General features: G+C 59.4%; 42 protein-coding genes and 2 pseudogenes. 16 read left to right on the top strand and 28 right to left on the bottom strand.

The genetic code is table 11. The features are described from left to right. The 4 genes from MOV75_RS02240 to MOV75_RS02225 form a co-directional block, all read left to right on the top strand. Positions 1 to 519, top strand: a 519-nt coding sequence (locus MOV75_RS02240; protein WP_246918209.1) for an efflux RND transporter permease subunit, incomplete at its 5' end; no start/stop codon positions are given. A 48-nt stretch (positions 520 to 567) separates the two neighbouring features. After that, complete coding sequence (locus MOV75_RS02235) at positions 568 to 825, top strand: DUF3551 domain-containing protein (RefSeq protein WP_246918206.1); 258 nt, start codon at positions 568 to 570, stop codon at positions 823 to 825. A 304-nt stretch (positions 826 to 1,129) separates the two neighbouring features. Then, positions 1,130 to 2,290 carry an iron-containing alcohol dehydrogenase gene (locus tag MOV75_RS02230; RefSeq protein WP_246918204.1) on the top strand — a complete coding sequence of 387 codons (1,161 nt, stop codon included), beginning with the start codon at positions 1,130 to 1,132 and terminating at the stop codon, positions 2,288 to 2,290. Positions 2,291 to 2,424: 134 nt separating this feature from the next. Continuing rightward, positions 2,425 to 3,303 carry an alpha/beta fold hydrolase gene (locus tag MOV75_RS02225; RefSeq protein ID WP_246918210.1) on the top strand — a complete coding sequence of 293 codons (879 nt, stop codon included), beginning with the start codon at positions 2,425 to 2,427 and terminating at the stop codon, positions 3,301 to 3,303. On the opposite strand, the gene MOV75_RS02220 is transcribed toward MOV75_RS02225, so the two are convergent. The 7 genes and pseudogenes from MOV75_RS02220 to MOV75_RS02190 form a co-directional block, all read right to left on the bottom strand. After that, entirely contained in the window at positions 3,304 to 4,467 is a 1,164-nt protein-coding gene (locus MOV75_RS02220) for a lactate 2-monooxygenase (RefSeq protein WP_247004728.1), read from the bottom strand. A gap of 20 nt (positions 4,468 to 4,487) precedes the next feature. Continuing rightward, a complete protein-coding gene (locus MOV75_RS02215) occupies positions 4,488 to 5,432 on the bottom strand; it encodes a ketopantoate reductase family protein (protein ID WP_246918200.1) in 945 nt (314 codons plus the stop codon). A gap of 118 nt (positions 5,433 to 5,550) precedes the next feature. Next, positions 5,551 to 6,762, bottom strand: coding sequence for an ABC transporter substrate-binding protein (locus MOV75_RS02210; protein ID WP_246918199.1), 1,212 nt, complete (start codon positions 6,760 to 6,762; stop codon positions 5,551 to 5,553). Between the two features lie 172 nt (positions 6,763 to 6,934). Next, the gene (locus MOV75_RS02205) at positions 6,935 to 7,726 is read right to left on the bottom strand and encodes a class II aldolase/adducin family protein (RefSeq protein ID WP_247004726.1); all 792 of its coding nucleotides are present in this window, start codon (positions 7,724 to 7,726) and stop codon (positions 6,935 to 6,937) included. Positions 7,727 to 7,763: 37 nt separating this feature from the next. Next, on the bottom strand, positions 7,764 to 8,585 hold the full coding sequence (locus MOV75_RS02200) for a class II aldolase/adducin family protein (protein ID WP_247004724.1): 822 nt from the start codon (positions 8,583 to 8,585) through the stop codon (positions 7,764 to 7,766). A 529-nt stretch (positions 8,586 to 9,114) separates the two neighbouring features. Then, positions 9,115 to 10,071: a hypothetical protein gene (locus MOV75_RS02195; RefSeq protein ID WP_246918196.1), complete on the bottom strand. Its 957-nt coding sequence runs from the start codon at positions 10,069 to 10,071 to the stop codon at positions 9,115 to 9,117. Positions 10,072 to 10,104: 33 nt separating this feature from the next. Beyond that, positions 10,105 to 10,299 (bottom strand): annotated as a pseudogene (locus MOV75_RS02190) (ABC transporter substrate-binding protein); the annotation flags it as partial. Positions 10,300 to 10,630: 331 nt separating this feature from the next. Here MOV75_RS02190 and MOV75_RS02185 point away from each other — a divergent pair. Further along, a complete protein-coding gene (locus MOV75_RS02185; RefSeq protein ID WP_246918194.1) occupies positions 10,631 to 11,563 on the top strand; it encodes a LysR substrate-binding domain-containing protein in 933 nt (310 codons plus the stop codon). Between the two features lie 101 nt (positions 11,564 to 11,664). On the opposite strand, the gene MOV75_RS02180 is transcribed toward MOV75_RS02185, so the two are convergent. Further along, on the bottom strand, positions 11,665 to 12,333 hold the full coding sequence (locus MOV75_RS02180; RefSeq protein WP_246918193.1) for a TetR/AcrR family transcriptional regulator: 669 nt from the start codon (positions 12,331 to 12,333) through the stop codon (positions 11,665 to 11,667). A gap of 272 nt (positions 12,334 to 12,605) precedes the next feature. On the opposite strand from MOV75_RS02180, the gene MOV75_RS02175 reads away from it, so the two are divergent. After that, positions 12,606 to 13,496, top strand: a complete 891-nt coding sequence (locus MOV75_RS02175) for an alpha/beta fold hydrolase (RefSeq protein WP_247004730.1) — start codon at positions 12,606 to 12,608, stop codon at positions 13,494 to 13,496. Positions 13,497 to 13,562: 66 nt separating this feature from the next. After that, complete coding sequence (locus MOV75_RS02170; RefSeq protein WP_247004722.1) at positions 13,563 to 14,540, top strand: NAD(P)H-binding protein; 978 nt, start codon at positions 13,563 to 13,565, stop codon at positions 14,538 to 14,540. Positions 14,541 to 14,603: 63 nt separating this feature from the next. On the opposite strand, the gene MOV75_RS02165 is transcribed toward MOV75_RS02170, so the two are convergent. After that, positions 14,604 to 15,062 (bottom strand): helix-turn-helix domain-containing protein, encoded by a 459-nt coding sequence (locus tag MOV75_RS02165; RefSeq protein ID WP_246918189.1) that lies wholly within the window; start codon positions 15,060 to 15,062, stop codon positions 14,604 to 14,606. A gap of 197 nt (positions 15,063 to 15,259) precedes the next feature. Beyond that, entirely contained in the window at positions 15,260 to 16,957 is a 1,698-nt protein-coding gene (locus tag MOV75_RS02160) for a long-chain-fatty-acid--CoA ligase (protein WP_247004720.1), read from the bottom strand. Between the two features lie 296 nt (positions 16,958 to 17,253). Between MOV75_RS02160 and grxD the strand changes: the two genes are divergently transcribed. Beyond that, complete coding sequence (gene grxD / locus MOV75_RS02155; protein WP_246918185.1) at positions 17,254 to 17,583, top strand: Grx4 family monothiol glutaredoxin; 330 nt, start codon at positions 17,254 to 17,256, stop codon at positions 17,581 to 17,583. 202 nt (positions 17,584 to 17,785) lie between these two features. Here the strand turns inward: grxD and MOV75_RS02150 are convergent, their stop codons facing one another. Beyond that, the gene (locus MOV75_RS02150) at positions 17,786 to 18,277 is read right to left on the bottom strand and encodes a helix-turn-helix domain-containing protein (protein WP_246918182.1); all 492 of its coding nucleotides are present in this window, start codon (positions 18,275 to 18,277) and stop codon (positions 17,786 to 17,788) included. A 150-nt stretch (positions 18,278 to 18,427) separates the two neighbouring features. Here MOV75_RS02150 and MOV75_RS02145 point away from each other — a divergent pair, with 150 nt between their 5' ends. From MOV75_RS02145 to MOV75_RS02135, 3 genes are read left to right on the top strand one after another with little or no spacing between them, the layout of a single operon-like run. Continuing rightward, positions 18,428 to 18,919, top strand: coding sequence for a (2Fe-2S)-binding protein (locus tag MOV75_RS02145; RefSeq protein WP_247004718.1), 492 nt, complete (start codon positions 18,428 to 18,430; stop codon positions 18,917 to 18,919). Beyond that, positions 18,916 to 21,285 carry a xanthine dehydrogenase family protein molybdopterin-binding subunit gene (locus MOV75_RS02140; protein WP_246918178.1) on the top strand — a complete coding sequence of 790 codons (2,370 nt, stop codon included), beginning with the start codon at positions 18,916 to 18,918 and terminating at the stop codon, positions 21,283 to 21,285. Before MOV75_RS02145 ends, MOV75_RS02140 begins: the two co-directional genes overlap by 4 nt. Beyond that, positions 21,285 to 22,139: a xanthine dehydrogenase family protein subunit M gene (locus MOV75_RS02135; RefSeq protein WP_246918176.1), complete on the top strand. Its 855-nt coding sequence runs from the start codon at positions 21,285 to 21,287 to the stop codon at positions 22,137 to 22,139. Before MOV75_RS02140 ends, MOV75_RS02135 begins: the two co-directional genes overlap by 1 nt. Here the strand turns inward: MOV75_RS02135 and MOV75_RS02130 are convergent. The 4 genes from MOV75_RS02130 to MOV75_RS02115 form a co-directional block, all read right to left on the bottom strand. Continuing rightward, complete coding sequence (locus MOV75_RS02130; protein WP_246918174.1) at positions 22,119 to 22,610, bottom strand: helix-turn-helix domain-containing protein; 492 nt, start codon at positions 22,608 to 22,610, stop codon at positions 22,119 to 22,121. The genes MOV75_RS02135 and MOV75_RS02130 overlap by 21 nt on opposite strands. 141 nt (positions 22,611 to 22,751) lie before the next feature. Further along, positions 22,752 to 24,017, bottom strand: a complete 1,266-nt coding sequence (locus MOV75_RS02125; protein ID WP_249796514.1) for a CaiB/BaiF CoA-transferase family protein — start codon at positions 24,015 to 24,017, stop codon at positions 22,752 to 22,754. Between the two features lies 1 nt (position 24,018). Further along, positions 24,019 to 24,798, bottom strand: a complete 780-nt coding sequence (locus MOV75_RS02120; RefSeq protein ID WP_246918170.1) for an enoyl-CoA hydratase/isomerase family protein — start codon at positions 24,796 to 24,798, stop codon at positions 24,019 to 24,021. Positions 24,799 to 24,902: 104 nt separating this feature from the next. Then, the gene (locus MOV75_RS02115) at positions 24,903 to 25,901 is read right to left on the bottom strand and encodes a fumarylacetoacetate hydrolase family protein (RefSeq protein ID WP_246918168.1); all 999 of its coding nucleotides are present in this window, start codon (positions 25,899 to 25,901) and stop codon (positions 24,903 to 24,905) included. Positions 25,902 to 26,390: 489 nt separating this feature from the next. On the opposite strand from MOV75_RS02115, the gene MOV75_RS02110 reads away from it, so the two are divergent. Beyond that, positions 26,391 to 27,293, top strand: coding sequence for an SDR family NAD(P)-dependent oxidoreductase (locus tag MOV75_RS02110; protein WP_246918166.1), 903 nt, complete (start codon positions 26,391 to 26,393; stop codon positions 27,291 to 27,293). Positions 27,294 to 27,549: 256 nt separating this feature from the next. Further along, positions 27,550 to 27,846 carry a YciI family protein gene (locus MOV75_RS02105; protein ID WP_246918164.1) on the top strand — a complete coding sequence of 99 codons (297 nt, stop codon included), beginning with the start codon at positions 27,550 to 27,552 and terminating at the stop codon, positions 27,844 to 27,846. 222 nt (positions 27,847 to 28,068) lie between these two features. On the opposite strand, the gene MOV75_RS02100 is transcribed toward MOV75_RS02105, so the two are convergent. From MOV75_RS02100 to MOV75_RS02075, 6 genes are all read right to left on the bottom strand, one after another. Continuing rightward, entirely contained in the window at positions 28,069 to 29,082 is a 1,014-nt protein-coding gene (locus MOV75_RS02100; protein WP_246918162.1) for a nitronate monooxygenase family protein, read from the bottom strand. 21 nt (positions 29,083 to 29,103) lie between these two features. Next, positions 29,104 to 30,291: an acetyl-CoA C-acyltransferase gene (locus MOV75_RS02095; RefSeq protein WP_246918160.1), complete on the bottom strand. Its 1,188-nt coding sequence runs from the start codon at positions 30,289 to 30,291 to the stop codon at positions 29,104 to 29,106. A gap of 14 nt (positions 30,292 to 30,305) precedes the next feature. Further along, positions 30,306 to 31,436 carry an acyl-CoA dehydrogenase family protein gene (locus MOV75_RS02090; protein WP_246918158.1) on the bottom strand — a complete coding sequence of 377 codons (1,131 nt, stop codon included), beginning with the start codon at positions 31,434 to 31,436 and terminating at the stop codon, positions 30,306 to 30,308. Between the two features lie 21 nt (positions 31,437 to 31,457). Further along, positions 31,458 to 32,639: an acyl-CoA dehydrogenase family protein gene (locus tag MOV75_RS02085; RefSeq protein WP_246918156.1), complete on the bottom strand. Its 1,182-nt coding sequence runs from the start codon at positions 32,637 to 32,639 to the stop codon at positions 31,458 to 31,460. 12 nt (positions 32,640 to 32,651) lie between these two features. After that, positions 32,652 to 33,389 (bottom strand): SDR family oxidoreductase, encoded by a 738-nt coding sequence (locus MOV75_RS02080; RefSeq protein WP_246918154.1) that lies wholly within the window; start codon positions 33,387 to 33,389, stop codon positions 32,652 to 32,654. Between the two features lie 483 nt (positions 33,390 to 33,872). Then, the gene (locus tag MOV75_RS02075) at positions 33,873 to 34,505 is read right to left on the bottom strand and encodes a 2-hydroxychromene-2-carboxylate isomerase (RefSeq protein ID WP_246918152.1); all 633 of its coding nucleotides are present in this window, start codon (positions 34,503 to 34,505) and stop codon (positions 33,873 to 33,875) included. Between the two features lie 198 nt (positions 34,506 to 34,703). On the opposite strand from MOV75_RS02075, the gene MOV75_RS02070 reads away from it, so the two are divergent. Then, a complete protein-coding gene (locus tag MOV75_RS02070; protein ID WP_246918151.1) occupies positions 34,704 to 35,222 on the top strand; it encodes a helix-turn-helix domain-containing protein in 519 nt (172 codons plus the stop codon). Positions 35,223 to 35,337: 115 nt separating this feature from the next. On the opposite strand, the gene MOV75_RS02065 is transcribed toward MOV75_RS02070, so the two are convergent. The 6 genes from MOV75_RS02065 to MOV75_RS02040 all read right to left on the bottom strand — a co-directional run bounded on the left by MOV75_RS02065 (position 35,338) and on the right by MOV75_RS02040 (position 43,326). Continuing rightward, positions 35,338 to 37,143, bottom strand: coding sequence for an AMP-binding protein (locus MOV75_RS02065; protein ID WP_246918149.1), 1,806 nt, complete (start codon positions 37,141 to 37,143; stop codon positions 35,338 to 35,340). 158 nt (positions 37,144 to 37,301) lie between these two features. Further along, positions 37,302 to 38,501 (bottom strand): ABC transporter substrate-binding protein, encoded by a 1,200-nt coding sequence (locus tag MOV75_RS02060; protein WP_246918147.1) that lies wholly within the window; start codon positions 38,499 to 38,501, stop codon positions 37,302 to 37,304. A gap of 332 nt (positions 38,502 to 38,833) precedes the next feature. Next, positions 38,834 to 39,727, bottom strand: coding sequence for an alpha/beta fold hydrolase (locus MOV75_RS02055; protein WP_246918145.1), 894 nt, complete (start codon positions 39,725 to 39,727; stop codon positions 38,834 to 38,836). A 2-nt stretch (positions 39,728 to 39,729) separates the two neighbouring features. Continuing rightward, complete coding sequence (locus tag MOV75_RS02050) at positions 39,730 to 40,212, bottom strand: enoyl-CoA hydratase-related protein (protein WP_246918143.1); 483 nt, start codon at positions 40,210 to 40,212, stop codon at positions 39,730 to 39,732. Positions 40,213 to 40,616: 404 nt separating this feature from the next. Continuing rightward, on the bottom strand, positions 40,617 to 42,866 hold the full coding sequence (locus MOV75_RS02045) for a molybdopterin cofactor-binding domain-containing protein (protein ID WP_246918142.1): 2,250 nt from the start codon (positions 42,864 to 42,866) through the stop codon (positions 40,617 to 40,619). 1 nt (position 42,867) lies between these two features. Then, complete coding sequence (locus MOV75_RS02040) at positions 42,868 to 43,326, bottom strand: (2Fe-2S)-binding protein (protein WP_246918140.1); 459 nt, start codon at positions 43,324 to 43,326, stop codon at positions 42,868 to 42,870. Positions 43,327 to 43,837: 511 nt separating this feature from the next. On the opposite strand from MOV75_RS02040, the gene MOV75_RS02035 reads away from it, so the two are divergent. Further along, positions 43,838 to 45,166, top strand: coding sequence for an SCP2 sterol-binding domain-containing protein (locus MOV75_RS02035; protein WP_246918138.1), 1,329 nt, complete (start codon positions 43,838 to 43,840; stop codon positions 45,164 to 45,166). Positions 45,167 to 45,376: 210 nt separating this feature from the next. Here MOV75_RS02035 and MOV75_RS02030 read toward each other — a convergent pair whose 3' ends face one another. Continuing rightward, complete coding sequence (locus tag MOV75_RS02030; protein ID WP_247004716.1) at positions 45,377 to 46,528, bottom strand: hypothetical protein; 1,152 nt, start codon at positions 46,526 to 46,528, stop codon at positions 45,377 to 45,379. A gap of 388 nt (positions 46,529 to 46,916) precedes the next feature. Between MOV75_RS02030 and MOV75_RS02025 the strand changes: the two are divergent. Beyond that, positions 46,917 to 47,024, top strand: a pseudogene (locus tag MOV75_RS02025) (electron transfer flavoprotein subunit beta/FixA family protein); the annotation flags it as partial.

Genomic DNA, 47,024 nt, shown 5'->3' with positions numbered 1-47,024 from the left:
GCCATGATTGCCGCGATGCTGATCGTCGTCATGCTGCAGGTGCGCTCGTTCTCGACGATGGCGATGGTCGTCCTGACGGGACCGCTCGGCCTCGTCGGCGTCGTGCCGGCACTGCTCCTGTTCAACCAGCCGTTCGGGTTCAACGCGATCCTGGGCCTGATCGGACTGGCGGGGATCCTGATGCGCAACACGCTGATCCTGACCGAACAGATCAAGGAGAACCTTGCCGCCGGCCTTGACGACTATCACGCCGTCATCGAGGCCACGGTGCAACGCACGAGGCCGGTGATCCTCACCGCATTGGCCGCCGTGCTGGCCTTCATCCCGCTCACGCATTCCGTGTTCTGGGGGTCGATGGCCTACACGCTGATCGGCGGCACCGCGGTCGGAACGGTGCTGATCCTGCTGTTCCTTCCCGCGCTCTATGCCACCTGGTTCCGGATCAAGCCGACCGCAGATGGAACGCAAGCGGATACGGTGGAAGAAGCCGAAGCACGACCGGCATTGGCCGCCGAATAAAAAGGAAAGCGCGCCGTCCTTCGGCGCGCAAGAACACTGACCGCCTGAGTGCCGGAGATCACCTTGAGCAAGCTATTCACCCTTCTCTCGATTGTCTTTGCCGGCCTGGCTGGCGCAGACTACTTGAGCGTTGCACCGGCAGCCTCGACAAACGCCTACGGATACTGTCTTCAGGACCATTCCTCAGACATGAGGACATGCAGCTTCGACACCCTCGAGCAGTGCGTCGTCGTAATTTCCGGTCGCGGTGGGAGCTGCGCTCGCAGCCCCTACCCGGCCCGGGAAGCCGCGATGGCCGTGAACTGAACCAAGGCTGGCCGCTACACGTTCTGGCCGAGCGAGGCTTCCTCGAAGCGTAGCTCGGCTGATCGACCGCTCGCATCACGGGTCCGAACGTGTTGCCTTCCGGCAGGATCACGCTTTCCCCGGGGTGAGAATGCCGGAGATGCAATTTCCTGACTACCCTCGCAGGCGCGCACGTTACAGCTGGCGCTGTGTGGCTCGCGACCGCACGAACTGGCCTCGATCCCATCCCAGAAAAGATGGCCGTTGCACCCAGTCACTATTAATACTAAAGTGACCTCATTCAAAGACAATCCAGGGGAAACGAATGCGCAAGGTTGGGATACATAACTTTCCTGAAATCGATCGGGTCGTTTACGGCAAACCTGCAGCCGAGGCGTTGAATGACGAGGCGATGCGGCTGGAAGCCAAGCGCGTTTTCCTCTTGGTTAGCCGAACCTTGAATACCAAGACCGATGAGATCGAGAAGATCCGGAGTGCGCTCGGCAACAAGCATGTGGTGACCTTCGATGGAATTGCGCAGCACACGACCCGCAAGCAAGCCGCCGAGGTCGCGTGTCAAGCAAGGGACGCCCAAGCTGATCTGGTCGTAGCCGTCGGCGGCGGCTCTGCAGTCGACCTCGCGAAAATCGTCATCATGGCCATGGAGCACGATATTCGCGATGAAGCGGGTTTCGACCCGTTCGTTATGGGGCCTGGCGTGCCCTTCTCTCCATTCCGTGCGCCCAAGGTGCGGCAGATCGCAGTGCCGTCGACACTGAATGGCGGCGAGTACAATGCCGGTGCGCTCGTTACGGACGAACGCACAAAGCTGAAGCAGATATTCTTCCACCCGCAGATGTCACCCGTGGCAGTCATTCTTGATCCCGACCTCAGCCTTCATACGCCCATGAACCTGTGGATGGGATCCGGGACACGCTCGATGGATCACGGCATCGAAGCCCTGTGCTCGCCGGCAGGCACGCCATTGGCGGATGAAGTGGTCTTGGCGGGCATCCGTCTTTTGCGCGAGGGTATGCTACGCACCTTGCAGCACCCGGATGATTTGGAAGCGCGACGCCAGTCGCAACAAGGCTCATGGCTCGCCGCTTTCGGTCTGCAGGCACGCATTCCGATGGGGGCAAGCCACGGCATCGGACACGTGCTTGGCGGCACTTTCGATGTTCCTCACTATTATTGCACGCCCGTCATCATGCCGAGCCTTCTTCGGTACAACAAGGCTTTTACCGAGGATGCGCAGAAGCGCTTGGCGGCAGCCCTCGGCAGCCCTGATATGGAAGCTGGCGATGCCTTTGGCAGCTTCGTCAAAGCCCTCGGACTACCTACGCGTCTTGCCGACGTTGGCGTCCGCGAAGACAAGTTCGAGAAGATCAGCAAGATTGCGATCAATCATCGCTTCGTTCAGGCCAATCCGCGGCCGTTCAAGAGCGAAGCCGATATCATCGATCTGCTGCGAATGGCCGCTTAACTGAATCGTTCTCGCGATAGGGCTGAAGTGCGTGCGATCGGCAGAGGGGCGGCTTGCGTCAATTTGATGCAAGCCCTTTGCAGATGTCGATCTCGCGTGTCTTCGAGCCACTTCTATCAATAGACGGAGTGAAGATGACTGCTCTCGCTGATTTGTTTCCCGGATTTGAGTCGGTGTATGCCAAAACAAGTTCGGGGCGCATTTTTGCGCGCGTTGGCGGTAAAGGTCCGCCGCTTCTCCTATTGCATGGATTTCCTCAAACCCATGTGATGTGGCATCATCTGGCTCCGGCACTCGCCGAGCGGTTTTCGCTCGTGATCGCTGACCTTCCGGGATACGGCGCGTCGGACGTTCCCAGGACCGACGCAGACCATACTCCTTACACGAAGCGGGCAATGGCCCGAGCGATGGTCGAGCTGATGGAAAGTCTCGGCCACTCTCGTTTCTCCCTAGTTGGCCATGACCGGGGAGGACGTGTCGGCTATCGTTTGACGCTCGATCATCCCGAACGCCTTTCGCGAGCTGTCGTCCTCGACATACTGCCTACTTACAATTACTGGACGAATCTAAGCCGCCTTTCGGCGCTTCGCATCTATCACTGGACGTTTCTCGCTCAGCCTCATCCTTTACCCGAGACGCTGATCTCGCGAGACCCGGACGGATACTTCGGCCCCGTGTTCGCGGAGGGTTTCGATTCCCGGGCCGTAGCACACTATCTCAACGCGTTGCGCGATCCCGAACGCGTGCATGGCCTTTGCGAAGACTACCGCGCCGGCGCCTATGCAGACTTCGACCATGACAAAAGCGATCTTGATGCCGGGAGGAAGATTACGACGCCCCTCCATGTTATCTGGGGAAGCCGCGGCATCGCCGCTTCGGGCGCCCAGCCGCTGATCGTCTGGAAACATTGGGCACCGCAGGTCACGGGAGAAGCCGTCGAGGCTGGGCACTTCATGTGCGAGGAAGCTCCAGATGCCACGCAGCGAGCTATCCTGAAGTTCCTCGCCGGCTGATCAGCCAACTGGCAGCAGCGCCGACTGCCGAAGATCGGCGATACGAGGGTATCCATCGACGGCCATCAGCAAGTCCGCCTCGGCCAAGATGCATCGCAACACGTGAACGATACCCTCGACGCCGTCGAGCGCGAGGCCGTAGGCGTATGGCCGGCCGATGCCGACGGCCGTCGCGCCCAACGCCAAAGCTTTGACAACATCCGTGCCTGAGCGAATGCCCGAGTCGAAAAGAACGGGCGTGTTGCCGGAGGCCCTGACGATGCCGGGCAGCAGGTCCAGCGCCGCGATGCCGCTGTTTGCCTGGCGGCCGCCGTGGTTCGAGCAGTAAATGCCATCGACGCCAGCGTCGATGGCACGTCGCGCGTCATCAGGATGACAAATGCCTTTCACGATCAACGGCAGTTTCGTCAACGAGCGCAACCACGGAAGATCATCCCAGGTCAGCGGATGTCCGAAGATCGTCCCCCACTTCATGATCGCAGCCGGAACATCGTTCTCAGGCGGCTTTGCGAGACTGCCGCGAAATACTGGGTCAGAGAAATAGTTGGCGAGGGCGTGCCCGCGGAGCTGAGGGAAATTTGCCTGATTGAGATCGCGCGGACGCCACCCGGTCACCCACGTATCCAAGGTCACAACGATCCCCTTGAAGCCGGCCGCCTCTGCCCGGTGGACCAAGCTCTCGGCAAGCGCACGATCGGTGGGCGTATACAGCTGGAAAAAGCCAGGCGTCTCACCGAACTCCAAAGCAACCTCTTCGAGCGGAGCGTTGCTAAAGGTTGATGCAATCATCGGCACGCCAAGCTTGCGTGCGGCCATTGCCGTTGCAATATCACCCTGTCCATCCTGCGCGCACAAACCAATGACGCCAATCGGGCACAGAAACAGGGGTGTCGGGAGCCGCATTCCGAAGAGATTGATCGATATGTCCCGCTTGGCAGCGCCGACGAACGCGCGTGGGATCAATCCCCAGCGTTCAAATGCAGATACGTTGATATTTTGGGTATGCTCATTCCCGCAGCCGCCTGCCACGTAGGATACGACCCCCGGCGGCATTGCGGCGTGGGCCCGTAACTCGAGTTCGCGAAAGTCGACCGGAAGCTTAGGTAGCACCCCGTTCAAGCCCGAACGATAGATTTCGAACTGATAGTCGCCGTAATTGACCAACCCAACCTCCCAAGGCCGTGTCATCCTGCAGAACGCAGCCGCGGATTCTCTCGTGCCCGACGCGCCTCATACGCCTTTACATGTGCATAGGCGGTACTGAGGAGGACCGGGGCCTCGCCTCCCGCGACGCGACCGAGCAGATCGCCGAGAATATGATCGCCCTCGGTCGGTGCTCCTCGCTCGATATCGCGTACCATGGAGGCCATCAGTGGAGAGCCCGGCGTTGTGAGAATGGAACGAACGCGCTCGATATAGGCCGGACGTGGTCCAAACCCCTGCTTGGCCGCGATTGCGCTGGCTTCGTCAAGCAACCCGATCACCACGTCGGACGCGCCGGCAGCTACGATGTCCCCCATCGAGGCGCGCATCAAGCAGGTCGCGCCGGCGATGGTGGCGATCATCACCCACTTCTCCCACATGGCCTGCAGAATGTCGTCGCTGAGTTCGGCGTCAAAACCGGCACCCGACAAAGCACCGACGATCTCGGCGCGACGTTCAGATCGCGTCCTGTTCTGTTCGCCAAAGCTCAGCGTGTGCAGATCCGTCATGTGCAAAATCTCGCCCTCGGCCGAAAGCGACGCTGAGATGGCACACTGGCCGCCGAACACGTTCTGTTCACCGAACCGGGCGTTCAGCACGTCGAGATGACGCATGCCATTCAACAGAGGTATGATGACGGAGTTCTTGCCCACCGCCGGAGCAAACGACTCCATCGCGCCGTCAAGATCGTAGGCTTTGCAGCTCACAATGATGAGATCATACGGACCATTCAGCCGTTCGGACGTGACGGTCGGAGGTGATGCCAGGTGCAGATCGCCAACCTTGCTCTTGACCACCAGCCCGCCCTTCGCGAGCGCTTCCGCACGCTTGGGTCGCACCAGGAACGTGACGTTGCGCCCTGCTGCCAGAAGCCTCGCGCCGAAATATCCGCCCAGAGCGCCGGCTCCGATTACCAGTATCCGCAAGATTCATCTCCTCTTTGATGTCCAAGATCGTCGTCCCGTGCCGAAGGCACGACCTGGCGTCCGGCTCCGCAGCGCAATAGTGGCGCCTCAGTGACCGTCGCCTTGCAGACAGGCGCGCCTAGTCCGCGGTGCTGACAAGCTTCCCAAAGGGGATCCAGCTTTTCCCGTCGAAGCTCTCGAGCTGGAGCGAGGTCCACGCCTGATTATTGTTCTCGCCGGTATTGATGGCGCTGCCGGGGAGCGCCATCGAAGGTGAGAAGTTCCTCAAGTTCAGTGCCTGCTTCATGATGTTTTCGCGCGTCAGGTCATCGCCGCACTGCCTGAGAATCTTCTCGAGTATTTCGCCTTGGACGACACCGGCAATGTAGAGCGTCTCTGCTACATCGCCGCCTGGAACGTATTTGGCCAGAAACGCACGATAGCTTTTTACCCCAGGATCGTGCTCCCATGTCGGATCCATCGGATCCTTCAGGAACGTGCTGGATACCACCCCCTTGGCATTGTCGAGGCCTGCCGCCGCAAGCGTACCCGCTACGGAGGTGGTTGAATTGATAATGAGCGTCAGAGGGTTCCAGCCGATTTCGCGGATTTTACGGAGAGCCTGCGCCGTGAACTTCGGCGACCCCGCGATAAAGAACGCTTCCGCTCCCGAGCTCTTGAGCGACACGACCTGAGAATCGACGGTCGGATCGGTCGCCTCGTAGGGTTTGGTCACGACCAGCTTGCCGAAATCGTCCTTCATGTAGGAGCGGAAAGCGCCGACAAAATCCTTCCCGAGATCATCGTTCTGGTAGAGGATGGCGATGCGCGAGCCCGGCATCTTTTCGGTTATGAATTTCGCATACACCCTACCCTCGGTATCGTAGCTCGGCAGCCCGGTCGTGGTGTAACGATACTCGGCATGATTGGTGAATTTGTTCGCGCCTGAAAGAACGAAGAGGTGCGGCACCTTTCTGGAGTTGGCGTATTTCACGTTCGCAGAAATGCTTGCCGTCCCAAGCGGGCTGAACAAAAATGCGACCTCCTCGCTTTCCACCAGCTTGCGGGTCTGTTCGACAGATTTGCTCGGCGAGTAGGCATCGTCGAGTGCAATCAGCTTGATCTTGCGGCCGTTAACTCCTCCTTTGTCATTGATAAACTCGACATAGCCCATCAATGCCTTGCCTAAATTGCCGTAGGCCGAGGCAGGACCACTGAAAGGAAACGTCGCGCCGACCTTGATCTCCGTTGCGGTAACCCCGACTGGATCCTCGGCCGCGGCCTTCTGCGCAAAGGACACCGGCGCGATTGCAAGCATCAGCGTCGCGAGCACGACTCTTTTCTTCCACATCGATACTTTCCCCACAATGAGACGCTCTCGGCGTCAATGGCGTTTCCATTCCGCCCCCGCATCTGACGGCGGGGTTGCGCACATATTAAGATCGGCTTTGACTCGTCCTTGCTGTCTTCCAACAATCAATGTTCGGCAGCCCCCCGCGCGAAAACCTCGCGGTAGGCGCGCTTCAGTCCCTGTAGCACGCACCCTTCGCATCCAGCGCGCGACGATAAGCCTCGAATGAATCTTGCCCAAAGGAGGCTTTCTCGTCGAAGCCCTTTGCAACCTCGCTCTGCATCTGGCGCGTCGTACGATGCAAAATCTCTTCCGACAACGGCCGCCAGCTCTTGCCGAACGTTGCAGCCGCGAGTTGCACTTCGCATGCGCGTTGCAGGATCGTCATGCGGAACAGCGCCTCCGCGGCAGTCCTCCCGCAGGTCAGAAGACCGTGATGCCTCAGGATCATGTAGTTCTTGTTGCCGAGCGATTTTACGAGACGCTCGCGCTCGCCGAGATCCGTCGAAATGCCCTCGAAATCGTGATACGCAATTTGCCCATAGAGCATCGCGCCGTAAAAGGTGTGATGCGAGAGCCCGTCTTCCGTGCATGCAACAGCAACACCGGCCGTCGTATGCGTGTGGGCAATGAAATGAGCGTCATCGCGCGCGGCATGAACCGAGGAATGGATCGTGAAGCCTGGCGCGTTGACGCGCCCCGGAAGGTCCACAACTTTGTGCCCGTCAAGATCGATTTTGATGAGATTGGAGGCCGTGACTTCGTTGTACGCCAACCCAAACGAATTGATCAGAAAGTGCTTATCAGGACCCGGCACGCGGGCCGTGATGTGATTGTAGATGTGCTCGCACCAGCCTAGATCGAAAAAGATATGATAGAGGGCAGCGAGGTCCTCGCGGACCAGCCGCTCTTCGGCGGCCACGGCATTTCGGCTGATGTCTCCAGATGAAGTTTGGATGTTCATGCGATCCCTCCAAGGCCCTTTGTCGTTGGCCGGCACCTCAGTTGAGCAGATCCGGCTGTTCTTTTACGATCTTCGAGTACAAGGTCTGGAATTGAAACCACCCTGTCCTGGACGAACCGAGGATAGCGAAAGCCTGTTTGGCAGATTGTTCGGGAATGATCTTGAGAGCTTGGCCGGTTCTCGCCGCCGCCGCCTCGGCAAGTAGTTGAACCTGGCACGACCGCTCCATCGTGATGAACCACCAGACCGCCTCATCCACGCTCTGTCCGACGGTCAAAAGTCCATGGTTCTGCAAGATAGCCGCCTTGTGCGACCCCAGCGCCTGGGCGATTTGCTCGCCTTCGTCCACTTCGACCGCCACGCCACCGTAGTCTTCGTACAGGGCATGATCGTTGTAGAAAGCGCAGGCGTCCTGCGTAATCGGCTCCAGCTTCCGAGCCAGCGTTGAGAACGCCCGGCCATACGTGGAGTGCGAATGCGCCGCACCGATCGAATCTGGACGAGCCGCATGAACGCTTGCGTGAATCGCGAAAGCTGCGGCATTGACGGGATGGTTGCCCTCGACGACCTCGCCCTTGTGATTGACCCGAATGAGATCCGACGCCTTGATCAAACCGAAGCTCATCCCGAAGCCGTTGACCCAGAACGTGTCCGTGAACTCGGGGTCACGCACGGTGATGTGGCCCGCGACACCCTCATCGAATCCGAACTTCGCAAAGAGCCTCAGTCCGGCAGCCAGCCGTTCCTTTCTGTGCTGCCTCTCTTCAGCCAAGGACTTGAAGACAGGAGGCTGTGGCAGCCCCGCACCGATCTTGGTTACGGCTCCAGCATGTTGATCCTGTAGGTGATGTTGGTTCATCGCTTTTCCTTCGTATTCAGTATGCCGCGCAAGGGGCCGCGGCACAGTTCGGAGATTGTTCGACGCCGCGCTGATAAGAGTTCGGGTTCAGCTATGGAATGTCCGCTGCTGCCGCTAAGCTGGCAGCAAGCAGCGAAAAGACAATTGAAATCGATTGTGGATCGTTGAACTGCGCTCAGCGGCTGGTGATGCCGATCTATCGTCAGCGCGACGTCTCAGGCCGGAAGGCCTCGACCTCGATGTATCAACACTCGCAGACTGGTCGTCGCAGCGGCAACTCTGATGCCGCTGGTCGACGCAATTCGGAGCCATGCTGGGACATCAGATGGCTGCGTCCCGAGATACGGATATCCCAGCACGTCGTGTAGTTCGAGGCGGGGGCCAAGAGTTGGTCTTAAGTCGAGCCAAGATTCGTCGCTGAAATTTCTTCCCGCGTGTGGCTCGCCAGTAGCGAGCTCCATCGATGGACGACCGCCGCAAATGTCAGACTTCTACTGCCACCCCGGCAGAGCTCCGGGGGGCGTGTTGGTCAGGGAGCGTCGATTGAACGCAACTGGAAGGTCGGCGTCTGGCCCTTCTTGGAGGGATCCATGAGATAGCCGATCTGGCCTTCCACGACCCAAAGCATATTGCCGACGCGCGCGACTCCTGTTGGTCCAGCGAATTCTTTGATCGTGTCAATTTCGGCCCGGTCCCCGACGATCGTGACCCTCGAAAGCGGACCGGCACCCTCCACCATCACGAACCCGGTCTTGTCTGCCCGAAGACCGTCCGGAAACTTGATCGGGCGTGATGTCTCAAGCTTCGTGACCGCGCCGGCGACTCCCGATTTGGCTTCGATGCGGAAGAGTTCGCCGCTTTGGAAGGTGTTGACGTACAAGGCTCCATCCTGTCCGAAGGCAATCCCATCAAGGCCACCCTTCAGCTTGTCGTCTTGGACCCAGATATCAAGCTCGGAAGACCCCTTCTTCAAGCGAAGGATCTGTGGCTGCAGGGTATTCGTGACGTATAGCGCGCCGTCCGGCCCAATCGCGAGATCGTTACAGATCGAGGGTTTCGCGGGCAATTGGGCGCTGATTTTTCCCTCTCCGGTCTTGAGATCAAATCCCTTGACGAACGAGCCCTCGATCGTGTTGGGACCTTTGACGCCGAGCGGGGTGGCATCGTTCGAACAGACCCAAAGAAGGCCTGATTTCTCGTCGGCGAGAACGCCGAATGTCGATCGCGTATCGAATGTCCCGGGCTTGATCCAGGCTTCGGCCTCGGAGGCGCCGGGCTTTGCGCGCGCAATCCCGCCGTTAGTCAGGCTGCTGACGAAGAGCGTTCCATCCGTTGTCGCTGCCAGGCTTTCGGGAAACGGGGAGCCAGATGGAATCGCGATCTGCGATCGAGCCTCATTTGCAAATGAGGCCCCGGCTATGCTCACCATCGCTGCGACGGCCATTCGGGCGAGGTTTTGAAACAAGTCGGTATTCTTAACTGACATGCGCTCCTCCGAGTTAGCGTGTATGGTCGACGTTCACTTCTGAGGGGTCTTGAGCCACGCTTCCCCCAGGATTGCCGGCTCGCGTGGCGGAAGATAAGTCAAGCCCGCTGCCCGGCCCAATTCCGCCACTGTTCCTGTAGTCTGCAAATCAGTCAGCACTTTATTGACGTCATTGAGCAGAGCAGGCTCGCTCGTGAGGCCGACATAACCGCGATTGGCGCCGACGGGAAGCTCTCGGGCCGGCCGCGTCATGCCATCCGCTAACGAGAGTTGACGAACCGGCTCGTGAAGTCGGTAAAGGGCGGGTCGTCCATCGATGCGCCTGAGAAGCGTGACTGAAAAGACGAGCTTCTCCTTGGAAATCGTCCAGTTCGACCGCGCCCGGCCGTAGTCCTCATAAAGACTGTGATCGTTGTAGAAGGCGCAGCCTTTTTTCGACGGCGCCCATAAAGGTCTAAATTGCGCTATGGAGCGTCGCTTGCTTCCGCTAAGCTGGCCAACAGACAGCAGGAACACAACTGAATTCGATTGCGGATCGTTGAATCAGGCTCACGACAAAATGTCGAATGCACCATCACCTCTCCCCCCCTTGGCAAGCCTGCGCGCATTCGAAGCTCTTGCACGCTCAGGCAGCGTGAAACTTGCTTCCGAAAGTCTGAACCTCACGCCGTCCGCGATCACGCATCAAATTCGCACGCTCGAAGCGCACTTCGGGATTCAACTGGTTCAGCGCAACGGCCGGAACATCGAACTCACTGAAAACGGGGCGATCTATGCCAGTGCCGTCCTGAGCGCCTTCAACGAATTGTTTCGCGCAAGCGACCTCTTGGAGGATAGAAAGCGGGGTCCTATCGTCCGGGTTAGCGTAACCCCTACGTTCGCGATGCTTGCTGCGCTCCCTCACCTTGAGAGATTCCGCATCGATAATCCGGGGCTTGATTTGAGACTGGAGGCCAAGAATACACTGGCCGATTTCGAGAGAGACAACATCGATGCCGCGGTCCAATTCGGCGAGCCGCCCTTCGGCAGCCTGACCTATCACAGGCTGCTCAGGTCGCGCGCTGCCCCATGCGCGGACCTGAAGCTATTGGATCGCTTCGCCCCAATTCAGCACCCGGAAGACTTGACGAAGCTGCCATTGATAAAGGTCGCCACGGCGCCAGAACTCTGGCCAAGATGGTTCGAGGAGTACGAACCACAGGTCGCCACTAAGGAACCGGACCTGGTCGGCGACAGCCTTTTGACGGCCATACAGATGGCCAGGTCATCGATGGGCGTCGTGCTGGCGCCTTTTCCCCTGATCGCTCCGCTGGTCAGCAGCGGCGCCCTGACAGTCATGGCACAATGGGGCTCGAAAAGCATGGCGCTGAGGGACTTCTACTTCACCCACCGGGGGGTCGACGGCTCGTCTGAGAAGATCAAGGCCGTCCACAAATGGCTGAAGGTGGTGGCCAAGGCCTTGGAGACTGATTCAAGGAAGTTGGGCGTTTAAACAATCGAGGTTCTTGAGCGAGTTCTGTCCAACTCCGCTATCCGGCGTATTGCACAGTGCCGAGTTCGCTGGCTCCGCAACACAGGCCTTGTGGGTCTTCTTCACGGCAGATGCTTGGATTTTTCGCGCTTCTGCGGCCTCTTCGCATTCGGGCGCTTGGTCCGCGTCGAGAATTTACGCGGCACTTTCGCGATTCCGAGGACCTGCCGCTGGTTGCCCAGAACATACTCGCGAGCCACGCTCATTATTTCCGATGAGAATCCCGGATGATTCACCGCCCGGGCCAACAGCAAGGCACCCACGATCTCGGATACGATGGCAATCGCTTCTCGCTTCGACGGGCCGTTCACGTCCTCCGACAGGAGGTCAATGATCTCCCTCAAGCCGCTTGAAAACGTCCTTTTGATGCCAACACCGGCTCGCGAGGCCTCGGCACCGAGCGAGGGAAGCGCGCAACCGCCCGCGGCATCGTTACGCTGCCGATCCGTGAGGTAGTAGTCGACGATGCTCGAAAGCAGTTCGTCCCGACTTGAGCGATCCGCCAGCTTCCGCCATTGCTCCACCGATCCGTCCATGGCCCGGGCGAAAGCTCTTTCGATCAGATCACGACGAGATTTGAAATGGAGATAGAAGCCGCCGTGCGTCAGACCGGCAGACTTCATGAGCCCGGCGACCTTGATGCTTTCGATCCCCCGCTCGCGAATGCGCGCCGAAGCGCACTCAACGATACGGGCCGACGTTCCGGCTCCATGACCTTTCTCGTACCGCATAATGTCTCGCCATCAACGAGCGATTGGCCGATCGAAATACGCGACCACATCCCCGCGCCCCGTGTGCGGCCCTCTGCTGGTCCAATCGCCACTCCGGCTCACCGTAATTCAACCCAGTGCAGCCCAACACGGCAAAGCTGCTGCCACGCCTATTCAACAATGAATTACGCACCTCCGGCTCTGGATGATAAGCATCATCCAGATTTCACGAGGACCTGGCAATGACAAGGACTGCTGCGCCTTCGCCCGATCGCCCCGGTGCTCCGGTGCAGATGGGCCAGAACTTTGGGTCGAACGAGGTCCGCAAGCGGGTGGTTCGAGCCAACGGACTGGAGTTTCCAGTCCTCGAAGTCGGCGACGGCCCGCTGGTGCTATGCTTGCACGGCTTTCCCGATCATTCGCAAAGCTGGGTTCACGTCCTAGGCCGTCTCGCGCAGGAGGGATATCGGGCCGTTGCTCCGGCGCTGCGCGGATTTTGGGCCGGTGGCGCCGCACCCGACGGATCCTACCGTGCCGCTGCCATCGGACAGGACGTCCTCGCCCTCATCGAAGCTTTGGGCGTCGAGCAGGCTTACGTCATCGGTCACGATTTTGGGGCACGGGCGGCCTATTCCGCGGCAAGTCTCGATGCGTCGCGGATCCGCAAGCTTGTAGGGCTGGCGGTCCCCTATGGGAAAGGCTTGTCGCAGGCGTTCGTCGCCGACGGAGATCAACAGCGACGAAGCTGGTACATGTTCTTCTTCCACACGCGTTTTGCCGAACCGGCCGTTCAGCTCAACGACTTCGCTTTCCTCGATCGACTTTGGCGGGAGTGGTCGCCCGGCTACACGATGCCGGCTTCGGATCGCATGGCGCTGATCGAAACGTTCAGACAACCCGGAGTCGTGCCCCAGACGCTCGCCTACTACAGGCAATTGTTTACCCCGCCACCCGAAGTGGAAGCGCAGGCCCTCGAAGCTCGCGCGAACGGCCCGATTGCCGTCCCAACTCTTTATCTACACGGGGAGGAGGACGGCTGCATGTCAGCGCGGCTCAGCGACGACATGGCTGCAGCGTTCACGAAAGGCTTCGAACGCGTCGTGATGCCCGGCGTCGGCCATTTCCTGCATCTCGAAGAGCCCGAGGCGGTTTTGAGCCGCATTTTGCCTTTCCTCAAGAGCTGATGGCAAGGCGCCGCGCGGCCTGCCTTTCCGTTCAAACCCAGTCAGGTCCTCCAATAGGAAGAGGCGATGTCCAAACAGTGTCCCATCTTGATTACCGGTGCCGGCGGAGACGTGGGCTCCATCAGCAAAACGATGATCAACATGCTCATCGAGAAGAAGCATCCGGTGCGTGCCTTCGTACGTAAGGACGACGAGAGGGCACAAGCGCTTCGAAAGCTCGGCGCCGAGATATTCGTGGGGGATCTACTCAACGTCGCTGATGTTGCGGCCGCCCTGAAGGGCTGTCGCCGGGTCTACTTCAGCATGAGCTTGAACCCCTATTACACCGACGCAACGATCTTGATGGCAGCCGCCGCGCGAGCCCAAGGAGACCTCGAGGTTTTTCTCAATATTTCCGAGTTCGAGCAGTCCTATATGGACTTCACGCGGATGACGGCCCCTTTTGAGGCACGGCGGGAGTGGTTGGGAGGACTTGTCACCGACTGGTCGCCGCAGCAGAGAGCCCATTGGGCCTCCGAACAAGCTCTGAATTGGTGCGGTCTGCCGGTCGTCAATATCCGAGCTACGATGTTCGTTGAAAATCCGATTCTCGCCTGGTTTCCGCTCAAGCAGTTGCTGAGTGCAGGCGAGCTTCACCTCCCCTTCGGCAAGCACAAGATCGCCCCGATTGCCGCCTACGACGTTGCCGAGGTCTGCACCAAGATCCTCATCGATCCGTCGGCGCACGTATCAAAAACCTACGAGCTCACCGGCCCGGAGGCGAAGGACATGCAGGGCTTCGCCGGGGATTACGCCGCGACGTTGGGAAGGCCCGTTTCCTACGTTCCTCAGGATCTGAACGCCTGGATCGAGGCCTACATCAATGGAGCACTGGCAACTCGCGTTCCGCACACCGCGGAGCACCTGAGGACTATCACCCGTCTGGCCGCAAGTGGACGGTATGAGGCCGTCACCGGCGAGCTCGAACATCTGCTCGGACGCGCTCCGAAGAGCTTCAGATGGGCCTTGGAGCGATCGCCCCGGCTCCTCGAAGCCCGCGGTTAAGGCTGATCGAGACAAATGCTTTCTGAAGCTACATCCCGGACCACTCGCATGGTGGCTCGCGGCTCAATTCCTTGCGTCTCTCGCTCCCTTCGCCGCCGACTTGCCTCCGGATTTCACTCGTTGCACCGGACGGCGGATCAAGGCCTCGGAGGCTTGCTGCAGGTGCCGGAAGCACTCATCGTGCTGCAGGCCGGGGTTCAATTTCCCACCGAGGTGCCGCAGGCCCCATCGACCGAGAGCCAATACGATGACGCCGAGCTCGCGGCCCGGATCCGTCAAGGTATAGGCAGCTCTGGGAGGGTGATCGCTGTAGAACTCGCGGCGCACGAGGCCGTGTTCCTCAAGGATCTTTAAGCGATCGGAGAGCACATTTGGAGCCATGCGGGGCAGACGCTCCTGAAGATCCTGAAAGCGCATGGTGCCAGGAAGCAAGTCCCTGATGATGAGGAGCGTCCACCGCGCGCCGACGATGTCGAGCGTACGGGCTACCGGACAAGTTACGTCGAGGCTATTTCTTGCCATCCAAATGGGTCCTAAAGTCCTTATCTTGTCCAAATATAGTCAATATTCCAGGAATTGGAACTACGCCAATGTGCCGAGAGCCATGGTCCTCTGGCACGGTCGCAGCTCCGAAGTCACGGGCCAGGCGCTTGCAACACCTCCCGCGCCTGTCGATCAATCTTCGTCCTTGTGGTGACGTGAAGTTCTCCGCCCAGCTCTCATGAAGCCTGCGGCCCGCCGCCTACTTGCGCTCCACTCCTCAGCTCGCGGCGCAAGATCTTCCCGACATTGCTCTTCGGGAGTTCAGACCTGAACTCGATCAGCTTCGGAACCTTGTATGGCGTCAACTGGGTCCCGGCAAAACTGACGAGTTCCTCCGCGGTCAGCTGAGGGTCGGCACGAACAACAAAGACTTTCACCGCCTCGGTGGATTTCGCGTCCGGCACACCGATAGCGGCACACTCCAGCACCCCTGGGTGACTCGAGATGACCGCTTCCACTTCGTTCGGGTAAACATTGAAGCCCGAAACGATGATCATGTCCTTCTTGCGGTCCACAATCTTGGTGAAGCCGTCGGCCGACATGACGCCGATGTCACCCGTTCGGAAGAACCCGTCAGCGGTCATCACCCGGGCGGTCTCATCAGGCCTGTTCCAGTAGCCGGGCATCACCTGTGGGCCTTTTCCACAGATCTCGCCGGCTTCTCCGATCGGGGCCTCGTTTCCGTCGTCGTCGCGGATCGAGATATAGGTCGAAGGAAGCGGCAAGCCGATCGTGCCGGAGAACTCCGTCATGGTCGGCAACGTGGCCGTCAGCGTCGGCGACGTCTCGGAAAGTCCGTAGCCTTCGGAAAGGACACAGCCCGTCACCGCGAGCCACTTGTCCGCGACAGCCTTTTGAATTGCCATTCCTCCACCGATCGCCATCCGCAGCTGCGAAAAATCCACGTTCTTGAAGTCGGGATGGCGCAGGAGCCCATTGAACAGCGTGTTGACGGCCGGAAAACTGTGAATCTTGTATTTGCGGAGCTCCTTGACGAAGCCATCGATATCCCGCGGATTTACGATAAGAAGATTGGCGCCGCCGATCCGCACCGAGAATAAGAAGCAAACGGTAAGCGCGAAGATATGATACAGCGGCAGCGCGCAGACCGTCAGCAAAGGTTCGCCTGCGGGAACACTGCGGAAGGCAGGCTCGCTCCAGGCATAAATTTGAAGGACGTTGGCCACCAAATTGCGATGGAGCAAGGTCGCTCCTTTCGAGACGCCGGTGGTGCCTCCTGTGTATTGCAGGAAGGCAACGTCGTCTGGGCCGATATCAGGCCTCCTCAATTTCATCTTCCGGCCTGCCGACAGCGCATTCTTGAACGAGACGGCGCTCGGAAGCGCATAGGCAGGGACCATCTTCTTCACCTTGCGCACGACAAGGTTTACGAGAATCCCCTTTGGACCGAGCAACTCCCCAATCGAGCAAATGACGATGTGCTTGACGTTCGTTCTTGGCAGCACTTTTTCCAAGGTCGAAGCAAAGTTCTCGAGTATGAAGATCGCTTCCGCGCCCGAATCGATCAGCTGATGCTCGAGCTCTCGAGGCGTGTAGAGAGGGTTGACGTTCACAACCGTGCAGCCCGCGCGCAAAGCCGCCGCGCCAGCAATCGGATTTTGGAGAACGTTCGGCATCATCACCGCAACCCGGCTTCCTTTTGCCAGGCCCTTGCTCTGCAGGTAGGCGCCGATTGCACCCGACATCTCGTCGAGCTCGCGGTAGGTGATTGCCTTGTCCATGCAGATGGCCGCTTTACGGTCTCCAAATTTCGCAAAGCTCGCTTCAAACATTTCGATCAATGACGGAAATTGATCGACGTTGATATCCGCCGGCACGCCGTCGGGATAATTCTCCAGCCAGAACCGTTGCACGTTTTCCCCCTTGGTACGGACCGACTTTGTGGCCTCGATCTGTCCGCCGAATGCGCCAGCCTCGGTTATCCGAGCGACGATATTAGCCCGGGACCTCGAATTCCCAAGTTCCTTTTCAGTATTGACTTTCTATTAAAATTCAAGTGACATCCTGCTCGTTCGGGAAGCGAAGCCGGGTCCGCGAGAGATCTCGCTCGGCTGACCACGTTGATCGCAAAGGGCGTATCCGCCAGGGCGCCCTTTCGTTCTCAGCGAATTATATCGACCTGGGGCTGACAGACGGCAGGAGAAGACCGATGACGATCGCAGACTTCATAACCAGCGAGGTCAATGCAAACGAAGTCGTGCTGTTCATGAAGGGATCGCCGAGCTCGCCGGCCTGCGGATTTTCGGCTCAGGTCGTTCGGATCCTCGATCATCTGGACGTGACGTACAAGTCGCACGACATCTACCAGTCCGAGGAATTGCGGCAAGGAATCAAGGCGTACTCGGATTGGCCGACGATTCCGCAACTCTACGTGCGCGGCGAATTCGTCGGCGGCTGTGACATCGTCACGGAAATGTTCCAGTCGGGCGAATTGCAACACTTGCTGTCGCAAGAGCAGCAAGTCGCGCACTCGTCCTGAGCTAGCCGCAACAACACCAAGGCCCGCCTGCTTGGCGGGCCCTTTCATTTGTCATGATGCCAGCGGCGCCAGCAGCTCAGGACGCTGATCGTCCAAGCGCCCGATTGCAATACTCGTTGCAAGGACGTAGCTCACCTCTGGTTCGCGATTGAACGACCGGCGACACCATAGGCGCCCGCCGAGCCACAAGCCTGTTCGACCGCTATGGTGCGACTTTGGATATCCGCCATCTCACCAGGTCGTCGGCGCCCGGGCCGGCCTTCGGCCGAACATCCCTCAAGCGGACCATCGCACCCGTATCTTCATCAACAATCGCTAGCTTCACCCGGCTGCCCCCGCTCTTGTTGATGAATTCGAGTGGAGGGCCGGCGCTCCCGGTCACTGCCCATTTGTCGCCGACCTGAGCGAGCGCCTGAATCACGAGAGCCACGTCCCAGCCTCGTATGGACAGGAAATACTCATAACGATCGGGTCCAGTCTGATAGAGACGACGCTCGATCAATCCGTTTCGTTCGAGATGTTTTAGCCGATCAGACAGGGTGGCATGCGTAATGCCGCTCGACTTCCTCAGATCCTCGTACCTGCTTATCCCCAACGAGAGGTCACGTAGGATCAAAAAGGCCCAGCGGTCCCCGACGGCGTCCAGTACGCCGGCGATCGAACACGCCATTCCTTCAAAGCTTTTCAATCGCATCCGTCATTGGCCCATTCACAGTCACACAAAGGCACCCGGCAGAGGTACCGCATCCGAAATCGGGGGCGGCGGCAAAAAGCTCTTGCCGAATGTCACTATTATTATTAGAGTGACTATAAGTAAAGCATCAAACCAACCGCGGGAGGAATTATGCCGGTCCAAGCCGTTCCGCATGAAGTGACAATCGAGATCAATGGTTCGCGCAGGACAGTGACCGTCGAGGCGCGCAGATTGCTTGTCCATCTCATCCGGGAGGATCTCGGCCTCACCGGCACGCATGTTGGGTGCGACACTTCTCAATGTGGTGCCTGTACCGTCGAGATCGATGGACAAGCGGTGAAATCCTGCACTGTCCTCGCCGTGATGGCCGATGGCGCGTCCATCACGACGATCGAGGGCGTGGCCGGCGGCGGTGGCGGCCTCGACCGTGTTCAGGCGGCGTTTCAAGATCACCACGCGCTTCAATGCGGCTTCTGCACGCCAGGCATGGTCATGGGCGTCCGGAATCTGTTGAAAGAAAAGGCCAATCCCAGCGAGCGCGAGATACGACACGGTCTTGCCGGAAATATCTGCCGGTGCACCGGCTATCATAACATCGTGCGCGCCGTCGAAAGCCTCGCATCGAAGGAGGACGTGGCATGACCATTTCGACCGGAAAACGACACGTCGGCCAGCCGCTCAGGCGACGCGAGGACCGCAAACTGCTCGCCGGCAGGGGTCGTTACGTCGACGACATCAAGCTGCCAGGCATGCTGCACATGGCGATACTCCGATCGCCGCACGCGCACGCCACGATCAGCAGCATCGATCTGTCGCATGCGAAAGCGGCGCCCGGAGTTCGCCTGGTTCTTTCCGGCGAGGCGCTTGTCGATAGGATCGGTCCTATCGTGCCCAACTGGATTATTCCCGGCAGCAAGGTGCCGGTCCGCCCGGTGATCGCGACCGACCGCGTTCGCTTCGTCGGAGAATGCGTGGCGCTGGTGGTGGCAGAGACGCTGGCACAGGCCTACGATGCAGTCGGGCTGATCGAGGTCGATTACGAGGTGCTGCCCGCGGTGACCGAAGAGGCGGCCGCCGTCCAGCGGGGCGCGCCGCAGCTTCACGAGAACGTACCGGGCAACGTCACGACCCTCTACCAGGTCAAGGGGGGCGATTACACCAAGGCAAATCGGGAAGCGGATCAGGTCATCAGTCTTCGCGTCATCAATAACCGCTTGATTCCGACTTGCATGGAGACGCGCGCGGTCATCGCCGCACCAGAGCCCGACGGCACGCTCACGGTTTATATCGGCAGCCAGGTTCCTCATATGCACCGGCGCTGGATCGCGGAGACAGTCGGCATTCCCGAACATCAATTGCGCGTGGTCGCGCCCGATATCGGGGGCGGCTTTGGTGCCAAGATGCATCTGTACCCGGAAGATCTGCTCTGCCCCTATCTCGCTCGCGAATTGAACACACCGGTGAAGTGGTGGGAGACTCGCTCGGAGAGCCATCAATCAACCAGCCACGGCCGCGCCCATACCGAGGATATCGAGGTCGCTTTCACGAACGATGGAAGGATACTCGGCCTCAAGGTCAGTACGCTTGGGAATGTCGGAGCCTATCTGTCAAACATGGCGACCGGCGGCCCGACCGTGAACACGGTCAACTTCGGAACCGGGACCTACAAGATCGACAATTACGAAGCATTTTCCCGGGTCGTCGTCACCAATACGGTGCCAGTAGACGCCTACCGCGGCTATGGCCGGCCCGAAGGAGCTTACATTGCGGAACGCGCCATCGATGCCGTGGCGCGTCATCTCAATCTCGATCAAGTGGATGTCCGACGAAAGAACCTGCTTCATTCGTCGGATTTCCCTTACCGGCCGTATGGCAGCACCGGCGTGATGTACGACAGCGGCGATTATCAGGCATTGCTGGACAAAGCGCTCGAAGCATTCGATTATGAAAGACGCCGTGAAGAATGCGAGCGCTTGCGCGGGACCGGCATCTACCGCGGCATTGGAGTCGCTGCCTACACGCATATGTGCGGCATGGCTCCATCACGCCGTTTGGCTCCCGGCGGGTTCAACCGCGGAGGCTGGGAAAGCGCTCGCGTCAGCATTGATTCCAGTGGCCGGGCCACTATTTACTCCGGCTCAATGAGCCAGGGGCAAGGCCATGCCACGTCGCTCTCGCAAATCGCTGCGGACGTTCTGCAAATTCCGATAGACGACATCGAGATCGTTCAGGGCGACACGCGCCAGGTGCAAGCCGGACACGGCACGTTCAACTCACGCTCCATGGCGGTCGGCGGATCGAGCGTTCATGTGTCTGCTCACCAGGTCATCGCCAAGGCCAAGAAGATCGCCGCGGGCATGTTGGAGGTGGACGAGAAGGATGTTTCCTATTCGGCGGGCGCATTCACCGTACCCGGCACCGATATCGCCCCACTGACCTTCTCCAAGGTGGCGCGCATGGCATATGTCGGCCATAAGTTGCCTGACGGGGTGGCCCCCGGCCTCGACGAGACGGTTTTTTATGATCCTACCGGCATGGGCGCACCGTCAGGGGTCCACCTCGCTTATGTCGAGGTCGATCCCCAGACCGGAACGGTCGACATTCTCGACTATGTCGCGGTGGACGATGTCGGGACGTTGATCAACCCGCTTCTGGCGGCCGGCCAAATCCATGGCGGCGTCGTGCAGGGTATCGCTCAAGCCCTTTATGAAGAAGTCAGCTACGACCCAGAGAATGGACAGCTCCTGACGGGTTCGCTGCTCGACTATGCCGTTCCCCGCGCCGAGCATGTGCCGAACATCCGATCCTTATTCCAGGAAACGCCGTCGCCGACCAATCCGATCGGCGTGAAGGGCATCGGTGAGAGCGGCTCGATCGCTGCTCCGCCCTGCATGGTCCACGCCGTGCTCGATGCGTTGTCGCCATTCGGCATCAAACATCTCGATATGCCTCTCACGCCCCCACGAATCTGGGCCGCAGTACGCAACGCACGCGCAGGAGCCGCCTGATGATCCCCGCTGCATTCGAGTATGTCCGCGCGTCTTCCCTCGCCCAGGCGATCGAGCTGTTGCGCGACAATCCCGACGGAGCGAAGCTCCTGGCTGGCGGCCATACCCTGCTTCCAGCGCTGAAGTTGCGGCTGGCTTCGCCCGAGCTTTTGATCGACATCGGAGGCATCTCCGAGATCAAGGGGATCGAAATCGGCGAAACCCACGTCAAGATCGGCGCGCTTACGACCCACGCTGAGCTGTTAGCTTCCGAGCCGTTGAATCAAATATTCCCGGTCTTCCGGGCGGCAGCCAGCGTTCTCGCGGATCCCCAGGTACGTAACCGCGGCACGATCGGCGGTTCGCTGGCGAATGCCGACCCGGCGGCAGACTGGCCAGCCGTCGTTCTGGCGCTGCGGGCGGAAATCGAGATCGCTGGCGCAGCTGGACGTCGCACCGTTCCGGCGGAAGACTTTTTCGTCGATATTTTCACGACGGCCCTGGAGCCAGACGAAGTTCTTGCCGCTATCCACATCCCTCGGCCGAAATCCGGCACTCGTTACACCTATCGGAAGATCCGACATCCGGCGAGCGGGTTTGCCGTCGTGGGAGTCGCAGCAGGCGTACAATTGCAGGGCGATATCGTCGCCGACGTTTCCATCGGCATCACCGGTGCAGCGAACCACGCCTTCGTGGGCAAGGCAGCGTCCGACTTCCTGATCGGCAAGGCTCTCTCCCAGGACAACATCGGCGAAGCCGCCAAGATGGTCGGTGACATCACCGAATGTCTCTCGGACCGATATGCACCGGCCGAATATCGCGCGGACCTGATCAGGATCGAGCTCGGGCGAGCTCTACTTGCGCTTTCCTCTTGAGACGGCCCCCACCGCTTTGGCGACATTGCGGCCGCCTGGAGCGCCGCCAAATCGCGCTCGATTGAAGCGCACGGCACCCGCGCCGGGGACGATCTCGACGTCCTCGAGCCGCAAAGGCTTGCCGTCCGCTCTTTTCAGCTCCGGATATTCAATCGGACGTCCCGCCGCCCGATCGAGAAACACGACCTGCGGTCCCTCTGACTCCGCGAGCCAGTCGTCACCCCATTTCTTCAACGCAAGGTAGGCCGGAAAAAAGTCGCGGCCCTTGTCGGTGAGGACATACTCGTATCGGCCCGAATGTTCGGGTAGAGGTACCCGCCTCATAACACCGGCAGTTACAAGCTTCTTCAACCTGGCGCTCAGGATGTTGGGGGCGATTCCGACGTACATCTCGAACTCGTCGAAGCGCTTCACGCCGTAATACGCCTCCCGCAAGATCAGGATAGACCAGCGGTCCCCGACGATTTCCATCGCTCGCGCAACGGAGCATTCCTTGTTGGCGAGACGGCCCTGCTTCGTACTGGACATAGGCTTTCACCTCCAAACCCAGCCCATACCAAATCGAGCGGGATTCGTGTATGTCCAGTTCGAGCCTTTCTTCGCGTCTATGCCTCAGGCGGCCTGTCCGGGCTCGCTTTTCGTATTGGCGGCCGCGTCGGTCTCCAGGGCGCGCCTATGGGAGACCAGAACGCCTGCCTCGCTCAAGCGCTTCAACTCTTCTTCGCTGATGCCGAGTTCGCCGAAAACCGCAAAGTTGTGTTCCCCCTGGAAGGCCGGCGCTCCAATCGGCGACAATTGGTCTCCGGAAAAGTGCCACGGTCGTCCCGGCAACCGGTATTCCCCGCCGCTTCGATCGGGCACCCGTTGGACCGCGCCCCAATAGTCGCTCCACTCGGAAGATGCGAGCTCCTTGATGGAGCGGATCTCGCCCATCGCGATTTTGGCTTCGTCAAACTGCGCGTCCAATGTCGCCATGTCCGGGAATGTCAGTATCCAGGACTGGATGATCTGGTGCAGCAGACCGAAGTTCAACCGGCGCGCGGCCGCAGTGGCGAACCGTGGATCCTCAATCAGATCGACACGGCGCATCGCTCTCAGCCAAGACGGAAACGTCAGGCTGCCGATGATGCTCGTTGCTACGGTGAACTCTTCGCCTTGCGGCCCGATGAAGAACGAGCAGTCGGTCGCCCCCAGCACCGCCGGCTCCGCTCCGATGTCGTCGTCGGACAGATCGACGTGGGCTCGCTCGTTGACCGCCAGCAGCGTCGCCGCCATGGCGATGTCTACGTACTGGCCCTGCCCGGTCTTCTGCCGGCTGTTGAGAGCCGCGAGGATCGCGATCACTCCCTGCAATCCGGTGTAGACGTCCGCATGCGAGAGACTGTCGGTGCGCGGCTCGGTCAACGCCTCGCCGTAGTGACGAATACTGTTATGAGTGAAGCCGGCCTCGGCCTGCACGGTCGGCGCATACGCCATCCGGCTGCGCCAGGGGCCGCCCTGCCCATATCCGGTGATGGACGCGTAGATCAATTTCGGGTTTCGCTTGGATAGCGTATCGTAGTCGAGCCCGAAGAAATTGAGCGTGCCAGCGCGGAAATTCTCGACCACGACGTCCGCCGTGTCACAGAGCTTCAGAACCAATTCATAGGCGCCCGGCAGGTTGAGATTGATGCTGACATTGCGTTTGCCGGCATTCTGCTGCGCGTAATAGCCTGACATGCCGTCGGTTGACGGAAACGCGAACCGACTGACATCAGGGCTCGGCGGTTCGATCTTGATGACCTCGGCGCCGAGATCCTGCAGCGTCCTCGCGCACAGGGGGCCCGCCAGGACGCGGGAGAAATCCACGACTCGAATTCCACTGAGGGGGCCGCTCATGTCACCGCCCCGCGAATTTTGCGAGACCAGGACCATTCTTGCGATAGGACGCAAGGCCGGTCTTCAGGTCCTCCGACGCCCATATCGGCGCCTGTACTCTCGCCATTGCTTCGTCGGCGGCCGCGACGCCCTCGTTAACTGCGATATAAGCGAGCTCCTTGGTTGCGGCATGCGCGACCGTGGGGCCTTGCGCAAACTCCTCCGCGATAGCCATCGTCGCAGCCTCCAAGGACTCCTCCGGCACAGTTAGATTGATCAGACCCCACTTCTCCAGCGTCGGTGCGTCGTAGCGGCGCGCCAACATCGACATTTCCTTGGCACGCTGCGCGCCGATCCGCTGCACCTGACGCTGGATCCCCCCCAGCAACGGATGCAGCCCCAGCGTCGCCTCGACCGAGCCGATCTTTGCCGAACTAGCCGCGATGATGTAGTCGCAGGACAAAGCGAGTTCGAGCCCGCCACCCAGGCAGACACCGTGGATGCTCGCAATCAACGGAACCGGCAACAGCTCCATAAAGCGCAGGAAGTCGACGTTCGTTCGCCGCAAATTCGCGCCGCTCCGTTCGGCATCGTCGGCCGCCACTTGGGTCTCGAAAATATCCAGATCCGCTCCGGCTGAGAAATGGCGCAACCCGCTGCGGATGACGATAGCACGGCTTCCGGCCTTCTGAGCCGCCTCAACCTGCTGAACGATCGCATTGAGGAACTTGGGGCCGAGCAAATTGTACGGCCGGTAGACCATGGTCAATACCGAGATATTTCCGCGCTCGTCGCGCGTCACCAATGCCTCTTCAGACAAAGCCGCCTCCCTGGTCGACGCCGCTCCGTAACGGGTCATTATTTTCTATAGACGATTGTCACATCATGACTTGCATTTTGCAAGCCTCAATTTTCCGGCGCATCCTGGCGTGCGACTCTATTTCTCAAGACACCGATCTTCTCTACCTCGAGCTCGATCGTATCCGAATGCTCGAGGTACCATCCAAGCTCGAGACCACAGCCGTTGCCGACAGTACCCGAGCCGATGAACTCACCCGGCATCAACGTCTCATCCCGTGTCACGTGCGCGATGATTTCTTCGAACGAGAATAGCATGCCCTCGCTTGTGCCTCGCGAACGGGTCTCACCGTTGACGCGCGCTTCCATGGCGAGCTTGTAGGGATCGCCTATTTCATCTGGCGTCACGATCCAGGGCCCGAGCACGTTGCCGCCGTCAAAGCTCTTGCCTTTGGCCGGCCCCAGCCTGCCTTCCATCTCCACCCGCTGGGCATCGCGCGCGGAAAAATCATTGAAGATCGTGAACCCGAATATGTGGTCGCGCGCTTTCGCTGCAGAGATGTTCGCGCCCCTATTCTTGGTGATGATGCCGAACTCCAACTCGTAGTCCATCACTTGGCTATAGCGGGGCCATCTCACAGTGGTGTTGGGGCCTCCGACGCTGAAGCGGTTCGTGATGTAGTAGATCGGCTGCTTGCGATAGACTTCCGGCAATTCAGGCAGAGGCGCCGCCTGAAGGCGAGCGAGTTCAACCGCGTCACCGGCCTTTCGCGCCTGGAACTTGAGGTGCCCGATCGGAGCTTGAACGATATGCACCGGAAAAGACATGCCGTCTCGCATTTGGCGCGGCTCCGGCAGCGGGGCGAGAAGTTCGGATGCGGCAATATCGGACGATAGATCTCGATCCTGCCCGTATCGGCTGAACAGGTCCGACGCCGTATCGAGTGACGCGTCACAGTCGTCGATGAGATCGACCATCGAATTGAAGGCAGGATTTGCCTTGCCGGCGCGTTCGGATGCGGAAGCAAGATCGAACAGCCGTGTATCGCCGGCATGAACCAACGCGACCCTATTTCGCCCGTTCGACCGATAGGTAGCTAGTTTCAAGAGCCCCTCCCATGATCTGACATTCTCTCGTTGCTTAACGCTGAGCATATCGCATGGCTTTTGTTTTGCAAGTTATATGGCCAGACGAGCAATGGACGCGTGGCGTGATTGTCACCCGGCGATCATTGACCCGAGCGTCTCGGTCGATGGAGCAACATGAGTAGCAAGCCGGGGGCGCCATCGGCCGGCAGCCCCAGGAGCGTCGCCCACCACCGACAGTCCTGGGCTCTTGTCTTCCGCCGTAGCTGCGTTCTCCGGATATCGCGCCTGCAATCGGTAGACGATATCGACGCGATGCACGCCCCCAGAACGTCGGCGCGGCTGATAGTTACGCGATCGAGCTTTCGCGGGCTGCGGATACCTGCTGCAGGCCGCGAGAAGATGGGTCGTTGCGATGCCTGCATTGCCGGCGTATAGAATTCGTATGATATGCCCTTAATAAAGCCCGCGGCCGGTTCCGGGCCCGCATATCCCACGCGAGGAATAAACATGCAGTCCCCCATCTTGATCACCGGCGCCACCGGAACCATCGGCCATGTTGTATGCAAGCTGCTGGTCGAACGGGGCGCGAAGGTACGAGCTCTCGTCCGCAGCGAGGACGCGCGATCGGCCAAGCTGGCCAACTTAGGGGTTGAGATCGTCGTTGGCGATCTTCTCGATCTGCACGCGATGCATCGAGCGATCGAAGGTTGCGAGCAGGTCTACTTCGGTATGGCCGTTTCACCTTCATATCTGGAGGCGACCGTCAACGCCGCGGCCGTCGCGAAACACCACAAGGTAAGCGCGTTCGTGAACATCTCTCAGATGACCGTATCGCAGATGAGCATCAATTCGACGACCGACAGTCCGCAGCAAAAGCTGCACTGGCTGGCGGAACAGGCATTGAATTGGTCCGGACTCCCTGTCGTACATGTCCGCCCCACGGCATTCCTGGACACCTTTTTCCTTCGACTTTCCGCGAGTTCCATCCGTGACCATGGACAAATTCGTCTGCCCTTCGGAAACGGGAAGACGTCGCCAATAGCGAGTGAAGACGTTGCGCGTGTGATAGCAACCATCCTCCAAGACCCGGGCCCGCATATCGGCAAGATTTACGAACTGACGGGACCCCGGTCACAGGACATGAACGGAATTGCCGAGGAGTTCTCCAAGGCCCTGGGAGGTCCGATCACTTATGTCAACGTTCCCTGGGAGCCTTGGCGCAAGCAGTTGGAGGATAGCGGAAGATTGCCTCCCCATGCGCTTTCCCATCTCGCGACAATGGCTCTTCTCAAACAGCAGAATCGATACGACAGGTTGACCTCGGATGTCGAGAAGATCACCGGCAAGCCGCCGCTTAGCGTTTACGATTTCGTTCTGCGGCACGCGGGCTTTTATACGACGGGCGGTTAGGCGACACCGCGTCAAGGTGACGACGCCTCCGCGGTACGTCATCGCCGGTGCATAGCAGTGCAAACGGGCGCTCCAGGTCAGTTACGCCTTGCGAAACAGACCCTTGAGGATCCGATCGTCCCGTCAAATCCGAGGTTTATATATTTTATCTAGCGACTTATAATTTGATAGTCGCGACACGACCTGGCCCCGATACGGGCAACGGTCGGCAGATCGACGGGTGTGTCACCACTGCCTCAAAGCTTGGAGTCCAGACATGAAGGCTTACCTCTGCAAGTTCATTCCGCCGCGGGCCGACTTCATAACGACGATGACGGCCGACGAAGCAAAATGGATGAAGCAGCATGGAGCCTTCTTGGACGATCTGCTCGCCAAAGGAATAGTCGTCGCGCACGGCCCTGTCATGGATCCGAGTGGGGGTTATGGCGTCTCACTCTACCAGATCGCCGACGATGAGAACATCGAAGCGATTACCTCACAGGATCCGATCGTGAAGAACGGCGCCGGGCACTATGAGCACTTTCCGATGCGACATTTGTCGGCTCGAGGCTGAATGCCGCGCCCATCACCTTCAGTACCGCGCAAATCTGGCGTTTGTCTCCCGGACTTGCGCAGGATGCGCGCTCCAATACAGCGCCAAAATCGGCCGAAGAAGCAGCGCGCTTCTCTTCCGGTGATGGGCGTGACTGAAGAGTCTACGACAGACTCATAAGAGAACTGGACGCTCAAAATATCGAGCGTCCAGTCCGTTCAGACCCCTACTGCCTGGGACGCGTCAGGCGATTGCGCGTGCCGGGACGGAACCCGTGCTCACACCGTCGAGGAAGCCCGTCAGCCGCTGCCGGATGATGCGTTCGGCGCCATCCATGATGCGATCGATCAACTCCTTGACCGTCGGAATATCGTTGATGAGCCCGACCACCATGCCGCAGCTCCAGGCCCCGGCATCCATGTTGCCCTCCAACATCACCTTTGGATAGACGCCGGCAACCTGGTCGAGAATATCCTCGATCTTCAGGCTGGCGCCCTTCTCGCGCTCGATCTCGATTAGCTCGCTGACGCCCTTGTTCTTCAACACGCGCTCGGTGTTGCGCAGCGCGCGCATGACGAGAACGGTGTCGAGCTCGGTCGCCTTGACCAGTGCTTGCTTCACATTGTCGTGGACCGGCGCCTCCTTGGTGGCGACGAAGCGGGTGCCCATGTTCATGCCCGCCGCACCCATGGAGAGAGCCGCGACGAGGCTGCGCGCATCCGCCATGCCGCCCGACGCGACGAACGGAATCTTGAGCTCATCGGCCGCACGCGGCAGCAGGATCATGTTCGGCATGTCGTCCTCACCCGGATGGCCGCCGCACTCAAAGCCATCGACACTGACCGCGTCGCAGCCGATCTTCTCGGCCTTCAGCGAATGCCGCACCGAGGTGCACTTATGGATCACCTTGATGCCGGCGGCCTTCAGCGCCGGCATGTACTCCTCCGGGCTGCGGCCGGCGGTCTCGACCGCCTTGATGCCGCCTTCCTTGATCGCGGCGATATACTCGGGATAAGGCGGAGCGGTGAAGCTCGGCAGGAAGGTGAGATTGACGCCGAACGGCTTGTCCGTCATGTCGCGACAGCGCGCGATCTCCTTGGCCAGAAGCTCGGGCGTCTTCTGGGTGAGGCCGGTAATGAGGCCGAGGCCGCCGGCGTTCGACACCGCTGCTGCGAGTTCGGCGAACCCGACATAGTGCATCCCGCCCTGAATAATCGGATGTTCGATACCGAACAGTTCAGTGATCGCTGTCTTCACGATGATCTCCCGCAGTTCCGTTCAATGGATGATTTCGAAAAGGCCCGCCGCGCCCATGCCGCCACCGATGCACATGGTCACGACGCCGTACTTTGCCTTTCGTCGCCGCCCCTCGATCAGAAGGTGGCCAGTGAGGCGCGCGCCGGTCATGCCATAGGGATGGCCGATCGCGATCGAGCCTCCATTGACGTTGAGCTTGTTCGGGTCGATGCCGAGCTTGTCGCGGCAATAGATCACCTGAACGGCATATGCCTCGTTGAGCTCCCAGAGATCGATGTCGTCGATCTTCAGGTTGTGACGCTTCAGCAGGCGGGGGATCGCGATGACCGGGCCAATACCCATCTCGTCCGGCTCGACGCCCGCTGCAACGAAGCCGCGGAAGATGCCGAGCGGCTTGAGCCCCTTTTTGGCCGCGGCCTTATCGCTCATGATCACGCATGCCGAAGCACCGTCGGAAAGCTGGCTCGCATTGCCGGCGCTGATGGTCTTGCCCTCGAACACCGGCTTGATCTTGGCGAGGCCTTCTGCGGTCGTGTCGGGACGCGGGCCTTCGTCTTTGGCGAGGGTCACCTGTTCATAGGAGACCTGCTTGGTCTCCTTGTTGACGAGCGCCATTTTCGTCGTGATTGGAACGATCTCCTCGTCGAACCGGCCGCTCTGCAGAGCAGCTCCGACGCGGCGCTGGCTCTCGAGGCTGTATTCATCCTGCTTGTCGCGGCCGATCTTGTAGCGCTCGGCGACCGTTTCTGCCGTCTCGAGCATCGACATGTACATGTCCGGCTTCATCGCCATCAATTCATCGTCGACCATATGAAACTTGTTCATGTGCTCGTTTTGCACCAGGCTGATCGACTCGATGCCGCCGCCGATCGCGACATCCACGCCATCCAGCATCACGGAACGTGCCGCCACGGCGATCGCCTGCAGGCCAGAGGCGCATTGCCGATCGATCGTGGTCCCGGCGACGGTCACCGGCATGCCCGCACGGATCGCCCCCTTGCGGGCCACGTTCATCACCATGGTGCCTTGCTGCATGGCGCAGCCCATCACCACGTCTTCGACTTCACCCGGGGCGATTCCGGCGCGCTTCACCGCCTCGGCCATGACGTGACCGGCCAAGGTCGGCCCCTCCGTATTGTTGAGGGATCCACGGTAGGCTTTGCCGACCGCGGTACGAGCGGTGGAAACGATTACTGCTTCTGTCGTCATACTCGCCTCTTTTCTTACGCGGCCGCGCCCAGTCGTGCATAGCGCAGGACATGGAACGCAGGGTCGCCGAACTGGATGTTGATGGAAGAGATCCGCTTAAAATAGTGGCCCACATTGAGCTCATCGGTCATGCCCATGCCGCCATGCAGCTGCACAGCCTGGTCGGCGACGAACTTGGCCGCATAGCCGATCTTCGTCTTGGCACCAGAGGCGAGCCGCGAGAGCCCGGCTTCATCGCCGCTGATGCTGAGATTGAGATGCTGCATCAGCGAGAGCGCCTCCTGATGGGCGATGAACATATCGACCATCCGATGCTGCAGCACCTGAAACGAACCGATGGTGGTGCCGAACTGCTTGCGGGTCTTCGAATATTCCAATGTGGCGGAATTCAATTCGCCAATGGCACCGACCGCTTCCGCACAGAGCGCGCCGATGGCGCGGTCGCGGCAGGCCTCCAGCGCAGCCACGCCCTCGCCTTCCTTGCCGAGCAACTGCCCACGGACATTGCGCAGACTGATCTCGGCGGCGCGCCGGCCGTCGATGGTCCTGAAGCTTTGCAGATCGACACCAGCCGCGCGGCGGTCGACCGCGAACAGACTGACCCCAGCGCGGTCCCGTCGATTACCCGAGGTGCGCGCGGAAATGAGAAGGTAATCCGCCCAGGGCGCCGCGATCACCGCCGTCTTTCCGCCGTTCAGGACATAGGCATCGCCCTCGCGTCGCGCGGTGGTCGTCACGTCTGCGAGATCGAACCGGCCTCCCTTCTCCGTCCAGGCCAGCGTCCAGATCTTCTTGCCGTCGATGATGTCGGGGATGAAGCCCTGCTTCTGCGCGGCATCGCCTAGCCGTTCGATCAGGCCGCCGGCCAACACCACCGTCTCCACGAACGGCTCGACGACGAGATGGCGTCCGAACTCATGCGCGATGATCATGGTCGACAGCGGACCGCCGCCGAGGCCACCAGCGTCCTCCGCGAACGGTGCAGCCAGCAGGCCGAGTTCGGCGAACGCCGCCCATTGCCTGCGGCTAAAACCTTGCTCGTCGGCGACGATCTTGCGGCGCGCATCGAAATCATACTGATCGCGTAGCAGGCGCTGGATGCTGGATCGCAGCAATTCCTGCTCTTCCGTAAACTGAATGTCCATCCGACCCTCTCGATACTCTGGCTAGAGACCAAGCACAGCTTTTGCGATGATGTTGCGCTGAATCTCGTTCGACCCGCCGTAGATGCTGAGCTTGCGAGAATTCAGGTACTTTTCCGACGCGGTGTGCCCGTATTCAGAACCGGGCATGAAGTGGTTGGCGCTGACCGGATGCTCGCGCAGCGCGAGCCCGTAACTGCCGATCGCGCGATGGGTCAATTCGGTGATCTTCTGGAAAATCTCAGTGCCGCGGATCTTGAACAACGAGGCGGCCGGTCCAGGGTCGATGCCCCGCGCCATCTGAGCCACGACACGCAGCTCGGTCGCCTCGAGCGCCAGTACGTCGAGTTCCACGAGGGCGATCTCGCGCAGGAAGTCGAGATGCGCAGGATCGTCGGGCGCGACCTCGGCCTCTACGATCTGCTTTAGTTTGTTGATGTAGCGCGTCGATCGACCGATGCCGGCCATGCTGGTTCGTTCGTTGCCGAGCAGAAACTTGGCATAGGTCCAGCCCTTGTTCTCCTCGCCGATCAGGTTCTCGACGGGGACGCGAACGTCCTCCAGAAAGACGTCGTTGACCTCATGGCTTCCGTCGATGGTGATGATCGGCCGCACGGTGACGCCCGGCGACTTCATGTCGATCAACAGGAAGGAGATGCCGGATTGTGGTTTCGCATTCGGATCGGTCCGCACCAGACAGAAGATCCAATCCGCATGCTGAGCGAGCGTCGTCCAGGTCTTGTGACCATTGACGATATAGTGATCGCCGTCGCGCACGGCCTTGGTGCGGACGGTTGCCAGGTCCGAGCCGGAGCCCGGCTCGGAGTAGCCCTGGCACCACCAGTCCTCGCCCGACAGAATACGCGGAAGAAACTTCTTCTTCTGGGCATCGTTGCCGAACGTGTAGATGACAGGCCCCACCATGGTGACGCTGAATGCCAAGGGCGGCAGCGTGCCGGCGCGGCTGGTCTCCTGTTCAAAGATGAAGCGGCGCGTAATCGACCAGCCGGGACCGCCGTACTCCTTGGGCCAGAGAGGCGCGATCCAGCCCTTTTTGTGCAGAATGCGATGCCAGAGCAGCGATTGCTCCTTGGTCAGGTCGGTCTCCGGATTCGGGACACGCATTTCCGCAGGGTAGTTTTCTGCGATGAAGGAGCGCACTTCGTCCCGAAATGCGGCATCCTCTGGAGAAAGCGCCAGCTCCATACTATTTGCTCCTCACCACTTCTCGCCGAAAGGACGAATCTCCAGCTCGAACGTCCATGCGCTTTTCGGCTGCTGGTAGAGTTGCCAATAGGATGCAGCAACGGAGGACGGCGGCATCAGCGCATCCGGATCGTCCAGCGCGTTTGGCCCGAGAGCCTCCAGCCGCCGCTGCCGAACCCATTCGGTATCCACGCCGGAATCGATGATCAGATGCGCAACGTGGATATTTTGGGGGCCAAGCTCGCGAGCCATTGCTTGCGCGACCGCGCGAAGGCCGAATTTGGCGCTCGCAAAGGCAGCATAACCGCTGCCGCCGCGGAGCGAAGCGGTCGCCCCCGTGAAGAAGATCTTACCGCCCCCGCGCGGCAGCATCAGGCGCGCCGCCTCGCGGCCGGCCAGAAAGCCCGAATAGCAGGCCATTTCCCAGACCTTACGGAAAACGCGCTCAGTGGTTTCCAGAATGGGGAAGTTGACGTTCGCGCCGATGTTGAAGATGCAGACTTCCAGCGGCGCATGTTTGTCTGCATCGTTCAGGAACGAGACGATCTCGTCTTCCTTGCGAGCGTCGAGCGAACGGGCGTGAACCTCTCCGCCGGCAGCCTCGATATCCTTGACGAGCGGAGCCAACTTTTCGCCGTTACGACGGCCGGCGAAGACGGTGAACCCTTCTGCGGCAAACTTCTTGGCGATCTCGCCGCCGATGAAATCGCCGGCGCCGATGACAGCCGCGGTTGCGTTTCTCTTCTGCACGGGCGTGCTCCCTGTGAGGTTATACTTCGCTTGAACTAGCTTGCCGTGAACCCGCCGGACCGCGTCGTCGACGCGCTCGGCATCATGGAAAGTACATAGCGTTCTTTTTTAGAACTCGTCAATTGATATTTGAAGTTGGCGCTTCGAGATCGCAAGGTGAAAGAGGCTCCGACCTCAAACTAAACTGGATATCGAGCCTGACTGCCGAGCGCGGCAGAAGATGCGCTATCCCGATCCAATGACGGCTCATTCAAAGTGAACTCGCTCACGGCACGAAGTTGAAGGACATCAGCGCTGTCCTTTATCGGGGCCGCGATTGAGATCTAAAGATATTGTCGCCGAGCTCACCGCTTCACCGCGAGGGCGGCTATTCCGGTGGTCGTGCCCGACGGCGAGCGGCATCGAAAGACCTACCTGCAAGGCTCACCGCGATCATCGCCGGCGGCGGATCTCATTCATGATCGCCGAACTTCGATGCAGATATCACCTGGCCTTGGAAGTGGTCCCGCGGGTTTGTTCGACGATGGATTCCTCCACGTCCCGCAACTGGTCCTTTCCGAAGAACATTTCCTTGCCGACGAAGAAAGTCGGCGAGCCGAACGCGCCCCGGCTCACAGCGTCGTTCGTCAGCTCGATGAGCCTCTTCTTCACATCGTCTTCCTGCGCACGCTTTGCCACGCGATCGATATCGATGCCTGAAGAGATGAACGCGCTCCGAAAAACCTCAGGATCGTCCATTTTCTTCGGTTCTTCCCACATATGATGATAGGCGGCCCTGAAGTAGGGTTCGAACACGCCCTCGAACTGCGCCGCAACCGCGCAGCGCATCAACATAAGGGTGTTGACGGGGAAGAAGGGATTGGTGCGGAATTTCGTCACGTTATGGCGGCGAATAAACCGCTGCGTCTCAAGCGCCTGATACTCCGGCTTGTTCTTGATTCCACGAAGAGAATCGAAGGGCGACATGTTTCCGGTGGCCTTGTAGATGCCGCCAAGAAGGACCGGGACGTACTCGAATTTAGCCCCGGTTCGCTGTTCGATGCCCGGGATCGCGACCTCGGCCAAATAGGCGTTCGGACTACCGAAATCGAACTGGAATTCTACTTTCGGGGTCATGTCGGCGTCCTCCGGACAATTTCGATGATTGTGACATGAGTTTACAGTTCCATTTTTGAACTGTCAAACCGATACTCCGACAATTTGGTCGATTTTTCCTAGGGGTATTGTTTGAGGATCAGTACCTATCTAGAATGATATGACTTGTCGCTTCTCCGCAGATTCGTGGGAGAATGATCGGGCTATTGGAGACCGCGGATGAAATGGAAGGAACTTGAGGAAGAGCCGTGTTCAATGGCCAGGACTATCGCCGTAATCGGCGACCGATGGACGCTGCTCATCCTACGCGAATGCTTTTTGCGTACTCGCCGCTTCGAGGGATTCCAGTCCGCCTTGGGAATAACCCGCCATCTCCTTGCCGAGCGGTTGAAGAAGCTTGTCCGGCAAGGCATTCTCCGCCGAGTCCCCTATCAAGAATCGCCCAAGCGCCACGAGTACATCCTGACGCAGAAGGGCCTCGATCTCTATCCGATCATGATGGCGATCGTTCATTGGGGCGACACTCACATGGTCGACGAACGCGGTCGGCCGCTTCTGCATCAGCATCGCCACTGCGGTAAGGACTTCGACCCCGTCATGGTTTGCTCCGAGTGTGGCGAGCCGGTTTTAGCCAAAGAGGTCCATACGCATCCGGGCCCTGGTGCCAGGCGCCCCCTTGCGAAAAACGACCTGGAAGCGCCGGCCCCAGAACCCAAGGTGCGACGCAAGGTAGCCTGATCGCCCTGCCCTGCGAAGCCAGGCCAAGCCGCTACGCAAATGATTGAGGAGCCGACCGTTTCACCGAGATCAGCCTCCATGTATGCCACCGACTGGGCGCTCGAGGAGTAAAAGTTCAAACTCGGATCACGCCAAAGTTCGGGGCGGAGCAGTAGAGCGATTCGACCTGATCCGATCGGCACTTCAAGACGGCGCGTTGATTGACGTATGCCTTGTCGGTGATCTCTCCAGCGGCGATCGACGGCGGCTCCTTGAGCAGCACGAACGAATGAGCATTTTCGCTGCTGCCAACGGTTCGGTTGTATTCTTGGAGCCGGTCCTTGAGGAACTGCACAACGACGGGATCGCTGGTCAGGTCGGAAGGCGGCTGCGAAGAGATCCGTGCCGCCTCCGTCGGGTTCAGCCAGCAAAGCAGACCACAGTATTCTCGGTTTTCGCCTGCAATCACCACATCCGACAGCATGCCACGGGTAGCTGCCAGGATAGCGGCGCGCATGTTCCCGATCGATACCCAGGTCCCGTTGGCGAGCTTGAAGTTTTCGGAGATCCGGCCCGTAAAGCGAAGTCCCGATTCCGGCTTCTCCGGGTCCATGAATGAGACCGTGTCGCCGATGCGATAGAAGCCTTCTTCATCGAAAGCTTGTTCCGTCAAATCCGGCCGACCGAGATAACCCGGCGTGACGTTGGGACCTTTGACCCGCACCTCATATGTATCGGAAACGGGAAGCAGCTTCAGCTTCAGACCGGGCGCGGGAAGGCCGATTTCGCCCGGTCGATCGGTAGCCCAATGGGTCGTGCTGATCGTGGGTGCGGTTTCCGTCGTGCCGTAGCCCGACATGACGGGAATACGCCGACCGGTGATCGATGACGTCAACCGGTAAAGACGCTCGAGCGTGTTCTGCGAGATGGCTGCGCCGGCGTAACTTATGCGATCCAGCCGCTTCAGGATGCGCGCGCCAAGTTCGGAATCCTTCTCGATGGCGTCGCAAAGGGAATTGTAACCGGCCGGCACGTTGAACATGGCGGTCGGTGAAACCTCTTGGAGATTGAGGAGAGTCTTGTGGAAGAGCTGCGGCAATGGCCGGCCGTCGTCGATGTAGAGCGTCCCCCCATTCTTGAGTATGCCGTGCAGAATGACGTTGCTTCCCATGGTGTGGTGCCATGGCATCCACTCGACCTGAACAGGCGCTTCGGAGGGGGCTACCAGCAAGCTGCCCATTTGCAGAGAGCTCGCCATCATGCGGTGAGTATTCAGGACACCCTTGGGGAGGCCCGTCGAGCCCGACGTAAAGAGGACTTTTGCGACCGAATCGCAAGATACGGAGCGGGACGCGCCTTCGAAGCCTCGATAGCTGCTCCTCTTCTCGGTCAGGTCAGAATAGCGCACCGTGTCGGGAGCGCCGTCTACGCTGATCCAGGTCGCCGCTTTCAGTTCCGGAATGGAGCGGGCCGCTGAGAATTCGCGTCCGCTTTGCACGAACACGAACTTCGGGCGCAGCACCTCTGCGACATCCTTCAGCCGCGCCAGACCGCCGGGCATCAACGTGTAGTTCGGCGAGATCGGCGCAAAAACGACGCCGATCGACATCGCGGCGAAAGACATCACCGCGTTCTCGATGGAATTCCCGGAGAGGATGGCGAGATTATCTGAAGGCCTCGCATCCATCTCGATCAGGTTTTGGCCAACCGCCTGAACCAGGGACCAGGCCTGGCTATATGTGATCTCGTCCCACCCGCCGCTTGAATTACGTTGAGCCAAGAAAATGCGGTCGGGAGCTGCCTTCGCCCACCTCGGCAGAAAGTCCGTGATACGCCAATCGCACTCCCCCAGCTCGATCGGCGAACTCAAGATGAGCGTACCGTCGCTCCGACGCTGCAGGGAGACCTCTTTGGGCGCGAATACAGGTGTGTTCTTTGACATTGAAGATGATCCCATGACTTACGGCAGCGCCGCCCCGCACTCTTCGCGTGTAATCCCGCTTCTGATTGCCGAGCATTCTTGCGGTCTCGTGCCGGCTCGCCTCAGGAGGTCGACGGCGCAATCGATCACGCGCGCTTTCCCGTTTTTCTGCGCGTCGACTATTCGGATTTCGCGTCAAGCACGTCGCCGAACAACTGATAGGTCGTTCCGGTCCAGCGCTGCAGCCGCATTTGAGTCGACATCATGTTCGAGCTTTCGCTGGTGTTCACCTCGATTCCCGGCAGGCCGACCGAAACCACGACGTTCTTGAGATTCTTTGCTTGCGCCAGGATATTCTTGCGGGAGAGATCGTTGCCGCATTGCTTCAGAATCTGCTCGAGCAGAACTCCCTGCTGATATCCGAGCGTATAACTTCCGTTCGTGATGTCGGCGCCGGACAGATACTTCTCGAAGAAGCTCTTATAGGCTTGCATGCCGGGATCGTTCTTCCACGTCTCGTCTGCGGCGTCCTTGTTGATCGTGCCTGCGATCACGCCGATCGATTTGTCGAACCCGGCCGGCGCGAGCGTGCCACCAACAGATGCGGAGGGATAATTGATGATGACGGTCGCCTTCCATCCAATCACCGAGGCCTGCCTGATCGCCTGCGCTGCAAACTTCGGTGTCCCGGCGATCACGAGAGCCTCGGCGCCCGAACTCTTGAGATTCGTGATCTGCGAATCGATCGTCGGCTCGGTCACCTCGTAAGAGGCGGTCACGACCTTTCGATCGAAATCGCCCCCCAGATACGCCTTGAAGGCATTGACGTAGTCCTTACCGAGGTCGTCGTTCTGGTAGAGAATTGCGTATTTCGCATTGGGAAGCGTCTTGGTCAGATACTTGGCGTAGATCTTCCCCTCGGTATCGTAGCTGACGAGACCGGTCGTCATCAGGGGATAATTCGCGACATCCGTGAACTTGGATGAGCCGCTGACGATTGCGAGGCTGGGCACCCCTTTCGCCCTGAGATACTTGGCCGTAGCCGAAATGCCGGGCGTACCGAGTTGGCCGAACATGAAGGACACTTCGTCGCTCTCGACCAGCTTGCGCACGTGCTCGACCGCCTTGGGCGGACTGTATGAGTCATCGTAGGCGATGTAGTTGATCTTGCGGCCGTTGACGCCGCCTCGGTCGTTCAGCGATTGGATATAGGCAATGAGCCCCTTGCCCACGAGCCCGATCGACGATGCCGGTCCGCTGAAGGGGAAGACCCCTCCAATCTTGATCTCCGTTTCGGAAATGCCGGGCTCTTCCGCCGCGGAGGCGGGGCCGCTCAAGACCACAGCAAGAGCTATCGCGATTTTCCAATTCGCCGTCATCGATCGTCCTCCCCACGCGCGCCTGTCGGGGCACGCCAGTATGTTGGTTGACCTTCTGCTTTCGCGCTCGCCCGCCGGTCGTTGGCTCGGCACCGACCGTAGGGACAGGCTAGAGGTCTAACTCAACCTTATCGTTCTTTTTTAGAACTCGTCAAGCGCATCCGTGATCTATCGCCTGCGACACGATCCACCTGAGACTTATCCTGTCGATAAAGTCGGGTCGCGATAGCTCCACATACCAGCCCGACCTGTTACTTCCGCAATGGAACTTCCTGCTCTCGCCGCGAGCGACCGTCTCAGGACGACTGGACGGCCGACACTCGAGCACGTCCTCAGGTACTGGCAATGAAGAGCTCGATCAGCGCAATCACGGTCTCGGGCGCGTCTTCCTGGCTGAAATGTCCCGCGTTCGGGATTTTTATGATCGGCCTCCCCGGCCAAATCGCGCTGAAATTAGCGATCTGCGTGTCGGGCGCGATGGCGCGGTCCTTCATGCCGACGGCGAGCATGGCCGGCTTGGACTTCAGATTCTCAATCAGCGAAATGCCTTCCGCAATGTAGGGCCGGATTCTGCCGAGTAGTGCATCGAGCGGAAACTCGATCGCTCCGAGACACTCTTGCTTGGTGGTAAATGGCGCTCCGTAGGCCGCGAGCCAGTCGGCGTCGACGACGGAGAGGTTCTCCAGGCCTTGAGTTTTCATGACGCTGAGGATGTTGACATCCAGGTGCCCTAGCACTTCAGAGAGCGTTCCGGCCCTGTGGTGATCGAGGACGAACTGGAACCACGGCGTCAGCCCCGGAGGAGCATTGCCGTAGCCAGTAAGTGTGTTGAGCAAAAACAGTCGCTTGATGCGATCGGGATGGCGTAGCGCGAACGCCGAACCGATCAATCCTCCCCAATCCTGTATCACGAGCGTGATGTTGGTGAGATCGAGCGCTTCGACCAACTTGGTGAAATTCTCCACGTGGGCTCTAAGCGAATATTCCCGATCTGGAGGCGTCTCGCTCTTGCCGAAACCCATATGGTCAGGAACGATCACCCTATGGGAAGCCGCAAGCGGCGGGATGAAGCGGCGATAGAGATAGCCCCACGTCGGCTCACCGTGCAGACAGACGATAGGATCGCCACTCCCCTCGTCGACGTAATGCATCCGGAAACCGCTTCCTTCGAAGAAGTGAGGCTGGAAGGGCCAGGTTCCACCGAAGGTCTCGCGAGAGTCGATCATCGTTACGCTGCAACTCGTTCTGAACGGCTTTTCAACCTTTTCCGTCGCCCCGCGCCGATTATTTCCCGCGGAAAACGGCTGGACGACGTTCGATGAAGGATTGAATGCCTTCCATCATCTCCGGCAAGCATCATTTCGATTCCGATCGTGTAGACGATTCCCTGCACTGCCGTCACGATCGGCTTGCGGCATCGTCCCTTGAGCGCGAATGCATCGATGTTGCTCGGAGAAATATCGATCTTCTCGGCGTTCGGGCCGAAGAACTTGGGCATGTCGAGACCTGACGTGAAGTCCGCTCCTTCTGCGCAAACGACGCCCGCCCAATAATCGTCGTTGCTGTCCAGAAGCGTCATCGCATTCGACATCTCCACCATCATGGCGGGTGTGAAGGAGTTTTTCTTCGCTGGATTGTCGATGATGATCTTGAGGATCAGACCGTGCACTTCTGTGCGGATCCGGCCCGATGGGCCCTTCTGATCGCTCATTCGTATCCTCCAGACGCGGCAACCACCGACCGCGTCGCCAAAGCCCACTTTCTTTCTGACGAGTTGACAGTGCACTTCGCAAGCCGGCTACAACAATCTTGTGCCAACCCTATTCAGAGGTGAATGCCACCGCCGAGGGTTGCGCCTGCCGCTCGACATTTGCGCATCGCGCCTCTTGTGCGCGAGGAGGATATCTCACCTACCGAGCGTCATTTCGGCCCTCGACAGGGGTCCCTTTCCAAAAATGCGCGCCCCATTTGCGCGCATTTGAGCGCGATCAAGCTGCTTGGCGCGGCAGCCCTGCCCCATAGGCCGCCGCTTCCGATGGCGGCCTCAGATACAGCCCCCCGTTACCCGCTGTGCCGCTGGTGGCCGACGCCCTGGCTCGCTCATGAAGGGGAGTGTCACGCGAACGTGACGCTCTTGTTGAGTGGCAGTTCGCGCACACGCTTTCCGGTCAGAGCAAAGATTGCGTTGGCGAGAGCAGGTGCGGCCGGTGGGACCGGCGGTTCGCCAATTCCCCGCACGTCCCCACCAAGCTCCAATCCCTTGACGATGATTTCCGGCACCTGATGGAATCTCATGGCTTCAAACAGGTGAAAGTTCGTCTGGACCGGCGCAAAGTTTTCGTAGGTGAGCTCGCAGTTCATGGCATGGCCCAAGGCCCAGATGATGCCACCCCGCACCTGCGCTTCAAAATTGACCGGGTCCAGAACGCGCCCCACATCGCAAACGGCATATACCTTGTCGATCTTGATGCCCTGAGGAGTGTCGCTCACCTCGACGACCTGGGCCATGGGCACGCCGAAGGACACTGTCAGCGCCACGCCACGGGCTCGCCGGTCGCCGATTCGCGAGCCCTTCCAGGCGGAAACATCTCGCAAGGTATGCAAGACCTTCTTGGACGGCTCATGATTGCAGAGACGAATGAGCTCTGCCATCGGATCCGCGCCCGCGGCATGGATCAGTTCGTCCAGGAAGGAAGCATGGTGGAAGCCATTGCCGGACGCTCCAACCGATCGCCACGGGCTGACTGGCACCATTTCCTTCGCCTTATAACCCGTCACACGAAAGTTCGGTATGGCGAAAGGTTGATCCCAAATGCCGTTGACGCTTGAAGCATCGGGACCGGGAGGAACGGGCGCCTGCAACCGATTGAACCAGGAGGCGCCCATCGATTGTCCGGCCACATCGATGCTCATGCTCTCGACCATGCCATCGCGAACCGTTCCCTTGGCGCGCGAGAGCTGAATCGGGCGCGGATAGTCGTGCCCCATGTTCTCTTCACGGCTCCAGGTCATCTTGACCGGAACGCCTTCCATGGCCATCGCGAGTTCGATCGCCTGCAACGCATAGGTGTCGTCCAGTCGCGCCCCGAAGCTGCCACCGATCGGCTGAGCGTGCACGTAGATCTTCTCTTCCGGCAGTTGGGTCAGCTTCGCCGCATGCGCCTGGAGGAATACCGGGATCTGCGTTCCCGTCCAGATGTCGAGCCGCTCCTTCGTATAGAGTACAACCGCATTCATGGGCTCGAGCGGAGCGTGGGCAAGATATGGAGTCCGATACTCCGCCTCAATCGGTTTGGATGAGCCGGCCAACGCCTTCTCGACGTCTCCGTCATTGCGAAGCCGGCTGTCCAGCAGGTCTTTGGAGAACGAATTCTCCAGTACCTTCCACATTCCAGCCGAGTCGGCCGGATAAGGAGGATCGTTCCATTCGATCTTGATAGCGGCCGCGGCCTGAAAGGCTCTCCACGTGTTGTCGGCAATGACGCCCACACCGTCTTTGATCGGAACGATCTTCTTGACGCCTCTCATCTTTTCCGCGCTGGAGGCATCATATCGTTTGATCGTGCCTCCCATGCCCGGGTTGGCCCGGACGGTGGCGTACACAATCCGGTCCGGACGAATATCGATCCCATACTGCTGCGTACCGGTCGACTTGGCGACGATATCGATCCGGCGCATCTTCTTGCCGATGTAGCGCCACTCCTGTTCCGGCCGGAGGGTGACATCGGTAACCGGTGCAAGCTGCGCTGCCTCGACGGCCAGCTCCGCGTAGGTGACGGACTTGCCATCGGGCAAGATCACCTGACCGTCCTTGGTTTTCAGCTGCGATCGGGACACGCCCGACCTTCTGGCCGCCGCCTCCTTCAATGTCTCGCGAGCGACGGCTCCCGCCATGCGAAGTTTTTGATAGCCATCGGGTACGGTGGACGAACCTCCCGTGATCTGCATGCCGAGAAGACGGCTCAACACCCCGCCACCTCCCCGCGCCCCTCGAGCCATGAGGCCATCGTCGATCGGAGAGAAGGGCAGGCTGTCGTCCATGATCCGGCTATTGAAGTAGGCCGGATTTGGCGGACCAGGATCGATGCGAACCTTGTGCGGATCCACGTCAAGCTCTTCGGCAATCAGATGAGCTTGGATGGAATATGAGCCTTGGCCCTTGTCGGCGCGCGGAGTGATGAGTGTAACGCCCTTTGCGTCGACGCGGACGTAGGGCGTGATCGCGGCTTCACCCGCCTTGAGGTCCTTGAGCAGCGGGTTGGGAGGATCCTGGCGCAATCGGTAATAGCCGAAGGCGACGCCGCCGGCGATCGCAGCGGAGCCGATCAGAAACGTGCGTCTTGCAATTGTCCTGAGCCGAGCCACGTTATTTCCCCTTCATCATCTGGGCAGCAGTTTTGACGGCGCTGTGGATGCGAGTATAAGTTCCGCAGCGACAAAGATTTCCGCTCATGGCGTCGGCGATTTCGGTGTCTGACGGATCGGGGGTTTTCGATAGCAGGGCCGCTGCAGTCATCATTTGGCCGGACTGACAATAACCGCACTGCGCAACTTGGTGCTCGATCCAAGCCTGCTGAACAACGTGCAGGTCTGCGGGAGTTCCCAGACCCTCGATTGTCGTGATGCTGCCGCGGACCTCACCAGCGTTGATCGAGCAGGAACGAACCGCGGTACCGTCGATATGAACGGTGCACGCACCGCAAAGGCCCGCCCCGCAACCGTACTTCGGCCCCGAGATACCAAGCTCGTCCCGGAGCACCCAAAGGAGCGGCATTTCCGGTTCGACATCCAGATCGTAGCGCTTACTGTTGACGGTAAACTGCATTGCGAGCTCCTGTAGTGGCGAACAACGGCACCTGCCTGCCTCTCCAAGCGCCGCGGCCGCCGATTCTGACGTGTCGAACCTGGTACGTATCCTTGACGAATAGGTCGTTACGGAGGCCTCGGCCAATTCAGAATCGAATAGCTTTGCTTTACCGCTGAATTGCCGCGAACCGCGTTTCGGCAGAACCGTTCTATACCCTGGATTTTCGGAAGCAGTGCGCAGCACGACGCTCGGTCCCGCAGGGCACCCTCGTCGCTCGGTCCGTCTCTCCGATACGGCTATCATGCTTTCGGCGAACACCGATCGAACGTCGTGCCAAGTTCGGGCTTCCTTGGTGGCCTGGATCGGTGCTCCAGGCCCTTAGCATCAAATCGCCAAACGAGCCTCAATGAAATGGCAGTTTGCCTGCCTGCACAACGGATGATAGTCTCATATGCCCGTAATTGGGCCAGCGCACCGCGCGCGGGCGCACGCAGCCTTCAGATGCAGCCTTCAGATCAAGGAGACCAGCATGGCGGGACTTAAAGACCACCCGATCGCCGAACGCATACGGCTCAACCCTCCGGCACCGCCTGCATCCCTTAGCCTCGACGCTTTGAAGGCGTTGGTCATGGAATGCGGCGCAGATGATTGCGGTATCGTCAGCCTCGATGACCCTCTGGTAAAGGACGAAGCGGTTCACGCCCGACGGGCATTCGCGGGGGCGCGATTGGCGGTGAGCATCGTGAGCAGGATGAATCGCGGTCCCATCCGCTCACCCGCGCGTTCAGCGTCCAATAACGAGTTTCACAAGATTTCTCACGACGTCGACGATATCGCGCGCGAGCTAGTTCGGCGGCTGGAGGACATGGGCATCTCGGCGATGAACCCTCCGATGGCATTCCCCATGGAGTTCGACAAATACCCGGAACGGGGATGGGTCGTCTCGCACAAGCTCATTGCCGAAGCTGCCGGCGTTGGAAAGCGCGGCATCCATCGCAGCGTCATCCATCCCAAATTCGGCAGCTTTATCCTTTTGGGCACCGTGCTGGTCGATCTCGACATAGAGGCGCCGTCGAAGCCACTCGACTACAATCCCTGCTTCGAGTGCAGGCTCTGCGTCGTCGCCTGTCCGGTCGGCGCTATCAAGCCAGATGGCTATTTCGATTTTTCTTCCTGCCTCAACCACAACTACCAGCAGTTCATGGGCGGATTCGCACAATGGATCGAGGACATCGCGGACGCGAAGTCCGCCAAGGACTACCGTGAACGCCAACCGCTGGCAGAAACAGTCAAGCGCTGGCAGAGCCTCTCGTACGGCCCTAACTACAATGCGGCCTATTGCGTCGCGGTTTGTCCTGCCGGCGAAGACATCATGGCCGGCTACTTGTCAGACCGCAAAGCGCACGTGGAAACGATCGTCAAACCGTTGCAGGACAAGGTCGAGCCGCTCTATGTCGTCCGGGATTCCGATGCAGCAAGTCACGCCGCGAAGATATTCCCTCACAAGACGCTTCGGTTTGTACGCTCGAGTGCCCGGGCCTCCAGTATCGGCGCCTTTCTCTTCGGAATGGGGCTTACCTTCCAGCGTAACAGGGCTAAGGGCTTGAATGCCACCTACCACTTCGTCTTCACGGGCCAAGAGCCCAAGGAGGCCACGGTAGTTATCAAAAATCAGAAGCTGACCGTCACCGACGGCCTCATTGGTACCCCGGACTTGCGCATTCAGGCGGACTCAGCCGCTTGGCTGAAGACTTTGAATGGTCAGCTCTCGGTCGTCCTGGCGCTCGCGCAGAGAAAGATTCGATTGAAGGGCCCTCTTAAACTCCTGAAGGCCTTCGGCGCCTGCTTCCCGAAATGACAAGACACTGTTGCAAGCCAATCCGTAGTAGCCGCGCCCAGCTCGGGCGCCTACTGGCCGGAGATTCAAACCTTGTAGTTCTTTTTTGAAATTGACTAAGCCGTCATCTCGATGTCTTATTCCGGCACCTCCCGGTCCGGCCCAGGAGACGGCGAGATCTGGTTCGGACTACTTAACCGGCTGCGAAAGCGGCCGGTTTTTTTCATTGTGTTATTCTGTGGGATGAAGGAGCCAGGCTCGTCTCGCAATCTGTAGCATCTCCGTTTCGCGAAGCTTGAGCCGGCAAACTCTCGCTTTGGATCTTGGATAATGCTGGGCCGGCGTGGCTTTCAAGATCGCCGGAAGGGCGCTGAAGCCGAGCATCATGCCATTCGGTGCGGTTTCGGTTGGATCGAGACGAAAGGCCGGCGGTGAAGCAAGGCCGTCTCCCTCGTGATCACGGCTCCAGCCGAGGCGATCGAGCGCGGCTACAGGCGAATGTCCGCCGGGGCGCCATTTCAAGACTTCGATCGCGGAACGAAAAGCAAGCGTCACACAATCAATGTCGTCGACAGATCGGTCACTAACCATCTGCGCGTGATGCATAACAGCCTGCAGTACCTCTTCACGCACGTGATCATGGCTGAGAGCGATAGCGGTCAAGCCAAACAGAGCGTCAAAGATCCGGAACGCGTGGCGCGCGGTGACCAACATCCTGAGATAACATTCCAAGGCAGTCGGTCCGAACGCGGCCGCCGACTTCGTTCCGGCCGCCGCCAACCATATCGTGCGCGCTCGCGTGAATCCCAAGCTAGGAGTCCAACCATGCAAGGTCGATGATTTGGCCGCTTCTGCCAACCAGTATTCAGGAGCGTCGCTGCTCATCAGGACGAAATGAGCCATCGTGTGAGCTGTTGCGCAATAGTTGCATTCACCGGCACTGAATGTGGTATTGGCTTCAGCCCTCGCGCGCTCACGTAAGTCTTCCAGGGCCGCCAGATAGCGAGTTGCCAACGCATATGCCAACACTTCGATGAGAGGCGCCCATCTGCATACGGACTGGAACTCTGTTCTAGACGGAAAGCGACCCGGAAGAGTCAGTGGCGCGAGCAAATCGAAAGCGATATCTCTGCTTTTCGCTCTCAGACGATGTAGCCGGCTCCGTAAGCCTGCGGATGTCATGTGCTTGTCGATCTCTTCACCGACCGGAAAGCCGTGCTGACGAAGCGGACGCAACCTCCCGGACGGGTCAATCTCGATGGCGACCGGGACGTCCGGAATTTTCAGGACCACTGGTCGCGCAGACTCGCCGGCCGTCCGGATGCCTTCCCATGTTGTCGGCTCCATCTCTATGGCGAGCCCGATCGCCAATGTGTCCGCCATTCTCACGAGGTCGTCAGATCCATAGGCAGCGATGATCGGACCGAAGTTATGAGACCTCTCTCTAGCCTCCTGGTTCGATCGATCCGGATACAAAGTTCGCTGCTCCAACGTCCACCTCATTGGTTTTCCTGGGAGCGTGAATCCGGTCGTCGCGCATGACGAACGGATCGATTTCCGAGGATGAACTTAGAGTGAGAACGTAGGTGTGTTTCCTGCAACCCGGTCGAGCCGCGTATTTCGAGCAGCGCCTAGTCAGAAATGAATAAGCGGTTGTTCACGACGTGCAGTCGATCCGGCCGCCGAACTGTCCTGCTTGCCGGAGCGCTTGCATCCTCTTGACAAGTTCTTTTATGGAACTTATCGAAGCCTACCGAAGGGAGGCTACTCGATGAAGGTCTTAGTGCCGGTAAAGCGGGTGGTCGATTACAACGTCAAGGTCCGCGTCAAGGGCGATGGATCGGGCGTTGAACTCGCCAACGTCAAGATGTCGATGAAC

The sequence above is a fragment of the Bradyrhizobium sp. PRIMUS42 genome (assembly GCF_023006515.1).
Lineage (GTDB): Bacteria > Pseudomonadota > Alphaproteobacteria > Rhizobiales > Xanthobacteraceae > Bradyrhizobium.
This window is presented reverse-complemented; position numbering and strand designations above follow the sequence as displayed.

Coding starts and splice junctions, on each gene's coding strand:
- MOV75_RS02230 (WP_246918204.1), top strand. CDS start 1,130: ATGCGCAAGGTTGGGATACATAACTTTCCTGAAATCGATCGGGTCGTT.
- MOV75_RS02225 (WP_246918210.1), top strand. CDS start 2,425: ATGACTGCTCTCGCTGATTTGTTTCCCGGATTTGAGTCGGTGTATGCC.
- MOV75_RS02210 (WP_246918199.1), bottom strand. CDS start 6,762: ATGTGGAAGAAAAGAGTCGTGCTCGCGACGCTGATGCTTGCAATCGCG.
- MOV75_RS02205 (WP_247004726.1), bottom strand. CDS start 7,726: ATGAACATCCAAACTTCATCTGGAGACATCAGCCGAAATGCCGTGGCC.
- MOV75_RS02200 (WP_247004724.1), bottom strand. CDS start 8,585: ATGAACCAACATCACCTACAGGATCAACATGCTGGAGCCGTAACCAAG.
- MOV75_RS02195 (WP_246918196.1), bottom strand. CDS start 10,071: ATGTCAGTTAAGAATACCGACTTGTTTCAAAACCTCGCCCGAATGGCC.
- MOV75_RS02185 (WP_246918194.1), top strand. CDS start 10,631: ATGTCGAATGCACCATCACCTCTCCCCCCCTTGGCAAGCCTGCGCGCA.
- MOV75_RS02180 (WP_246918193.1), bottom strand. CDS start 12,333: ATGCGGTACGAGAAAGGTCATGGAGCCGGAACGTCGGCCCGTATCGTT.
- MOV75_RS02175 (WP_247004730.1), top strand. CDS start 12,606: ATGGGCCAGAACTTTGGGTCGAACGAGGTCCGCAAGCGGGTGGTTCGA.
- MOV75_RS02170 (WP_247004722.1), top strand. CDS start 13,563: ATGTCCAAACAGTGTCCCATCTTGATTACCGGTGCCGGCGGAGACGTG.
- MOV75_RS02165 (WP_246918189.1), bottom strand. CDS start 15,062: ATGGCAAGAAATAGCCTCGACGTAACTTGTCCGGTAGCCCGTACGCTC.
- grxD (WP_246918185.1), top strand. CDS start 17,254: ATGACGATCGCAGACTTCATAACCAGCGAGGTCAATGCAAACGAAGTC.
- MOV75_RS02150 (WP_246918182.1), bottom strand. CDS start 18,277: ATGCGATTGAAAAGCTTTGAAGGAATGGCGTGTTCGATCGCCGGCGTA.
- MOV75_RS02145 (WP_247004718.1), top strand. CDS start 18,428: ATGCCGGTCCAAGCCGTTCCGCATGAAGTGACAATCGAGATCAATGGT.
- MOV75_RS02140 (WP_246918178.1), top strand. CDS start 18,916: ATGACCATTTCGACCGGAAAACGACACGTCGGCCAGCCGCTCAGGCGA.
- MOV75_RS02135 (WP_246918176.1), top strand. CDS start 21,285: ATGATCCCCGCTGCATTCGAGTATGTCCGCGCGTCTTCCCTCGCCCAG.
- MOV75_RS02130 (WP_246918174.1), bottom strand. CDS start 22,610: ATGGAAATCGTCGGGGACCGCTGGTCTATCCTGATCTTGCGGGAGGCG.
- MOV75_RS02125 (WP_249796514.1), bottom strand. CDS start 24,017: ATGAGCGGCCCCCTCAGTGGAATTCGAGTCGTGGATTTCTCCCGCGTC.
- MOV75_RS02110 (WP_246918166.1), top strand. CDS start 26,391: ATGCAGTCCCCCATCTTGATCACCGGCGCCACCGGAACCATCGGCCAT.
- MOV75_RS02105 (WP_246918164.1), top strand. CDS start 27,550: ATGAAGGCTTACCTCTGCAAGTTCATTCCGCCGCGGGCCGACTTCATA.
- MOV75_RS02095 (WP_246918160.1), bottom strand. CDS start 30,291: ATGACGACAGAAGCAGTAATCGTTTCCACCGCTCGTACCGCGGTCGGC.
- MOV75_RS02090 (WP_246918158.1), bottom strand. CDS start 31,436: ATGGACATTCAGTTTACGGAAGAGCAGGAATTGCTGCGATCCAGCATC.
- MOV75_RS02085 (WP_246918156.1), bottom strand. CDS start 32,639: ATGGAGCTGGCGCTTTCTCCAGAGGATGCCGCATTTCGGGACGAAGTG.
- MOV75_RS02075 (WP_246918152.1), bottom strand. CDS start 34,505: ATGACCCCGAAAGTAGAATTCCAGTTCGATTTCGGTAGTCCGAACGCC.
- MOV75_RS02070 (WP_246918151.1), top strand. CDS start 34,704: ATGAAATGGAAGGAACTTGAGGAAGAGCCGTGTTCAATGGCCAGGACT.
- MOV75_RS02065 (WP_246918149.1), bottom strand. CDS start 37,143: ATGTCAAAGAACACACCTGTATTCGCGCCCAAAGAGGTCTCCCTGCAG.
- MOV75_RS02060 (WP_246918147.1), bottom strand. CDS start 38,501: ATGACGGCGAATTGGAAAATCGCGATAGCTCTTGCTGTGGTCTTGAGC.
- MOV75_RS02055 (WP_246918145.1), bottom strand. CDS start 39,727: ATGATCGACTCTCGCGAGACCTTCGGTGGAACCTGGCCCTTCCAGCCT.
- MOV75_RS02050 (WP_246918143.1), bottom strand. CDS start 40,212: ATGAGCGATCAGAAGGGCCCATCGGGCCGGATCCGCACAGAAGTGCAC.
- MOV75_RS02040 (WP_246918140.1), bottom strand. CDS start 43,326: ATGCAGTTTACCGTCAACAGTAAGCGCTACGATCTGGATGTCGAACCG.
- MOV75_RS02035 (WP_246918138.1), top strand. CDS start 43,838: ATGGCGGGACTTAAAGACCACCCGATCGCCGAACGCATACGGCTCAAC.
- MOV75_RS02030 (WP_247004716.1), bottom strand. CDS start 46,528: ATGGCGGACACATTGGCGATCGGGCTCGCCATAGAGATGGAGCCGACA.